The organism is Streptomyces sp. NPDC046887, assembly GCF_040644755.1.
GTDB lineage: Bacteria > Actinomycetota > Actinomycetes > Streptomycetales > Streptomycetaceae > Streptomyces > Streptomyces lichenis.
In genome coordinates, this window is sequence record NZ_JBEYXH010000025.1 from 1 (window position 1) to 57,671 (window position 57,671).

The window sequence follows — 57,671 nt, forward strand, 5'->3', positions numbered from 1 at the left end:
CCCTCCTCCTCGTCGAAGACCGTCTCGAAGTCGATCTCCTTGCCCCGGCTGGTCATCGGCTGCAACGCGCCCAGGGCCACCGCGCCGTCGGCGTTCCGCTTGAACCAGATGTTCGGGAAACCGAGGAAACGGTGCCAGGCAACACCCATGTTGGTGTTCAGGCTGATGGTGCACGCCCAGATCATGGTCGTGCCCAGCTTGATCATGGCGAAGAGGTAGACCAGGTTCTCCAGCGTGGGAACGCTCAGCCCCTTGAACGCGAGGACCAGCGGGTACGAGGCGAAGTACGCGGCCTCGTAGTGGTCCACGTGGTGCAGCGCGCCTTCCAGGCCGCGCAGCGCCATGATGGCCAGGCCGATGATGACGATCACGGTCTCGACGAAGTAGGCCTGGCCCATCTTCGAGCCGGCGAAGCGCGACTTGCGACCCGCGCGCGAGGGCAGGTTCAGCAGGCGGATGGCGATGAGGGTCAGGATGCCGAGCGTCGTACCGGTGCCGATGAACTCGGTGTAGAGCTCGTACGGCAGCCAGCCGCCGAGCACCGGGAGGACCCAGTCCGGCTTGAAGAGCTGGCCGTACGCGGTGACGATCGTCAGCCCGAGGGTGAGGAAGCCGACCGCCACGAACCAGTGCGCGATGCCGATGATCCCCCACCGGTTCATCCGCGTGTGGCCGACGAACTCCCGTACCAGGGTCACACTGCGCTGGTAGGGGTTGTCGGTGCGGCTGCCGGCCGGGACCGGCTGGCCCAGCCTGAAGTAGCGGACGAACTGGCCGATGGCGCGGGCGAGCAGCGCGACACCCACCAGGGTCAGGACCAGCGACACGATGATCGCGGTGAGTTGCATCTGAGGACTCCTCGAACCGGCAAGGGCGGGGATGCCGAAAATACTAAGCGGTAACTTACCCATCAGGGCTCGACGTTACCGAAGACCGCCCCGCCTGCCCCACCGCCCGGAGAGTGATCTGTGTCGCCCAAAGCGGGCGGCGGGACGCCGGGTGGTCCCCGGCGCCCCGCGGCGAGCCCGGCCGCTACCGCGACAGGGTCGGGGCCGGGCCGCTCAGCAGTGCGGCATCGACCCGAAGGATCCTCAGGTACAGCTCCTGGAGGGGCTGTCCCGGATCGACCCCCATGTTCTCCGACAGGACCTGACGCAGCCTCATATAGGCGGCCAGCGCTTCGGCCTGTTTGCCCGAGCGGTAGAGGGCGAGCATCAACTGCAGCCAGTGCGGCTCGTGCAACGGGTTCGCCGCCGTCAGCGACTGCAGTTCGCCGAGCAGTTCGCGGTGCTGGCCGAGGGCCAGATCGGCGTCGATACGCGCCTGGACGGCCTCCGACCTCAGGCTCTCCAGTTCGGTGACATGCTGCACCACCGCCGAGGAGGTGCCGGCGTCGGCGTACGGGTCACCGCGCCAGTGCGCCAGCGCCCGGGTCAGGCACCGCGACGCGAGGCCGGGCCGGCCGGCGGCCAGCGCGTCCTTGCCCTCCCGCACCAGGCGCTCCGCCCGTACGGAGTCGAGGTGGTCCGCGGGGATGTCCAGGACGTACCCGGAGGGCCGGGTCAGCAGCCACTTCCCCTCGGCGTCACCGAGCACACGCCTCAGACGCAGGACGGCCACGGCCACCGCCTTGCGCTCCGTGGAGGGCTGACTCTCGGCCCATACCTCCTTGAGGATGTGCTCGGTCGTCATGACCTTCCCCAGCCGCGCGGTCATGGCACCCAGTAATGCGCGGATGCGAATTCCGCCTACCGACACCCCGCGGTCGAAACAGCCGGCGGGGTGAATCTCCAAAGGGCCCAGTATTCCGATGTGCGGAGCGCAACCCGGACTCAACCCGGTCATCGGCTCGGACGACGTGAGCACTCATCCCCCTTGAGTTCTCCGTAATACGACACGACACGCGTGGTGCTTGAACGTACCCGTTCGAACACCAGCGGTGATCATACTGCCACCGAAATCGCGCCATGTCGTGTGCGATGCATCACTCGGCGCGGCGATCGGGATCGGCGGACCGCGGCCATGATTCACGCCATATCGCGCGATCCGCCGCCGGTGATGTTTGCGGCGGGAAGAAAGGGGGAAGCCCGGGCGGTCGAGCGGCTCAGCGTGTCACGCAGGCGTCCAGCACCAGGTCGCTCACCTCGCGCAGCCGCCCGATACCCGCCCCGAACTGCGGTTGAATATTGGACAGATATGCGAAGACCAGCTCACGGGTCGGATCGGCCCAGACGACGCTGGACGTCGTGCCCGCATGACCGAAGGTGCCGCGGTCGCTCCGGGAACCCATCACTCCGGAAAGGTGCCGCGGATCGGCGCCCGGCCCGCCCAGCATGAATCCATGGGCCCATCGCACCGGGCGTTTCAGCGACGCGTCGGTTTCTCCGTCATTGGACGGCTTCCTGGCTTCCGCAATGCTTTCGGGGAGCAGTATCCGCGTTCCGTCCAGTGTGCCGCCTTCCAAAAGCATCTGGTAAAAGCGCGCCAGTTGTGCCGCGGTGCCCGAGACTCCGGCCGAGGGAATCACGGCCTGGCGGTAGCCGCGGCGGTTGCTCATCCACTGGTTCGGCCACTCCGACGGGTGGTCGGCGCGGGCGGGTACATGGCGGCCCCAGGCCTCATCGGGCAGTCCTGGATGCAAATCGTCCAGCCCCAGGGGTGCGAACAGTTCGGACGTCAGGACATCCCGGAACGTCCGCCCCGTGACGCGTTGCACGATCTCACCGAGGATGAAGCCGTAGCTCATGAAGTGGTAGGCGGCGACCTCGCCGCCCGCCCAGCGCGGCCGGGCCTCCTCCAGGTCGCGCACCGAGCGCTGCCAGTCGGTGGCGGTCCGCATGGTCCGCACCATGCCCCGGCCGGCCGGGACGCCGGCCCGGTGTTGGAGCACATGGCGGACGGTCACATCGCCCTTGCCGTGCCGGGCGAACTCCGGCCAGTACGCGGCCACCGGTTCGTCCAGCCCGATCAGGCCCCGCTCGGCGAGCAGGTGCACGGTGAGCGCGGCGAACGGCTTCGTCGCCGCGTACAGGAGGAACAGCGAGTCGGGCGCGCAGCCGAAGGACCGGTCGAGGACGGGCACACCCCGCCGCAGGACGCACACCTGCGCCGCGCCGCCCCTGGACCGCACCACCTCGGTCAGCCGGTCGAGCGCCGCGGGGTCCATGTCCAGGTCCTCGGGGTCGTGTTCGCGGCCGTCGCGGTCGTCGATGGTGCTCATGGGCGATCGCGCCCCTTCGTTCGCTGGTGACGGGTGGTGGTGGGGCCGCCGGCGGCCGGGGGCGTCCTCACCAGGCGACCGGCATGGTGTGCAGGCCGCGGACCATGAGCCCCGCCTTCCACGAGAGCTTCTCCTCGGACACGGCCGGCCGCAGGCCCGGGTAGCGGCGCAGCAGTGTCGTCAGTGCGATCTGCAGTTCCGCGCGGGCGAGTTGGGAGCCGAGGCAGTGGTGCGGCCCGGCGCCGAAGCCCAGGTGCGGATTGGGCCGCCGTGCCAGGTCCAGTTCGTCGGGGCGGCCGAACACCTCGGGGTCGCGGTTCCCCGCGCCCATCGACGGCACCACGGTCTCACCCGCCCTGACGAGCACGTCCCCGAGTTCGACGTCCTCGGCGGCGGTACGGGGGAAGCCGTCGACGGTCCCGATGGGCACGAAGCGCAGCAGCTCCTCGACGGCGTCGGGGATCAGGTCGTGGTCCGCCCTCAGCCGCTCCAGCAGCTCGGGGCGGCGGAAGAGGGTGTAGACGAAGTTCGGGATCTGGCTCGCCGAGGTCTCGTAGCCGGCGATCAGGATGGCCTCGGCGAGCCGCACCAGCTCGCCCTCGGTCAGCCGGTCCTCCTCGTCGCGCGCGGTGACCAGGGCGCCGATCAGGTCGCCGGTGGGGCGCACCCGCCGCTGGGCGACCAGCCCGCCGAGGTAGTCGTGCATCCGCATCATGTGGTCGCGCACCTGGGCGGGGGTGTGCGCGGTGGTCGTCAGCAGGGCGTCGGACCAGGTGCAGAACCGCTCGCGGTCCTCGGGGGGCACACCGAGCAGTTCGCAGATCATGGCGACGGCGAACGGCAGGGAGAAGTCCTCGACCAGGTCCGCGGGCGGGCCGATCTCCTCCATGGCGTCGAGCAGCCCGTCGGCGGTGCGCTGGATCAGGGGCCGCATCTCCTCCACCCGGCGCGGCGTGAAGACCTTGCCCACGAGCCGGCGCAGCCGGGCGTGGTCCGGGCCCTCGACGCTCAGCACCGCGTCGGGCGGCGGCTGGTGCGGCAGGAACCGGGGCGCGCCGGGCGCGACGGCGAGCGCCCGGGAGAACCTGCGGTCGGTGAAGACCTTCCGTACGTCCTGGTAGCGGGTGGCCAGCCAGGCCTCGCCCCCGTAGGGCAGGGTGACGCGCTGGAGCGGCTGTTCGCGGCGCAGCGGCTCCCAGTACGGGTCCGGCTCCAGCCGGTCCGGGGCGTGGAAGGGGTACGCGGGTGCCTCACCGGCCGCGAAGGGGCAGCCGCGCCCGCCGGGCTCGGTACCGGTCACCGGGCGTCGTCCCAGGTGACCGGCAGGTTGTAGACCCCGTACACGATCTGGTCGTCCCGCCACCGGATGTCCTCCGGCGGGGCCGCCATACGCAGGGTCGGGAAGCGCGTGACGAGGCCGCGCCAGGCCGAACGCATCTCCACCCGCGCCAGCTCCATGCCGAGGCACAGGTGGATGCCGTGGCCGAAGGCGAGGTGCGGGTTGTGCTCGCGGGTGATGTCGAGCCGGTCGGGGTCGGGGAAGACCTCCGGGTCGCGGTTGGCGGCCGGCAGCGACGCCAGGACCGCCTCGCCCGCCTTCACCGGGTGGCCGCCGATCTCCATGTCCTCGGTGACACCGCGCGGCAGGCCCTGCTGCACGATGGTCTGGTGGCGCAGCAGCTCCTCGACCGCCTGGTCGATAAGGCCGATGTCGTCCCGCAGCAGGGCCCACTGGTCCGGGTTCCGCAGCAGCGTGTAGGTGCCGACGCCCAGCATGTTGGCGGAGGTCTCGTGCCCCGCGATCAGCATCAGTACGCCGATCCCGGCGATCTCCAGGTCGGTCAGCGCGGGGTTGGCGTCGGGGTCGTGGGCGAGATGGCTGAGCAGGTCCTCGCCCGGGTTCTTCCGCTTGTCGGCGGCCAGGTTCATCATGAACTCGTTCATCCGCGCACCGGTGGCGCCCAGTTCCTCCGGGGAGGCGTCCAGGGCCTGGAGCCGCAGCACCATGTCCATGAAGTCGGCCCGGTCCTCGTACCGCACGCCCATCAGTTCGCAGATGACGTACAGCGGGATGGGCAGCGCGAAGGACTGGACGAGGTCCACGGGGCCGCCCTGGGCCTCCATGGCGTCCAGCGCGTCCGCCACGATCCGGTCGACCCGCGGCTGCATCCTGCGGATGGCCCGCATGGTGAACCACTTGGTCAGCAGGCGGCGGTAGCGGGTGTGGTCCGGCGGGTCCATGAAGATCAGGAAGCCGGGCAGGTACACCTCGGCCTTCATCTCCGGGGCGAGGTTCCGCCAGGGCTGGGGGGCCTTGGCCGGGTGCGAGCTGACATGGGGGGTGGCCAGCGCGGCGCGGACGTCGGCGTGGCGGGTGAGGAGCCACCCTTCGGAGTCGTCGGCGAAACGCATCCGGCTGACGGGGTCGGCCTGCCGCCGCTCTTCCAGCTCGGGCGGCGGGGAGAAGGGGCAACGGCGCTCTCGGGGCAGCGTCGGCGGGCGCTGCTCGGTGTCGGACACGGTGGTGCCTCCTGGGTCGGGGTGGGGAGCCGGCGGCTCGGCGGCCGGGGCGGGCCGGGTCAGAGGGTGGGGGCCTCGGGGCCGCGCAGCGGCAGCACCTGGTAGCTGGCGTCGCCACCGTCACGCCGGCCGGCGTTGAAGCCGGCCTGCGCCTCGGCCGGGTCGAGCGGCATCTCGTGGGCGAGGCTCCAGTCGTTCAGGACGAGCCGGCGGGCGATCTTCCATACCCCGTCACGCCGCTCGAACCGGTCGATGTACCGGCCGGCGAACTGCTCGACCCGCTTGGTGCCGTCGTTCTCGCGGTAGTGGTAGGCGATGCAGTAGCTCTCCACACCCGCGGCGTCCCCGTCGATCTCGACGGTGCTGCCGTGCAGGGTGTGCAGGGTGCCGCTGTAGGTGTCGCGGAGCAGCGGGACGATCTGCTTGACGAAGTCGTGCGCGTTGCCCCGGATGACACCGCGGTCGTCGTGGGCGTCCTCGTGGTAGGCGGACGTGACCAGTTCCTCGTCGAGGCGGTCCAGACCGCGGCAGTAGCGCTGCAGCACGGCTCGGATCTCGCGCTCGCTCCAGAGGATGTCGAGCTGGTCCATGGGGGTCTCCTTCGGTGTGGTCGCCGTATTCCCTACGCGGAATGTCCGGCGGTCTGCTTCCGGTTTATCGAGGGCCTTTCGGGATTCCCGTCGGGATTCCCGTCGAAATTCCCGCGGAAACGGAATCGACGGGCTCCGGTGGCCGCCGGCTCAGAGAGCGCTCAGGCCGGCCGTCGGCGCGTTGACCAGGACGGCCTGATTGCCCTGCGGGTGCTGGTTGTCGTTCATCAGCTGGTGGGCCTTGCCGATGTCCTCGAACCCGCCGGTCCAGGAGAGGCACGGGTCGATGCGGCCGCCGGCGACGAGGTGGATGATGTCGCGGCACTGGCGCAGGTTGGCGTAGTGCGAGCCCTGGAGCCGCTTCTGGCGCATCCACAGGTAGCGCAGGTCGACATCGGCGTTGTAGCCGGTGGTGCCGCCGCAGATGACGACCATGCCGGCGGTGTCGCAGAGGTACATGGACGTCGGGATGGTGGCCTGGCCGCTGTGCTCCAGGACGAGGCGCGGCGCCCTGCGCTCGCCGAGCACCTCCCAGAAGCGGCGGCCGAACGCCCTGACCCCGGCGGTCCACCGGGCCATCGCCTCCTGGTCGCCGATGTCGGGCAGCCGGCCCCAGTGGTCGAAGTCGAGGCGGTTGATGGTGCCGTGGGCGCCGAGCCGCCGGCAGTGGCGGGCGCGCTCGTCGTCGGAGACCACGGCGATCGGGATGCCGCCGCGCTCCCGGGTGATCTGGATGGCCATCGAGCCGAGGCCGCCGGCCCCGCCCCAGATGAGGACCGGGTCGCCCGGCTGTACGTCGTGCGGCGCCCAACCGCACAGCTGGCGGTAGGCGGTGGCGCCGGTGAGCAGGAAGCAGGCCGCCTCCTCCCAGGTCAGCCCGGCCGGCTTGGGATGGCACTGGTACTCGTCCACCAGGGCGAACTGGGCGAAGGAGCCGTAGTTGCGCTCGTACCCCCAGACGGACTGCGAGTCGGAGGTCATCGGGTCGGCGCCGAGGCGGATGTCGGCGGCCGTCTCCGTCCACTGGGCGCCGGAGAGGATCACCGGGTCGCCCACGGCGAGCTGGTCGACGCCCTCGCCCACCGCCCAGACCACCCCGGAGCCCTCGGAGCCCCCGATGTGGAAGTCCTCGCGCTCCCCGCGCCGCAGGCGCGTCTCGATCACGTCCAGCGGCCGCCCGAGCGAGGCCCACACGTTGTTGTAGTTGATGCCGGCGGCCATGACGTAGACCAGCACCTGGCCGCGCCCGACCTCGGGCACGTCCACCACCTCGGTGCGGAACGCCTGGTGCGGCGGTCCGTAACGCTCCCGGCGGATCACCGAGGCGTACATGCGCTCGGGCACGGTGCCGAGCGGGGGTATGTCACCCAGTTCGAAAATGTCGTGTCGCACGCAGACCCCTGTCTGGATTCCATCTCGTGCCGGAACCGGGCATCGCCGGAAACGGGCCGTATGGCCATCGAAGAGCAACGGCCATCGCAAAGGAACGGCCATCGCATGGGAAAGGAGAAAAGTGGTCGACCGGGACGGAGAATATCCTCGGATCCGTCAACCGGTCATCCGCACGGAGTGCGCTTCGGTGAGCCTATCGTACACAAGTCGCTCTACTTTTCGGAGGTTTTCGGTCAGATAGAAATGACCGCCGGGAAATACCTCCAGCCGGAAATCCGCGGAGGTGCGGGCGCCCCAGAGTTCGACCGAGCCGACCGGTGCCATGGCGTCCCGGTCGCCCACCAGGGCGGTGATCGGGCACGACAGCGGAGGCCCCGGCACATGGCGGTACATCCGCACGGCCCGGTAGTCGCTGCGGATGGCGGGCGCGACCAGGCGCAGCACCTCCTCGTCGTCGAGGAGCCGCGGGTCCGTGCCGCCGAGTTCGCCGAGGGCCGTGACCATCGCGCGGTCCTCCAGCCGGTCGAGCGCCCACTCCACTTCCAGCTCCGGGCCGCCGCGTCCGGAGACGAAGAGGTGGACGGGCGGTGCGCCGGAGTCGCCGCACAGGCCGCGCGCCACCTCGTAGCCGAGCACGGCCCCCATGCTGTGGCCGAACACGGCGAGGGGCCGGTCGCGCCACGGCGCGAGCTCCCGGGCGAGCCCCTCGCGCAGCGCGCCGATCGAGTCCAGCAGCGGCTCCCTGCGCCGGTCCTGGCGCCCGGGGTACTGCACGGCCAGCACCTCCACCCGCGGCGCCAGGGCCTGGGACAGCGCGTGGTAGGCGCTGGCGGAACCGCCGGCGTGCGGCAGGCAGAGCAGCCGCACCGGCGCCTGCGGGGCGGGGTGGAACCGCCGGATCCACCGGGAGGCGGCGGGCCCGCTGTCCGGGTGTCCCTGGGTGTGCGTGGTCATCGCCGGTCAGCCCCTTCCGCCCGCGAACCCCGCCAGCCAGGCGTTCACGGCCTGCGCGGTCCTCGGTGCGTGCTCGTCCATCATGGTCAGGTGGTCGCCTTCGGTGTCCGCGACGGTGCTGTCGAACTTCCAGTCGGGGTGCCAGTCCTGGCCCTCGGCGACCTGCCCGAGCGGCTCGGACGCCCTCAACTGGAGGGTCGGCACACCGGGCTCCTCGGGCACCCAGTCGGTGAAGAACTCGAAGTACCGCCCCATCGCGGACAGCCGTACGTCCGTCATCGGGCCGAAGTACGCCTCGCCGTCCAGCACGCCCTGCGCCAGTTCGCGCTGCATGCGGAGGAGCGCCGGATCCGCCGGCAGATAGGTGTCGAGGAGCACCACCGCCGCCGGGGGCGGGCCGGTGCGCGCCAGGCGGGCCGCCAGGCTGTAGGCGAACCAGCCGCCCGAGGAGTGGCCCAGCAGCACGAACGGCGCGCCGTCCGCCCGGCGCCGGACCCCGTCGGCGAGGAAGTCGAGCATCAGGCCGAAGTCGGCCGGCAGCAGTTCGCCCGCCGAGAAGCCGGGGGCGAGCAGGGCGGAGACACCGCGCGTGCCCCGGAAGGCCGAGGCGAGCCGGGCGTACTGCTGCGCCCCGTACAGCGGCACCGGGGCCGGGCAGCAGATCAGCCCGGGCCGCTCGGTGGCCGGGGCCAGCTCGACGGTGACGGCGCCATGGCCCGCCTCGGCCAGGGTGTGGAAGCTGGTCCGCAGACGGGAGGCGGCCTTGGTGAGTTCCAGGGCGGCATCGGGGCGGTCCAGGGCGCCGGCGTTGCGGTACAGCGCTTCGAGCGAGTACGGCGACGCCTCGGCGGGCGCCGGGGCGGCCTCGTCGGCGCCGGAGAGCCGCTGCCCGAGGAACGCGGCCAGCGCGGTGGGTGTGGGGTGGTCGAAGACGACCCCGGCGGGGAGGGTGAGACCGCACTCGGCGGCCAGGGCCGCGCGCAGTTCGGTCGCCATCAGCGAGTCGAAGCCCATCTCCAGGAAGCCGCGGCCGGGTTCGATCTCCGTCCGGTCCGCGCCGCCGACCACCGCGGCGGCCTGCTCGCGCACCAGGTCCAGCAGCAGACGGTCGCGCTCCTCGCCGTCCGCGCCGGCGAGCCGCCCCGGCCACGGTGCGGCGGCGCCGCCCGCCACGGGCGCGGCCCCGTCGACCGGGCCGGACACCCGCGGGCCGGGGGCGGCGCCGGCGCCGGCCATCCCGGCCAGCCAGTAGGGGCGGCGCTGGAAGGCGTACGTGGGCAGGGCCACCCGCTCGGGCGCGTCCGGCAGCAGCCGGTCCCACGCCGGTGCGGCGCCGAGCACATGGGCCTGGGCCACGGCCGTGAGGACGGCGTCCGGCTCGGGCGCACGCCCGGGCAGCACCGGGACGAAGGACTCCGGGGCGGCCTCGGGCAGGCACTGCCGTCCGGCGGCCGTCAGGACACCCCCGGGGCCGGCCTCCAGGAACAGGGTGGCCCCGCAATCGCGCAGCGCGCGGACGGCGTCGGAGAACCGCACCGTGTCACGGACGTGGCGCACCCAGTGCTCCGGGTGGCGGAGCTCGTCGGTGACGAGCCTCCCGGTCAGCGCGGAGACCACCGGCAGGCCGGGCGCCCGGTACGACAGCCCACCGGCGATGTCCGCGAACTCCGCGGTCATCGCGTCCATCCGGGCCGAGTGGAACGCGTGGCTGACCCGCAGCCGACGGGCCCGGCGGCCGCGTCCGGCGAAGTCGCGCGCCAGCTCCGCGGCGGCCTCCTCGTCCCCGGAGACCACCACGGCGTCCGGCCCGTTGACCGCGGCGACGTCCAGCGCCGCGGGACCGTCGGCGAGCCGGGCGCGCACCTCCTCCTCGGTGGCCTGGACGGCGAACATCGCCCCGCCCGCCGGGAGCCGCTGGATCAGCCGGCCGCGCGCCGCCACCAAGGCGCAGGCGTCGGGCAGCGACCACACCCCGGCCGCGTAGGCCGCGGTCAGCTCGCCGATCGAGTGGCCCGCCACCACGTCCGGGCGCAGCCCCCAGTCCTCCAGCAGGCGCAGCAGCGCCACCTCGACGGCGAACAGGGCGGGCTGGGTGTAGGCCGTGGTTCCGAGCAGCTCGGCCTCGGGCGTGCCGTCGGCGGCGAACAGCACCTCGCGCAGCGGCCGGTCGAGGTGCCGGTCCAGCTCGCCGCACACCTCGTCCAAGGCCTCGGCGAACACCGGTTGACAGGCGGCCAGTTCACGTCCCATCCCGGGGTGCTGGCTGCCCTGGCCGGGGAAGAGGAACGCCGTCCGGCCGCCCGCGGGCAGGGTGCGCCCGGTGATCACCCCCGCCGCGCGGGCGCCTCCCGCCACGGCGGCCAGCCCGGCCAGCAGCTCCCCCCGCTCCCGGCCGACGACGACGGCCCGGTGCTCGAACGCCGCGCGCGTGGTGGCCAGGGACGCGGCGACGGCGGCCGGGGACTCCCGCGGACGCCCGGCCAGATGGGCGGCCAGCCGCTCCGCCTGGGCGCGCAGCGCCGCTTCGCCGCGGCCGCTCACCACCCACGGCAGCGGTCCGGCGGCCGATGCCGGGGCCCGGTTCGCGGCCGCCTTAGCCGGGGTGTCGGAGGGCGGGGGGCTCTCCAGCAGGACAGGGGCGCTCTCCAGCAGGACATGGGCGTTGGTGCCGCTGACGCCGAAGGACGACACCGCCGCGCGCCGCGGCTCGCCGGTACGCGGCCACGGCCGCTCCTCGGTCAGCAACCGCACGTCACCCGCGGACCAGTCGACCCGCGGGGTGGGCTCGGTCAGGTGCAGCGTGCGGGGCAGCACGCCGTGCCGCATGGCCATCACCATCTTGATGACGCCGCCCGCACCCGCCGCGGACTGGGTGTGCCCCAGGTTCGACTTCAGCGACCCCAGCCACAGGGGCCGGCCGTCGGCGCGGGCCTTGCCGTAGGTGGCCAGCAGGGCCTGGGCCTCGATCGGGTCGCCCAGCGGGGTGCCGGTGCCATGGGCCTCCACGGCGTCGACCCGGTCGGCGGTGAGGCGCGCGTTCGCCAGCGCCCGGCGGATCACCCGCTGCTGCGCGGGCCCGTTGGGTGCGGTGAGCCCCGCGCTCGCGCCGTCCTGGTTGACCGCGCTGCCGCGGACGACGGCGTGCACCGGATACCCCAGGCGCCGGGCGTCGGAGAGCCGGGCCAGCAGCAGCACCGCGGCGCCCTCGGACCAGGTCGTGCCGTCGGCGGTGGCGGAGAAGGACTTGCAGCGGCCGTCCGGGGCGAGCCCCCGCTGGCGGCTGAACTCGATGAACGCGGTCGGCGTGGCCATCACCGTCGCGCCGCCCGCCAGCGCCAGGGTGCACTCGCCCTGCCGCAGGGACTGCACGGCCAGATGGAGGGCGACCAGCGAGGAGGAGCAGGCGGTGTCCACGGACACGGCCGGCCCTTCAAAGCCGAAGGTGTAGGCCACCCGGCCGGAGAGGATGCTGGCGGAGTTGCCGGTGCCGATGAAGCCCTCGGCCGCCTCCCGCGCGTCCAGGACGTTGATCAGGTAGTCGTTGCTGTTGGAGCCGACGAACACCCCGACGTCCTCGCCGCGCAGCGTGGTCGCGTCCAGGCCCGCGTACTCGAAGGCCTCCCAGGACGTTTCCAGGACCAGGCGCTGCTGCGGGTCCATGGCCAGCGCCTCGCGCGGGGTGATGCCGAAGAACGCGGCGTCGAAGCCGGCCGGGTCCTTGAGGAAGCCGCCGTGGCGCGAGTACGTCCGGCCCGGGGCCCCCGGCTCGGGGTCGTAGACCGCGTCGACGTCCCAGCCCCGGTTCTCCGGGAACCCGGTGACGGCGTCCCGGCCCTCGGCCACCAACTCCCACAGCTCCTCGGGCGAGGTGACGTCCTCGGCGCCGCCCGGGAACCGGCACGCCATGCCGACGACGGCCACCGGCTCATGGGCGGCCTCCTCGGCGTCCTCCAACTGCCGGCGGGTCCGCCGGAGGTCGGCCGTGACCAGGCGCAGATACTCGCGGAGCTTGCTCTCGTTGTCCTCAGCCACGGTGGAGTTCCTTCTCGATCAGCGCGAACATCTCGTCGTCGGTGGCCGCGTCCAGAGCCACCTGGTCCGCACCGTCCGCCTCCGCGGCGCGGCGGTCGGGCGCGTGGACCGCGAGCAGGGCCCGCAGCCGCTCGGTCGCCCGGGCGCGGTCCCGGTCGCCGGCGGGCAGCCCGGCCAGCGCGGCCTCCAGACGGTCGAGCTGCTCCGACAGGGGCAGCCCGGTCTCCGGTCCGGCGGCGGTGAGCGCCGCCGACAGACACGCGGCGACGGCGGCGGGCGTGGGGTGGTCGAACAGCAGGGTGGCCGGCAACTCCTCCCCGGTCGCGGCCGCCAGGCGGTTGCGCAGCCGCACCGCCATGACCGAGTCGAAACCGTGGTCCAGGAAGCCGCGTTGGGGCTCCACCGCCTCCGGCCCGTCGTGCCCCAGGACAAGGGCCGCCTCGGAGCGCACCGCCCGCAGCAGTGCCTCGTACCGCTCCCCGGCGGACAGCCCCCGCCACCCGGCCGCGCGGTCCCCGCCGCTGCCCGGACCGGCCTCGGGGGCCTGCTCACCGCGGTCGGGTGCCTCGCCGGCCTCCGTCCCCGAAGCGGCGGGCGGGCGCCGGACGGCGGATGCGGAGACGCCGGGGCGGCCGGGCCGGCCGACGGGGCCGGTGGGCCAGTGGCGCCGCTTCTGGAACGCGTACGTGGGCAGGTCGGCCTCGCACGGCCCGGCGCCGAACCACGCCCGCCAGTCGACGTGGACGCCACGCGTGTGCACCGTGGCGAGGGCGGTCAGCAGCGCCGTCACCTCGTCCCGGTCGCCGTCCGACACCGACACCAGCACGGGGGCGCTCCGGCCGGGCTCCGCCGTCAGGCAGCCCTCGCCGGCCGGGGCGAGCACCGCGTCCGGACCGAGCTCCACATAGGCGTCGGCGCCGTACCGCTCCAGCCGGCGCATCTGGTCGTGGAAGCGCACCGTGCGGCGGATATGGCCCACCCAGTACGCGGGGTCCCGGGCCTCGCCCGCCCCGAGCAGCTCCCCCGTGACATCGGAGACGATCGGGATCCGCGGAGCGGCGTACGACAGCCCGGCGGCGACCTGGCCGAACTCCTCGGTCATGGCGTCCATATGCGGGGAGTGGAAGGCGTGGCTCACCCTGAGCCGGCGGGTCCTGCGGCCGCGAGCGGCCCAGCCGGCGGCGAGCGCGGCCACGGTGTCCGCGTCCCCGGAGAGCACGACCGACGCCGGACCGTTCAGCGCTGCGAGGTCCACCGCGCCCTCATGGCCCTCCAGGGTGGCGCGCGCCTCCTCCTCGGTGGCCTGGACGGCGACCATCGCACCGCCCGTGGGCAGGGCCTGCATCAGCCGGCCGCGGGCGGCGACCAGGGCCACGGCCTGCGGCACCGCGAGAACCCCGGCCACGCAGGCCGCGGACACCTCGCCGAGCGAGTGGCCGGCGAGCACGTCCGGCCGCACCCCCCAGCTGTCCAGCAGCCGGAACAGCGCCACCTGGTAGCAGAAGAGGGCGGGTTGGGCGTAGTCCGTACGGTGCAGCAAGGCGGCGTGCGCATCGCCTTCGGGCGCGAACATCACCCGCAGCAGCGGCTCGTCGAGGTACCGGTCGAAGTGTGCGGCCAGCTCCTCCAGGGCGCCGGCGAAGACGGGGAAGGCGGCGTGCAGCCCACGGCCCATGCCGGCCCGCTGGCTGCCCTGCCCGGTGAAGAGGAAGGCCGTCCTGCCCTTGACCGTGGCCACACCGCGCACCAGGGCCACCCCGGTGTCCGCGGTCGTCTCGGAGCTCTCGGCGGGAGGGCTCGCGTCGTCGGCGGAAGGGTGGGCGAGGGTGTGGAGGGCGGTGAGGAGGGTGTCGGTGGTCTCAGCGGTCTGAGTGGTCTCGGTGAGGAGGACTGCCCGGTGTTCGAAGGTGGACCGTGTGGTGGCCAGCGCACGTCCGATGGCCGGAATGTCCATCTGACCGCGGGTGGTGAGGTGTTGGTGGAGTCGGTGTGCTTGTGCGCGTAGTGCGGGTTCGGTGCGGGCGGACAGGATCCAGGGCACGGGGTGGCCGGTGGGTAGTGGTTCGTCGGCCGGCAGGGGGTTCGGTTGGGCGGGTTCTTCGAGGATGACGTGGGCGTTGGTGCCGCTGATGCCGAAGGAGGAGATGCCGGCTCGTCGTGGCCGGTGCGGTGTCTTGGGCCATGGTTGGGCTTGGCGGAGGAGTTCCACCGCTCCTGTGGTCCAGTCGACCAGTGGGGTGGGTTGGTGGGCGTGGAGGGTTGGGGGGAGTGTTTCGTGGTGCAGGGCCATGACGGTTTTGATGACGCCGGCGACGCCTGCTGCTGTCTGGGTGTGTCCGAGGTTGGATTTGAGTGAGCCGAGCCAGAGGGGTCGGTGGGGTGTGCGGTTCTTGCCGTAGGTGGCCAGGAGTGCGTGTGCTTCGATGGGGTCGCCGAGTCGGGTGCCGGTGCCGTGTGCTTCTACCGCGTCGATGTCTTGCGGCTGGAGGCCTGCGTTGGTGAGGGCTTGGTGGATCACTTTTTCCTGGGCCGGGCCGTTGGGGGCGGTGAGTCCGTTGCTGGCTCCGTCTTGGTTGATCGCGCTGCCGCGGATCACGGCCAGGGCGCGGTGGCCGTTGCGTATCGCGTCGGACAGGCGCTCCAGTACGAGGACGCCGACGCCTTCGGACCAGCCGGTGCCGTCCGCTTCCGCGCCGAAGGCCTTGCAGCGCCCGTCCGAGGCCAGCCCACCCTGACGACTGAACTCGGTGAACATGATGTCGGTGGACATCACGGTGGCGGCCCCGGCCAGGGCGAGGGTGCTTTCACCGCGCCGTAGCGAGTCGGCGGCGAGATGCAGGGCGACCAGCGACGAGGAGCACGCCGTGTCCAGCGTCAACGCCGGACCGGACAGACCGAGGACATAGGAGACCCGGCCGGAGGCGACGCTCACACTGCTGCCGGACAGCATGAACCCGTCGACATCGGCACCGGTCTGCTGCACGCGCGCCAGGTACTCCTGGTAGCTGGTGCTCAGGAACACCCCGGTGTCGGTGCCCTTGAGGCGCAGGGGGTCGATTCCCGCGCGCTCGATCGCCTCCCAGGAGGTCTCCAGCAGCAGCCGCTGCTGCGGGTCCATGGCGACCGCCTCGCGCGGCGAGATGCCGAAGAAGCCGGCGTCGAACTCCGCGGCGTCATAGAGGAATCCGCCCTCGGCGGCGTACGCATCCGTGTCGAAGGTCTCGCCCACCTCCCAGCCCCGGTCATCGGGGAAGGGGCCCATGGCGTCGATGCCGTCGGACACCAGCCGCCACAGGTCCTCGGGCGTGCGCACGCCACCGGGATACCGGCACGCCATGCCCACGATCACGATCGGGTCGTCCTGCCGGGCCTCGACCTCGCGCAGTCGTTCCTGCGTGGCCTCCAGCTCGGCGGAGACCCGCTTCAGGTAGTACCGGAGCTTCTCTTCGTCAGCCATGTCGGCCCCCTTCACGCCTGGTCGGTCGGCTCGGACGCGGTGGCCGGCTCATGAGATGCCGAACTTCCTGCCGATGATGTCGAACATCTCCTCGTCCGAGGCGGCGTGGAACTCCCCGCCCTCCCGGCCCCCGTCGGCGGCGGCACGGGCCTCGGTCCAGTCGGTGAGGAGGCGCTCCAGACGCCGGCCGATCACCTCGTCGGCGTCCGGGTCCGCGGTCAGCTCGGCCAGCGCGGCCTCGAACTTGTCGAGGTGGTCCAGCGCCTCGGAACGGGTGGCGGCCGCCGGGTCCGGCAGGGCCTCGGCGACGGCGCCGACCAGATGCCCGGCGAGGTCCCGGGGCGTCGGGTGGTCGAAGACCAGGCTCACCGGGAGCGTCAGACCGAGGGCGGAACCGAGCCGGTTGCGCAGCTCGACGGCGGTCAGCGAGTCGAAGCCTAGGTCCTGGAACGGCCGCGTCAGCTCCATCTCGTCGCCCGAGCCGTGCCCGAGCACGGCGGCGGCCTGCTCGCGGACCAACTCCACCAGGGCGCTGGGGTGTTCCTCGGTGGGCAGTTCGGCCAGCCGCCGCAGGACGTGCCCGGTGGCGCTCGCCGATGTCTCGTACGCCGTGCCGTCGGCCGGTACGGCCCCCGCGTCGTCGGACATCGTGCCGGTGCCGTCCGGGCGGGCCCCGACCGGAACGGGGGCCGTCGCGTCGTCCGGCCAGAACCGCCGGCGCTGGAAGGTGTACGTCGGCAGGTCCGTCCGGCGCGCGCCGGACAGGTGCGGCAGGCGGGCGAGGTCCACCGGGAGCCCTCGGACGTACGCCTCGGCGAGTGAGGTGAGGAAGCGGTCCTCGCCGCCTTCGTCGCGGCGCAGGGTGCCCACCACGGCGGCCGGCGCGCCGGCCCGTTCGAAGGTCTCCTGGAGCCCCACGGTCAGCACCGGGTGCGGGCTGATCTCCAGGAAGAAGCCGTGCTCGTCCTCCAGCAGGCGGCGTACGGTGCCCTCCAGGAGCACCGGTTCGCGCAGGTTGCGGTACCAGTAGCCGGCGTCCAGCGCTGCCGTGTCGACCACCTCGCCGGCGACCGTCGAGTAGAACGGTACGCGTCCGCGGCGCGGGGCGAGCGACGCGAGCGTGGCGACGAACTCCTCGCGTACCGCCTCGACCTGCGGGGAGTGGCCCGCGGCCGTGGCGCCGGGCACCTTCCGGGCCCGCACCCGGTCCGCGATGCAGGACGCCACCAGGTCGTCGACGGCCTCGGGCTCACCGGACACCACGACCGACGTGGGACCGTTGACCGCGGCGACCGCCAGCCGGTCGCCGTACGGTGCGATGCGCCGCCCGGCCTCCTCGGCCGGCAGCAGCAGCGACGCCATGGCGCCCTTGCCCGTCAGCCGGTTCAGCAGGACGCTGCGCAGGGTCACGATCCGGGCCGCGTCCTTCAGCGTCAGGGCGCCCGCGACATACGCGGCGGCGATCTCGCCCTGCGAGTGGCCCACCACGGCGTCCGGCTCCACGCCATGCGACCGCCACAGCTCGGCGAGGGCCACCATCACGGAGAACAGCACGGGCTGCACCACATCGAGGCGGTCCAGGGACGGCGCGCCCGGCCGGGACCGCAGGACATCCGTGAGCGACCAGTCGACGTAGGGGGCGAGCGCCTCACCGCAGGCGTCGATCCGCTCGCGGAACACCGCCGACGACTCCAGCAGGCTCCCGGCCATCTCCGGCCAGTGCGAACCCTGCCCGGGGAAGACGAACACGGTCTTCCCGGACGTGGTACCCGTCCCCTTGACCAGGCGGGCGTCCTCCCGGCCGGCGGCCAGCGCGTCGAGACCCGCCGCCAGGGCGGCCCGGTCCGTGCCCACCACGACGGCGCGGTGATCGAACGCCGTACGGGCCGCGAGGGAGGCGGCAAGGTCGGCGGACGGCACATCGGGATGTGTCCGCAGATGGTCGGAGAGACGCTCCGCCTGGGCGCGCAGCGCCTGTTCGCCGCGCCCCGAGACGGTCCACAGGAAGGTGGCCTCCGGGACCACCGCGCCCTGCGCACGTGCCGGGGTGTCCTCGGCCGCCGTGGGGGCGGGGGTGCTCTCGGCCGTTGTGCGCGCGGGGGTGTTCTCGGCCGTCGTGCGCGCCGGGGTGTTCTCGGCCGTCATGGGGGTCGGGGCCTGCTCGACGATGACATGGGCGTTGGTGCCGCTGATGCCGAAGGAGGAGACGCCCGCGCGGCGCGGCCGCCCGTCCTGCGGCCAGGCCACCGGCTCGACGGCCAGCCGCACGGTCCCCGCGCTCCAGTCGACATGCGGGGTGGGCTCCTGCGCGTGCAGGGTCCTGGGCACGACCCCGTGCCGCATCGCCATGACCATTTTGATCACTCCGGCCAGCCCGGCCGCCGCCTGGGTGTGCCCGATGTTGGACTTCACCGACCCGAGCCACAGCGGCCGGTCCGGCGTACGGTCCTTCCCGTACGTGGCCAGCAGCGCCTCCGCCTCGATCGGGTCGCCCAGCTCCGTGCCGGTTCCGTGCGCCTCCACCACGTCGACCTGGTCGGAGGGGACCCGGGCGTTCGCCAGCGCCTGCCGGATCACCCGCTGCTGGGCGCCGCCGTTGGGCGCGGTCAGGCTGCTGCTGGCGCCGTCCTGGTTGACCGCGCTGCCGCGGATCAGGGCATGGACGGGGTGCCCGAGGCGCCGGGCGTCGGACAGCCGCTCCAGCAGCAGGACGCCGGCGCCCTCCGAGAAGCCGGTGCCGTCCGCGGCCGCGGAGAACGCTTTGCAGCGCCCGTCCCCGGCCAGCACCCGCTGGTTGCTGTACTCGACGAACCCCATCGGCGTGGACATCACCGTCACCCCGCCCGCCAGCGCCAGCGAGCACTCCGCCTGCCGCAGCGACTAGGCGGCCAGGTGCAGGGCGACGAGAGAGGCCGAGCAGGCGGTGTCGACGGTCACCGCGGGACCCTCGAATCCGAACGTGTAGGCGAGACGGCCGGAGAGCACCGCGGCCGCGTTGCCCGTGCCGACATGGCCTTCGAAGGCACCGGGGGAGCGCAGGAGCAGCGAGGAGTAGTCCTGGATATTGGTACCGGAGAAGACGCCGACGTCCTTGCCGCGCAGCGAGGTCGGGGCGATGCCGGCCCGTTCGAAAGACTCCCACGCGGTCTCCAGCAGCAGCCGCTGCTGCGGATCCATGGCCACGGCCTCCCGTGGGCTGACGCCGAAGAAGACGGCGTCGAAGTCGGCGGCCCCGTCGACGAAGCCGCCCTCCCGGACGTACAGGGTGCCCTTGCGGGTGCGCTCCGGGTCGTACAGCGCGTCGGTGTCCCAGCCCCGGTCTTCGGGGAACGGGCCGATCGCGTCACCGCCCTCGGCCACGAACTCCCACAGCTCCTCCGGGGAGGAGATCCCGCCGGGGAAGCGGCAGGCCATCCCGATGACGGCGATCGGCTCGTGCAGCGAGTCCACCAGCTGCTGGTGCTGCTGCTTCAGCCGCTCGGTCTCCTTCAGCGAGGCGCGCAGGGCTGTGACGACGCGTGCGTCGGTGGTGTCCATCAGCAATCTCCGGGAGGTAGTCAGGCTTCGGTGTTGATGGCCAGGTGGACAAGGCTCTCCAGGTCCATGGCATCGATGGACTCCGCTGTCACGGCCGCCGTTTCGGCGTCGTCGGCCGCCGCGGCCGCCGCGGCCGCCGCCCGCGGGTCCTGGGAGTCCTGGGGTCCGCCGGCCCCGGCCGCCGGTGCCGGGGCTCCGGGTACGGCGTCGAAGCCGGTGAGCCGCAGCAGGGCGTCCAGCACGCCGACCTCCTTGAGGCGGGAGAGCGGCAGCGCGGAGAGCGCGGCGCGGAACTCCGCGTCGGCGGTGCCCGGGTCGCCGCCGCCGGGGCCGGCCCCCGGGACGAGGCCGCTCGCGGTACCGGCCGCCTCGGCGAGCGCGCTCCGGATGTGCCGCGCCACCGCCCGCGGGGTCGGGTGGTCGAACAGGGTCGCCGCGGAGAACCGCAGGCCGGTCGCCCCGCTGAGGCGGTTGCGCAGCTCGACCACCGCGACCGAACTGAACCCCGACTCCAGGAAACCGCGGTCCGGCGAGACGGCCGCCGGGTCGGCGTGACCCAGGACGGTGGCCGCGTGGCCGCGCACCAGGCCGATGAGGGTACGGATCTGCTCGGCCTCCGGCAGCCCGGCCAGGCGCCGTACGAGGTCGTCGGCGGCGTTCGCCGGGGCGTCCTCCCGCCGGGCCACCGCGTCCAGGCGCCTGCGCCCGGGCCGTACGAGCCCGCGCAGCACGGACAGCGGCGGCGTGTCGGAGCGGCCCAGCTCCGCCAGGTCCAGGCGGGCCGGTACGGAGAAGGGCTGGTCGCGGACCAGGACCGCGTCGAACAGGGCCAGCGCCTCCTCGGCGGGCATCGGCACCGCGCCCTCGCGCCGCAGCCGGGCGAGGTCGGCCCCGGTCACCTGGCCGGCCATGCCCCGGTCCTCCGCCCACAGGCCCCAGGCGGCGGACACCGCGGTCAGGCCGAGGGCCCGCCGCCGCTGGGCGAGAGCGTCGAGGAAGGCGTTGGCGGCGCTGTAACTCGCCCGTCCGGGAGCGCCGAAAACACCGGCGACCGACGAGAACAGGACGAACGCGGAGAGGTCCAGGCCGGCCGTCAACTCGTGCAGATGGAGCGCTGCTTCGGCCTTGGGGCGGAGGACGGTGGCGAGTCGTTCGGGGGTGAGTGATTCCAGGATGCCGTCGTCGATGACGCCCGCGCAGTGGACGACGCCGGTGAGGGGGCGGTCGTCGGGGATGGAGTCCAGCAGGGTGGCGAGGGCGTCGCGGTCGGCGACGTCGCAGGCCTCCACTCGTACCCGGGCGCCGTGCTGCTCCAGTTCGGTGAGGAGGGCTGGGGTGGATGGGGCGGCGGGGCCGCGGCGGGAGACCAGGAGCAGGTCCCGTACGCCGTGGGCGGTGGCGAGGTGCTTGGCCACCAGGGCGCCCAGGCCGCCGGTGCCGCCGGTGACCAGGACGGTGCCGGTTGGGCCGAAGGCGGCCTGGGGTGTGTCGGTGGGGGTGGTGGTGGTCCGGGTCAGTCGGGGGGCGAGTGCGCGGCCGGCGCGTACGGCTACCTGTGGCTCGCCCGTGCCCAGGGCCAGCCGTATCGCGGCCTGTTCCGCCTCCGGGGAGAGACCCGGTTCGATGTCCACCAGGACGAGCCGGTCCGGGTGTTCCCGCTGGGCGGAACGCACCAGGCCCCATATCGAGGACGCCGCCACACCTGCGACGGCCTCGTCCGGGGCCGCACTGATGGCACCCCGGGTGAGCAGCACCAGCCGGGACCGGGCGAAGCGTTCCTCCGCGATGAACTCCTGCACCACCGCCAGGACGTCTGCCGCGAGCCGCGACACACCTTCCCCGGCATCGTCGGCGACGGACCAGACCACCACCTCGGACGGCTCCGGTGCCCCCCAACGGGCCCAGTCCGTCGGGGCCTTCGCCACCGTGGGTACCGGCTCCCAGGCCACATCGAACAGTGCGTCCCGGATCGCGCCACCACTCGCGGCACGCAGCTGCTCCCGTACCACCGGGCGGGTCACCAGTCGACCGACCGACAAGACCGGTGCGCCCGACGCATCCGCCACATGCAGGGACACGCCGTCCTCGCCCGACGGCGCGAGATGGACCCGAACCGCCGAAGCGCCCGCCCCATGCAGCTCGACGTCCGACCACTCGGCCGGCACAAGGACGCTCTCGGGGTCATGGTGGTGCACCGTGCACAGCGCCGCCGTACGCGACACCGCGTCCAGCAGCGCGGGGTGGATGCCGTACGCCGATGCCTGTCCGTCCGCCGCTTCGGGCAGGGCGACTTCGGCGAACACCTCCTCGCCGCGCCGCCAGGCGGCCCGTACTCCGTCGAATGCCGGCCCGAGGCCGAGCGCGGACCCGGCCGTGCGCCCGTGCACCTCCTGGATCGGTAGCGGGACGGTCCCGGCGGGCGGCCACGCGTCAGCTCGTACGCCCTCGAAGGCAGGGGCAGCGAGAGCGGCGGTGTCGGCGGTCAGGGTGCCGGAGGCGTGCAGCGTCCAGCTCACGTCCTCGGCCGCGTCACCCGGGCGGGAGAAGACCTCCACCGTGCTGCGGCCCTGCGCGTCCGGGTGCGACACCAGTACCTGGATGGGCTGGGGAGCGCCGGCGCCGTCGGGCAGCACCATGGGCTCGTGCGAGGTGAGCCGTTCCAGATGGGGGAGCGCCACCTGGTCGCCGGCCTGAAAGGCGAGTTCGACCAGCGCGGAGGCGGGGAGGACGACATGGCCGTACAGGGTGTGGTCGGCGAGCCAGGGCTGTTCGGCGAGCGAGAGCCGTCCCGTCAGCAGCACGCCCCTGTGGTCCGGCAGCGACACCTTCGCTCCCAGCAGAGGGTGTCCGGCGGGGGTCAGGCCGAGTCCGGTCGCGTCGCCGGTCCTCGCCGGGACGTCCAGCCAGAACCGTTCCCGTTGGAACGCGTACGTGGGCAGGTCGCGGGTGACCGGGCCCACACCGAGAACGGTCGGCCAGTCCACCTCCGTCCCGTGGACGTGGGTGCGGGCCAGTGCTTCCAGCAGGGCCCGGGGCTCGGGGGCGTCCGCGCCGCGTAGAGCGGTTGCGAACACTGGTGCGGTGTCCTGCTCCGCCGTTGCGCAGTCGGGGCCGAGGGCAGACAGCACACCGTCGGGGCCGAGTTCCAGGAAGACGGATACGCCTTCGGCTTCCAGTGCCTGGACACCGTTGAGGAAGTGCACCGGTCGGCGTACATGGTCGACCCAGTATTGCGCCGAGCACACTTCCTGCGGCTGGGTGAGGGCTCCGGTGAGGTTGGAGATCAGCGGTAGTTCGGGGGAGTGGTAGTCCAGTGTGTGGGCGATGGTGCGGAAGTCCTCCAGCATGGCGTCCATATGGGGTGAGTGGAACGCGTGGCTGACCGCCAGCCGCTTGGCCCGTCGCCCGCGCTTCTTCCAGTCGGCGACAAACTTCTCTACTGCGTCTGTGTCGCCGGAGACCACGGTCGATGAGGTGCTGTTGACGGCCGCGATCTCCAGTCGGCCGTGGAAGTCGCCGTGGTCCAGTGCCGTTTGGACTTCTTCTTCGGAGCCTTCCAGCGCGGCCATCGCTCCGTCGGCGGGCAGTGCTTGCATCAGTCGGCCCCGTGCTGCGACCAGCCGTACCGCGTCGTGGAGTGACAGCACGCCCGCGATGTGGGCGGCGGTGATCTCTCCGATGGAGTGGCCGATCAGGTAGTCCGGCCGTACGCTCCATGAGGAGACCAGTCGGAACAGCGCGACTTCCAGAGCGAAGATCGCCGGTTGGGCGAACTCCGTCTGATCCAGCACTCCTTCATCCGTCGCCATCTCACCGAACATCACCGCACGCAGAGGACGGTTCAGTTCGTTGTCGAACAGTGCGACGATCTCGTCCAACGCCTCTGCGAACACGGGGAACTGGGCGTAGAGCTCGCGGCCCATTCCCACTCGCTGACTGCCTTGTCCGGTGAACATCACCGCCGTACGCACCGGCCCCTCCGCCGTGCCGCGGATCAGCCCAGCGACGCCCTCGCCTTCCGCCAGGGTGTGGAGGGTGGTGAGGAGGGTGTCGGTGGTCTCAGCGGTCTGAGCGGTCTCGGTGAGGAGGACTGCCCGGTGTTCGAAGGTGGAGCGTGTGGTGGCCAGCGCGCGTCCGACGGTCCGCATGTCCCACTCTGGTTGGGTGGCCAGGTGTTGGTGGAGTCGGCGTGCTTGTGCGTGTAGTGCGGGTTCGGTGCGGGCGGAGAGGATCCAGGGGACCATGCCGCCGGTGGGTGGTGGTTCGTCGGCCGGTGTGGTCGGTTGGGCGGGTTCTTCGAGGATGACGTGGGCGTTGGTGCCGCTGATGCCGAAGGACGACACACCGGCTCGTCGTGGTCGATCGGGTGTTGGGGGCCATGGTTGGGCTTGGCGGAGGAGTTCCACTGCGCCTGTGGTCCAGTCGACCAGGGGGGTGGGTTCCTGGGCGTGCAAGGTGCGGGGGAGTGTCCCATGGCGCATCGCCATGACGGTTTTGATGACGCCGGCGACGCCTGCTGCTGTCTGGGTGTGTCCGAGGTTGGATTTGAGTGAGCCGAGCCAGAGGGGTCGGTGGGGTGTGCGGTCTTTTCCGTAGGTGGCCAGGAGTGCGTGTGCTTCGATGGGGTCGCCGAGTCGGGTGCCGGTGCCGTGTGCTTCTACCGCGTCGATGTCTTGCGGCTGGAGGCCTGCGTTGGTGAGGGCTTGGCGGATGACTTTCTCTTGGGCGGGGCCGTTGGGGGCGGTGAGTCCGTTGCTGGCGCCGTCTTGGTTGATCGCGCTGCCGCGGATCACGGCCAGGGTGTGGTGGCCGTTGCGTATCGCGTCCGACAGGCGCTCCAGTACGAGGACGCCGACGCCTTCGGACCAGCCGGTGCCGTCCGCTTCCGCGCCGAAGGCCTTGCACCGCCCGTCCGACGCCAGCCCACCCTGACGACTGAACTCGACGAAGGCTGTCGGGGACGACATCACGGTCACCCCACCCGCCAGGGCGAGGGTGCTTTCGCCGCGCCGTAGCGAGTCGGCGGCGAGATGCAGGGCGACCAGCGACGACGAGCACGCCGTGTCCAGCGTCACCGCCGGACCCGACAGACCGAGGACGTACGACAGTCGGCCCGAGGCCACGCTTCCGGCGGAGCCGTACCCGAGGAAGCCTTCCAGCCCCTCGGGGATGTCCGGCAGCCGCGATCCGTAGTCGTGATACATGACACCGGAGAACACGCCCGTCGAGCTGCCCTTCAAGCTCTTCGGGTCGATTCCCGCGCGCTCGATCGCCTCCCAGGAGGTCTCCAGCAGGAGACGTTGCTGCGGGTCCATGGCCAGCGCCTCGCGCGGCGAGATGCCGAAGAAGTCGGCGTCGAAGTCCGCGGCGTCATAGAGGAATCCGCCCTCGGCGGCGTACGCATCCGTGTCGAAGGTCTCGCCCACCTCCCAGCCCCGGTCATCGGGGAAGGGACCGACGGCGTCGATGCCGTCGGACACCAGCCGCCACAGATCCTCGGGCGTGCGCACGCCACCGGGATACCGGCACGCCATACCCACGATCACGATCGGGTCGTCGGACGTGACGGAGGCGGCCACGGTGACGGCCTGCGCCTCCACGGTGCCCGCGAGTTCCCGCGTCACATACTCGGCGATGTGCTTGGGGGTCGGGTGGTCGAAGACGAGGGAGGCGGGGAGTCGCAGGCCGGTGGCTTGGTTGAGCTGGTTGCGCAGCTCGACTGCCATCAGGGAGTCGAAGCCCAGGTTCTTGAACGGTGTGTCGACTGCGACCGGTCGGCCGGGCCCGTATCCGAGCACGTCGCCCACCTGACGTTGGACCGCATCGAGGACCACCCGGCGCCGTTCTGCCTCCCCAAGACCTGCGACCCGGGATGTCAGCCCCGTGCTCTCGGTGCGAGCCGGGCGCTTGGCGCCGGTTGTGCCGACCAGTGTGCGCAGGAGCGGGGGCACCTGTGCCGGTTCCCGTCGTCGCAGCCCGGCGGTGTCCAGCGCGGCCGGCACCACCAGCGCGCTATCCGAAGCTATTGCCGTGTCGAAGAGTGCCAGGCCTTCCTGCGCGCTCATCGCTGACAGGCCCAGGGCGGCCAGGCGTGCTCGGTCCACCTGGGTCAGCCCGCCGGTCAGGCCGCCGTCCGTGTCCCACCAGCCCCAGGCCAGGGACACCGCCGCGAGCCCCCGGCCCCGCCGGTGCGAGGCCAGTCCGTCCAGTGCCGCGTTCGCCGCGGCGTATCCGGCTTGCCCGGCGCTGCCCACCACACCGGCGAAGGAGGAGAACAGGACGAACGCGGAGAGGTCCAGCTCGGCCGTCAATTCGTGCAGGTGGAGTGCTGCTTCGGCCTTGGGGCGCAGGACGGTGGCGAGTCGTTCGGGGGTGAGTGATTCCAGGATGCCGTCGTCGATGACGGCTGCGGAGTGGACGACGCCGGTGAGGGGGCGGTCGTCCGGGATGGAGGCCAGCAGGGTGGCGAGGGCGTCGCGGTCGGCGACGTCGCAGGCCTCCACTCGTACCCGGGTGCCGTGTTGTTCCAGTTCGGCCACCAGGGCGGGGATGCCATCGGCGGCGGGGCCGCGGCGTGAGACCAGGAGCAGGTCCCGTACCCCGTACGCCGACGCCAGATGCTTCGCCACCAGGGCGCCCAGACCGCCGGTGCCGCCGGTCACCAGGACGGTGCCGGATGGGCCGAACACCGCCTGTGGTGCTTGCGCGGGGACGGTGGTGGTCCGGGTCAGTCGGGGGGCGAGTGCGCGGTCAGCGCGTATGGCTACCTGTGGCTCGCCCGAGCTCAGGGCCAGCCGTATCGCGGCCCGCTCCGCCTCCGGCGACAGTCCCGGCTCGACGTCCACCAGGACCAGCCGGCCCGGGTGCTCTCGCTGGGCGGAACGCACCAGGCCCCACACCGATGCTGCCGCCATATCCCTGACGGCCTCGTCCTGGGCGGCACTGATGGCGCCCCGGGTGAGCAGCACCAGACGGGATTGGGAGAAGCGTTCCTCCGCGATGAACCCCTGCACCACCGCCAGGGCGTCTGCCGCGACCCGCGACACACCTTCCCCGGCATCGTCGGCGACGGACCAGACCACCACCTCGGAGGGCTCTGGTGCCCCCCAACGGACCCAGTCCACGGAGGTCGGCACCTTGGTGGCTACCGGCTCCCAGGCCACATCGAACAGTGCGTCCCGGACCCCACCACCGTCTGCGGCACGCAGCTGCTCCCGCACCACCGGGCGGGTCACCAGCCGGCCGACCGACAAGACCGGTGCGCCCGACGCATCCGCCATATGCAGGGACACGCCGTCCTTGCCCGACGGCGAGAGATGGACCCGGACCGCCGAAGCCCCGAGGAGCGACAGTTCGATGTCGGACCAGGCGAAGGGAAGCCGCAGTTCGTCCGAGGCCGGGTCGATGGACATATGGAGGGCGGCGTCCAGGAGCGCGGGGTGGATGCCGTACGCCGATGCCTGTCCGTCCGCCGCCTCGGGCAGGGCGACTTCGGCGAACACCTCCTCGCCGCGCCGCCAGGCGGCCCGTACACCCTGGAACAGCGGCCCGTATGCGTAGCCCATATCGGCCAGCCGGTCGTACAGGTCCTCCACCGGGAGCGGGGCCGCGGCACGCGGCGGCCATACGTCCAAGGCAGGGCGGGAGGGGTTGTCGTGGCCCGTGGCCAGCACGGTTCCGGTGGCGTGCAGCGTCCACACCTCATCGCCCGGTGCCGCTTGCATGTCACCGCGGCCGTCCGGGCACGAGTGGACCGTCACGGCACGCCGCCCGTCCTCATCCGCGCCCGCCACCGTCACCTGGAGCCGCACACCAGTCGACTCGCCCAGAACCAAGGGTTGCTGAAGCGTCAACTCCTCCAGCCGGCCGCCCGCCTGCAACGCCAGCTCCACCAGCACCGCACCGGGCACCACCACCGAACCGAACACCGCGTGATCCGCCAACCACGGCTGTTCGGCGAGCGAGAGCCGTCCGGTCCACAGCACGCCTCGGTGGTCTGGTAGCGATACCTTCGCTCCCAGCAGGGGGTGTCCGGCGGGGGTCAGGCCGAGTCCGGTCGCGTCGCCGGCCCTCGCCGGGACGTCCAGCCAGAACCGTTCCCGTTGGAACGCGTACGTGGGCAGGTCACGGGCGACCGGGCCCGCGCCGAGAACGGCCGGCCAGTCCACGCCCGTTCCATGGACATGGACACGGGCCAGTGCTTCCAGCAGGGCCCTGGGCTCGGGCGTGTCCGCGCCGCGCAGTCCGGGCGCGAACAGCGGCACCCTGTCCTGCTCCGCCGCCGCGCAGTCGGGGCCCAGGGCTGACAGCACGCCGTCGGGGCCGAGTTCCAGGAAGGCCGAGACGCCTTCGGCTTCCAGCGCCTGGACACCGTCCAGGAAGCGCACCGGTCGGCGCACATGGTCGACCCAGTACTCCGCCGAGCACACCTCCCGCGGCCCGGCCAGAGCGCCCGTCACATTGGAGATCAGCGGTAGTTCGGGGGAGTGGTAGTCCAGGGTGCGGGCGATGGCGTGGAAGTCCTCCAGCATGGCGTCCATGTGGGACGAGTGGAAGGCGTGGCTGACCGCCAGTCGCTTGGCCCGTCGCCGGTCCTTCTTCCAGTCGGTGACGAACTGCTCTACTGCGTCTGTGTCGCCGGAGACCACGGTCGATGAGGTGCTGTTGACGGCCGCGATCTCCAGTCGGCCGTGGAAGTCGCCGTGGTCCAGCGCTGCTTGGACTTCTTCTTCGGAGCCTTCGAGCGCGGCCATCGCTCCGTCGGTGGGCAGTGCTTGCATCAGTCGGCCTCGTGCTGCGACCAGCCGTACCGCGTCGTGGAGTGAGAGCACGCCCGCGATGTGGGCGGCGGTGATCTCTCCGATGGAGTGGCCGATCAGGTAGTCCGGCCGGACACCCCATGAGGAGACCAGCCGGAACAGCGCGACTTCCAGGGCGAAGATCGCCGGTTGGGCGAACTCCGTCTGATCCAGCGCTCCTTCATCCGTCGCCATCTCACCGAACATCACCGCGCGCAGAGGACGGTTCAGTTCGTTGTCGAACAGTGCGACGATCTCGTCCAACGCCATGGCGAACACCGGGAACTGGGCGTAGAGCTCGCGGCCCATTCCCACTCGCTGACTGCCCTGTCCGGTGAACATCACCGCCGTACGCACCGGCCCCTCCGCCGTACCGCGGATCAGCCCAGCGACGCCCTCGCCTTCCGCCAGGGCGTCGAGGCCGGTGAGAAGGGTGTCCCGGTCCGCTCCCACCAGGACGGCCCGGTGGTCGAGCCGCGCGCGGGTGGTGGCCAGCCCCCGCCCGATGGTCCGGGTGTCCAACTCCTCATGCTCGATGAGGTGTTTACGGAGCCGGCGGGCTTGTGCCCGCAGCGCCGGTTCACTGCGAGCCGACACCACCCACGGCACCAGGCCACCGGCCGGCAGCGGATCACTTTCCGGCTCCGAGGGCTCCGGCTCCTCGGGGGCCTCCTCCAGGATCAGATGCGCGTTGGTGCCGCTGATCCCGAAGGACGACACACCCGCCCGCCGCAGCCGGTCCGGCGACTGCGGCCACGGCTGGGCCTCACGCAGCAGTTCCACCGCGCCTGTAGTCCAGTCCACCAGCGGCGTCGGCTCCTCGGCGTGCAGGGTCCGCGGCAGCGCCCCATGGCGCATCGCCATCACCATCTTGATCACACCGGCCACACCCGCGGCGGCCTGGGCGTGGCCGAGGTTGGACTTCAGCGACCCCAGCCACAGAGGCTGCTCCGCCGAACGGCTCCGCCCGTACGTGGCCAGCAGGGCCCGCGCCTCGATAGGGTCGCCCAACCGCGTGCCCGTGCCGTGCGCCTCCACGGCGTCGACCTCTTCGGCACCGAGACCCGCGTCGGCCAGGGCCTGGCGGATGACGCTCTCCTGGGCGGGGCCGCTGGGGGCGGTGAGCCCGTTGCTGGCACCGTCCTGGTTGACCGCGCTGCCGCGGACCACGGCCAGGACCCGGTGGCCGTTGCGCACCGCGTCCGACAGGCGCTCCAGCACGAGGACGCCGACGCCCTCGGACCAGCCGGTGCCGTCCGCGCCCGCCCCGAAGGCCTTGCACCGCCCGTCGACCGACAGTCCGCCCTGGCGGCTGAACTCCGCGAACATCACGGGGCTGGACATCACCGCCACCCCGCCGGCCAGGGCGAGGGAGCACTCGTCCCTGCGCAGGGCCTGTACGGCGAGGTGCAACGCGACGAGCGACGACGAGCACGCCGTGTCGACGGTGATGGCCGGACCGTTGAGACCGAACGTGTAAGGCACGCGGCCCGAGATGACCCCGGCCGCCGTCCCGGTGCCGTAGTAGCCCTCGATCTCGGCGGGTACGGACGGCAGACCTGCGGCGTAGTCGTGGTACATCACGCCCGCGTAGACGCCCGTACGGCTGCCCTTGAGGGTGGTGACATCGATACCGGCCCGCTCGACCGCTTCCCACGAGGTCTCCAGCAGGAGACGTTGCTGCGGGTCCATGGCCAGCGCCTCGCGCGGCGAGATGCCGAAGAAGTCGGCGTCGAAGTCGGGCGCGTCGTACCGGAATCCGCCCTTGCGGGTGGCGCTCTTCCCGGGCCGGTCGGGGTCCGGGTCGAAGAGTGCGTCGGTGTCCCAGCCGCGGTCTTCGGGGAAGTCCGAGATGGCGTCACCACCCCGGTCGACCAGCCGCCACAGGTCCTCCGGGGAGTCCACCCCGCCCGGGTAACGGCAGGCCATGCCCACGATCGCGATCGGCTCGCGGTGGCGCTCCCGCGCCTCCTGGAGTTGCCGGCGCGTCTGGTGCAGCTCCCGCGCGGCCCACTTCAGTTTGCTCAGCAGGTTGTCTTCGTCGGTCATGAGAGGTCGCTCCCGCAAGGCGCGTCGAGGTCGGGCTGGAGGGGCAGGTTCAGGAGTTCCCGAACTCTTTTTCGATGACGTCGAGGATCTGGTCGGCCGTCGCGGCTTCCAGTTCGTTGACGAAGTCGGGGCCGTCCGCGGGCTCCGGCTGGGTGGAGGGAAGGCCGGCCTCCCGCCCGGGGACCGAGAGGGCCAGCAGCGCGGTGAGGCGGTCGGCGATGCGTTCCCGAGCGTCATGCCCGAGCTCCGCCCCGGTCAGGGCCTTCTCGATCCGGAGGAGGTCGTCCAGGATCGGGTCCGTCGCGGGGCCTTCGGCCACCACCAGTTCGGCCTCCACATGGGCGGCCAGTTCCTGGACCGTGGGGTGGTCGAAGACGAGGGAGGCGGGGAGTCGCAGGCCGGTGGTTTGGTTGAGCTGGTTGCGCAGCTCGACCGCCATCAGGGAGTCGAAGCCCAGGTTCTTGAACGGTGTGTCGACTGCGACCGGTCGGCCGGGCCCGTATCCGAGCACGTCGCCCACCTGGCGTTGGACCGCGTCCAGGACCACTCGGCGCCGTTCCGCCTCCGCGAGGCCTGCGATCCGGGATGTCAGCCCCGTGCTCTCGGTACGAGTCGGGCGCTTGGCGCCGGTCGTGCCGACCAGTGCGCGCAGGAGCGGGGGCATCTGCGCCGGTTCCCGTCGTCGCAGCCCGGCGGTGTCCAGCGCGGCCGGCACCACCAGCGCGCTATCCGACGCTATTGCCGCGTCGAAGAGTGCCAGGCCTTCCTGCGTGCTCATCGCTGACAGGCCCAGGGCGGCCAGGCGTGTCCGGTCCACCTGGGTCAGCCCGCCGGTCAGGCCACCGTCCGTGTCCCACCAGCCCCAGGCCAGGGACACCGCCGGAAGCCCCTGGCCCCGCCGGTGCGAGGCCAGTCCGTCCAGTGCCGCGTTCGCCGCGGCGTATCCGGCCTGCCCGGCGCTGCCCACCACACCGGCGAAGGAGGAGAACAGGACGAACGCGGAGAGGTCCAGCTCGGCCGTCAACTCGTGCAGATGGAACGCTGCTTCGGCCTTGGGTCGGAGCACCTTCCGCAGCCGCTCATCGTCCAGTGACTCGATGACGCAGTCGTCGAGGACGGCTGCGGAGTGGACGATGCCGGTAAGGGGGCGGTCGTCGGGGATGGAGGCCAGCAGGGCGGCGAGGGCGTCGCGGTCGGCGACGTCGCAGGCCTCCACCCGTACCCGGGCGCCGTGCTGTTCCAGTTCGGCCACCAGGGCGGGGATGCCATCGGCGGCAGGGCCGCGGCGTGAGACCAGCAGCAGGTCCCGTACGCCGTGGGCGGTGGCGAGGTGCTTGGCCACCAGGGCGCCCAGGCCGCCGGTGCCGCCGGTGATGAGGACGGTGCCGGTTGGGCCGAAGGCCGCCTGGGGTGTGTCGGTGGGGATGGTGGTGGCCCGGGTCAGTCGGGGGGCGAGTGCGCGGCCGGCGCGTACGGCTACCTGTGGCTCGCCCGTGCCCAGGGCCAGCCGTATCGCGGCCTGCTCCGCCTCCGGGGAGAGACCTGGCTCGATGTCCACCAGGATCAGCCGGTCCGGGTGTTCCCGCTGGGCGGAACGCACCAGGCCCCACACCGATGCTGCCGCCACATCCCTGACGGCCTCATCCGGAGCGGTACCGACAGCACCTCGGGTGAGCAGCACCAGACGGGACCGGGTGAACCGTTCCCCGGCAAGGAACTCCCGCACCACGGCCAAGGCGTCTGCCACGACCCGCACCACGGCCAGGGCGTCTGCCGCGACCCGCGACACGTCCTGCCCGGCGTCGTCGGCGATGGACCAGACCACCACGTCGGACGGCTCCGGTGCCCCCCAACGGACCCAGTCCACGGAGGTCGGCACCTTGGTGGCCACCGGCTCCCAGGCCACATCGAACAGCGCGTCCCGGACCCCGCCACCGCCTGCGGCACGCAGTTGCTCCCGCACCACCGGGCGGGTCACCAGCCGGGCCACCGACAACACCGGTGTGCCCGACGCGTCCGCCACATCCACCGACACCCCGCTCTCACCGGAGGGCGAGAGCGCGACGCGCAGCACGCCTCCCGACGGGCCGGTGAGCTCGACCCCGGACCACACAAAGGGCAGCCGCACCTCGTGCGAGGCCGGGTCGATGGACATATGGAAGACCGCGTCCAGGAGCGCGGGGTGGATAGCGAAGCCGTTCGCCTCGCCGCTCATCGCGTCCGGCAGGGCGACTTCGGCGAACACCTCCTCGCCGCGCCGCCAGGCGGCCCGTACACCCTGGAACAGCGGCCCGTATGCATAGCCCATATCGGCCAGCCGGTCGTACAGGTCCTCCACCGGGAGCGGGGCCGCGGCACGCGGCGGCCATACGTCCGGGGCAGGGCGGGAGGGGCTGTCGTGGGCTGCGGTCAGTAGGGTTCCGGCGGCGTGCAGCGTCCACACCTCATCGCCCGGTGCCGCTTGGATGTCACCGCGGCTGTCGGGGCTTGAATGGACCGTCACGGCGCGCCGCCCGTCCTCATCCGCGCCCGCCACCGTCACCTGGAGCCGCACACCAGTCGACTCGCCGACCACCAGCGGCTGTTGAAGCGTCAGCTCCTCCAGTCGGCCGCATCCCAGGCGGCCGCCCGCCTGCAACGCCAGCTCCACCAGCACCGCACCGGGCACCACCACCGAACCGAACACCGCGTGATCCGCCAACCACGGCTGCTCGGACAACGAGAGCCGTCCGGTCCACAGCACGCCCCGGTCGTCCGGCAGCGACACCATCGCCCCCAGCAGCGGATGCCCCGCGGCCACCAGCCCCAGCCCCGCCGCATCACCACGCCGCGCCGGGACGTCCAGCCAGAACCGCTCTCGCTGGAACGCGTACGTCGGCAGGTCGACGCGCCGGGTTCCCGTGCCGGCGTAGACCTGGTCCCAGTCGACGGCCAGGCCGTGGACGTACCCCTCGGCGAGCGAGGTGAGGAACCGGTCCCTGCCGCCCTGGTCGCGGCGGAGGGTGCCGAGGGCGACGGCACGACCGATGCCGGTGTCCTCGAAGGTCTCCTGGAGGCCCATGGTCAGTACGGGGTGGGCGCTGCTCTCGACGAAGAAGCCGTATCCGTCCCGGAGCAGGGCCCGGACGGTCTCGTCGAACCGCACCTCCTGGCGCAGGTTGGTGTACCAGTACGCGGCGTCGGCACCGGTGGTGTCGAAGAGCCCGCCGGTGACCGTCGAGTAGAACGGGATCTCGCCGCCGCGCGGCCGGATGTCCGCCAGCGCACCGATGACCTGGTCGCGGATGGCCTCCACCTGGGCGGAGTGGGAGGCGTAGTCGACGGGGATCTCCTTCGCGTTGATGTCCTCGGCCTGGCAGGCGGCGAGCAGCTCGCGCAGGGCGTCCGGTTCGCCGGAGACGACCGTGGCGGACGGACCGTTGACGGAGGCGACGGAGATCCTGCCCTCCCACGGGGCGCAGCGCTCGCGGACCTGGTCGGCGGGGAGGGGCACGGACACCATGCCGCCGCGCCCGGACAAGGCCTCGGCGATGGCCGCGGCCCGCAGGGCCACCACCTTCGCCGCGTCGGTGAGGGAGAGGGCTCCGGAGACGGTGGCGGCGGCGATCTCGCCCTGGCTGTGGCCGATGACGGCGGCGGGGCGGACGCCCACGGACTGCCAGAGGGCCGCGAGGGAGACCATGACGGCCCAGAGCGCGGACTGCACCACGACCACGTCGTCCAGGGGCGGGATGTGGTCGTCTCCCGCGCTGTCGTCTCCCGCGGTGCCGATCGGGGCCTCGCCGCCCGTCCCGGCGCGGTGCCCGGCCCGGATCACGTCCGTGACCGACCAGCCGACATGGGGGCGCAGGGCGGCGTCGCACTCCGCGAACCGTTCGGCGAACGCGGGTGAGGTCTCCAGGAGTTCCGCGGCCATCCCGGGCCACTGCGAGCCCTGCCCGGGGAAGACGAACACGACCCGGCCGGGCTCCTCGGGCGCGGTGCCGGTGAGGGTGGCGGCGGCGGGCAGGCCGTCGGCCAGGGCGGTCAGGCCGGCCAGGGCGCTCGCACGGTCGGACACCAGCACCACGGCGCGGTGTTCGAACGCGGCGCGGGTCGCGGCCAGGGAGTGGCCGACGTCCGGGACGGCGAGGCCGGTGCGGGCCGCGACGAAGGCGGAGAGCCGCTCGGCCTGGGCGCGCAGGGCTGCCCTGGACCGGCCGGACACCGGCCAGGGGACGACGCCCGGGGCGGGGCCGGTGACGACGCCCGGGATGGCGTCCGGCGCCGGTACGGTGGTGCCGGTCCTTTCGGCTCCGGCCTCGTCGGGACTCGCCTCCTCCACGATGACATGGGCATTGGTGCCGCTGATACCGAAGGAGGAGATCCCCGCGCGGCGCGGGCGGCCCCCGGCGTCCCACTCCACCGCGTCGGTGAGCAGCTCCACGGCGCCCTCGCTCCAGTCCACGTGCGGGGAGGGCCGGTCCACGTGCAGGGTCCGCGGCAGCAGTCCGTGCCGTAGGGCCTGCACCATCTTCATCACACCGGCCACGCCCGCGGCGGCCTGGGCGTGCCCGATGTTGGACTTGACGGAGCCCAGCCGCAGCGGGCGGCCGTCGGGCCGGTCCTGGCCGTAGGTGGCCAGCAGCGCCTGCGCCTCGATGGGGTCGCCCAGGGTGGTGCCGGTGCCGTGCGCCTCCACCGCGTCCACCTCGGCCGCCGTCAGCCCGGCGCTGGCCAGGGCGGCGCGGATCACCCGCTGCTGCGAGGGGCCGTTGGGGGCGGTGAGCCCGTTGCTGGCGCCGTCCTGGTTGACCGCGCTGCCGCGTACGACCGCGAGGACCGGATGGCCGTTGCGGCGGGCGTCCGACAGGCGCTCCACCAGCAGCACGCCCGCGCCCTCGGCCCAGCCGGCGCCGTCCGCCGCCGCGGAGAAGGGCTTGCAGCGGCCGTCCGGCGCCATGCCGCGCTGGCGGCTGAACTCCACGAACACCCAGGGCGTGGCCATGACCGTCACCCCGCCGGCGAGGGCCAGGGAGCACTCGCCGGAGCGCAGCGCCTGCACGGCCAGATGCAGGGCGACCAGGGAGGAGGAGCAGGCGGTGTCGACGGTGACGGCCGGGCCCTCCAGGCCGAAGGTGTAGGCGACGCGGCCGGAGGCGACGCTGCCCTGGGTGCTGGTGACGCCGTAGCCCTCCAATCCCTCGGGAACGTCGGAGGCGGAGCCGTAGTCGTGGTGCATGACACCGGTGAACACGCCCGTCGAGCTGCCCTTCAGGGTGGCCGGGTCGATCCCGGCCCGTTCGAACACCTCCCAGGAGGTCTCCAGCAGCAGCCGCTGCTGCGGGTCCATGGCCAGCGCCTCGCGCGGCGAGATGCCGAAGAAGGCGGGGTCGAACTCGCCCGCGTCGTGCAGGAATCCGCCCTCGCGGGCGTAGCTCCGGCCGGTCGCCGCCGGGTCGGGGTCGTACAGGTCCGTGTCCCAGCCCCGGTCGGTGGGGAAGGAGGAGACGGCGTCCTGCCCGGTGGCGACGAGCCGCCACAGGTCCTCCGGGGAGGCGACGCCGCCCGGGTAGCGGCAGGCCATGGAGACGATCGCGATGGGCTCGTCCGACGGGCCGCCCCGCGTCGGCCGCGCGCTCCCGTCGACCGTCGGCCGTCCGTCCGGGTTCCCGCCGTCCGCGATCCGCCCGTCCGCGGCCCGCCCGTCCGCCGTCCGTTCTCCGAGGAGCCGGTCGCGCAGGAAGGCGGTGAGCGCCCCGGGGGTGGGATGGTCGAAGACGAGCGTGGCGGGCAGGCGCTGCCCGGTGGCGGCGTTCAGGCGGTTGCGCAGCTCGACCGCGGTGAGCGAGTCGAAGCCGAGCTCCTTGAACGGCCGCGCGGCGGCGACGGTGTCGGGAGTGGCGTGCCCCAGGACGGTCGCCACCTGCGCGCGCACCACGTCGAGCAGGGCCCGGCCCTGCTCCTCCCGGCCGAGGCCCGCGAGCCGCTGGGCGAGGCCGCCGGCCACCGGGGCGTCCGCGGCGGCGGTCCGGCGGGCCACGGTGCGTACCAGCCCCTGGAAGAGGGGGCGCAGCATGCCGGAGGCGGCCTCCTTGCGGAGGGTCGCCAAGTCGAGCCGTACGGGGACGAGGTGGGCGTCGTCCCGTGCGGTGGCCGCGTCCAGCAGGGCCAGGCCGAGCTCGGACGGCAGGGGCCGGATGCCGGCGCGCCGCATCCAGGCGAGGTCGTCCTGTTCGAGGTGCCCGAGCATGTCGCCGGAGTGCTCCCACAGGCCCCAGGCGAGGGAGTGGGCGGGCAGACCCCGGGCGCGGCGGTGCGCGGCGAGGGCGTCGAGGAAGGCGTTGGCGGCGGCGTAGTTGCCCTGGCCGGGGTTGCCGAAGGTGCCCGCGACCGAGGAGAACAGGACGAACGCCGAGAGCTCGTGCCGGAGGGTCAGTTCATGCAGGTTGACGGCCGCGTCGACCTTGGGCCGCAGCACCTTCGCCAGCCGCTCGGGCGTCAGGGACGCCACCATGCCGTCGTCCAGGACTCCCGCGGCGTGCACCACCGCGGTCAGCGGGCGGTCGGCCGGTACGGCGGCCAGGACCGCGGCCAGCGCGTCGCGGTCGGCGGCGTCGCAGGCGGCGATGTCCACCTGGACCGCGCCCAGGGCGAGGAGTTCGGCCTCCAGCCGGTCGGCGCCGGCGGCGGCGCGGCCGCTGCGGCTGGTGAGCAGCAGATGGCGTACGCCGTGCTCGGTGACCAGGTGGCGGGCGAGCAGCCCGCCCAGGGCCCCGGTGCCCCCGGTGACCAGGACCGTACCGGTGGTGGAGGCAAGCGGTGCGGCGCTCCCGGCCGAGGCGGCGAGCCGTGCGGCGTTCCCGACCGGGGAGGCGCTCCCGACCGAGGCGGCAAGCGGTGCGGCGCTCCCGGCCGGGACGGCGAGCGGTGCGGCGTTCCCGACCAAGGCGGCAAGCGGTGCGGCGTTCCCGACCGGGTCGGCGGCGGTGGCGCGGACGAGGCGGGGGACCAGCGCGGCGCCTGAGCGCACGGCGACCTGGGGTTCCTCCGCGGCCAGAGCCGCGGCGACGGCGCGGGCGGCGGCATGGGCGACGGCATGGGCGGCATCCGGCCCGTCATCGGTGGCGCGGGCGGCAACCGGCCCGTCATCGGTCGTGGGGGCGGTGCCGGACCGGACGCCGGGTTCGGCGCCGGGTTCGGTGTCGAGGAGCAGGAACCGGCCGGGGTTCTCCGACTGCGCCGAGCGCAGCAGCCCCCATACGGGCGCCTGGGCCGGATCGGTGACGTCCTCACCGGCCCGGGTGGACACCGCCCCCCGGGTGACGACCACGAGCCGGGAGCCGGCGGTCCGCTCGTCGGCGAGCCAGGCGCGCACCAGTGCCAGTGCCCCGGTCGCCGCCGTGTGGGCGGCGGCCGCCAGATCGCCGTCGGCGGGCGCCGAGGGGCGGACCGCCACCACGACCTCGGGCACGGCTCCGTCCGCGTACAGCTCCGCCACGTCGGGGGAGTACCGGGCCCGGTCGAACGGGGCGGCGTCGAACGGGGCGGTGGGCGGTGCGCCGAGGAAGGCCCAGCCCGTGGTGTCCACGGCGTCCCCGGCCGGGGCCAGCGCGGTCCACTCGGTGCGGAACAGCGCGTCGCCGGTGGTGTCCGCGGCGCCGGTGAGCTGCCGTGGCGACACCGGGAGCAGGGTGAGCCGGTCGACCGAGGCCACCGGCGCGCCCGTGGGGTCGGTGAGGGTGACGGACACCGCGTCCGGGCCCGCGGGCGCCACCCGTACCCGTACGGAGGTGGCTCCCACGGCGTGCAGGGTGACCCCGCTCCAGGCGAACGGCAGCCGTACGGGGGCGTCGTCCTGCTCGTCGAGCGCGCGGAGCAGCGCGGGGTGCAGGGCGGCGTCCAGCAGGGCCGGGTGGATGCCGAACCGGGCGGCCTCCGGGGCCTGTTCCGCGGCGAGCGCCACCTCGGCGTGGAGCGTGTCGCCGGTGCGCCAGGCGGCGCGCAGGCCCTGGAAGGCGGGGCCGTAGCCGTAGCCGCGGTGCGCGACCCGTTCGTAGAAGGACCCGAGGCCGACGCGTTCCGCGCCGGGCGGCGGCGCGAGGCCCGGCGCGGCGGCCGGTGAGCCGGCCGGTGCGGACGCGGCGGCGGTGGTCAGCACACCGGTGGCGTGCCGCGTCCAGGGCTCCTCGCCGGTGGCCGCCGACTCGGCGGTCTCGGGCCGCGCGTACACCGCCACCCGGGCCCGGCCGTCCTGGTCCGGCCGCTCCACCGCGACCTGGAGCTGCACACCGCCGCGGGCGGGCAGGGTCAGCGGGGCCTCCAGGGTGAGTTCGTCCAGCCGGCCGAGGCCCACCGACTCACCGGCGCGCAGGGCCAGTTCCACGAAGGCGGCACCGGGCAGCAGCACGGTGTCCAGGGCGGCGTGGTCGGCGAGCCAGGGGTGCGTGGCCAGCGACAGCCGGCCGGTCAGCAGCAGGTCGCCGCCACCGGCGGTGCTCACCGCGGCACCGAGCAGCGGGTGGTCGGCGGCGCCGAGGCCGAGGCGGCGCAGGTCGCCGCCGCGGGCGGGGGACGACTCCAGCCAGTAGCGCTCGCGCTGGAAGGCGTACGTCGGCAGCTCGGCCGGGCGGGCAGCGGTCCCGGTGAACCAGGCCTGCCAGTCCACGCCGGGCAGGCCGCGGACGAACCCCTCGGCGAGCGAGGTGAGGAACCGGTCCGGGCCGCCCTCGCCGCGGCGCAGCGACCCGAGGGCGACCGCCTCGGTCCCCGTGTCCTCGAAGATCGCCTGCAGACCGGGGTTGAGGACCGGGTGCGCGCTGCTCTCGACGAAGAACCGGAACCCGTCGTCCAGCAGCGTCCGCACGGTGCCCTCGAAGTCCACCGGCTGCCGGGCGTTGTCGAACCAGTACTCCGCCGTCAGCTCCCCGGTGTCCTTCCGCGCGCCGGTGACGGTGGAGTAGAACGGCACGCCGCCCCGGACGGGGGTGATCCCGGCGAAGAGCTCCAGGATCTCCTGGCGCAGGGGGTCCACCTGGGCGCAGTGGGAGGCCACCGTGGAGCCCACGATCCGGGCGCGGACGTCCCGGTCGCGGCAGAGGGCGACGAACTCCTCCAGCGCCGGCACGTCTCCGGCGACCGTCACCGCCCGGGGGCCGTTGCGGCCCGCGAGCACCAGCCGGCCCGCCCAGCGCTCCAGCAGCCGCTCGGTCTCGGCGGCGGGCAGCGCCACCGAGGCGACCGCGCCGTTGCCCGCCAGTTCGCGGGCGAAGAGCGCGCTGCGCAGCACGATCAGCCGGGCGGCGTCGTCCAGAGTGAGCGCCCCGGCGACGTACGCGGCGGCGACCTCCCCCTGGCTGTGCCCCACGACGGCGTCGGGCCGCACACCGGACGCCTGCCACACCGCGGCCAGCGCCACATGCACGGCGAACAGCACCGGCTGGAGGATCTCGATGCGCTCGGGGGAGGGGGCGCCCGGGGCCTGGCGCAGCACATCGGCCACCGACCAGTCCACCAGCCGCCCGACGGCCGCGTCGACCTCCGCCAGCCGCTCGGCGAACACCGGCGAGGCGTCGAGCAGTTCGACGGCCATGCCCAGCCACTGCGAGCCCTGGCCGGGGAAGACGAACACCACCTTGCCCTGGACGTCGGCCGCACCGGCGACCGCGCCGACCGCGGGCACCCCGTCGGCCAGCGCCGTCAGCCGCGTCGGGCCGGTGCCGTCGCCGGAGCCGAGGACCACGGCCCGGTGCTCCAGCACCGCCCGGGACGCCGCCAGCGACCAGCCCACGTCCCCGGCGGACAGCTCCGGGCGGGCCCGGGTGAACGCCGCGAGCTGTGCGGCCTGGGCCCGCAGGCCCACCGGGGAGTGGCCGGACACCACCCACGGCACCGGGCCGTCGTCGGCGGTGAGCAGCGGGGTGCGGGCACCGGTGGCCGGGGCGGGGAGCGGACCGGGGGACGCGGTACGCGCCTCGGCGGGGGCCTCCTCCAGGACGAGGTGCGCGTTGGTGCCGCTGATGCCGAACGACGACACGCCGGCCCGGCGCGGGCGGCCGTCCGCCGTCCACGGCGCCGGCTCGGTCAGCAGCTCCACCCGGCCGGCGGACCAGTCGATGTGCGGTGACGGCTCGTCGGCGTGCAGGGTGCGCGGCAGTACGCCGTGCCGCAGCGCCAGCACCATCTTGATCACGCCTGCGGCGCCGGCCGCCGCCTGGGTGTGCCCGATGTTCGACTTCACCGAACCGAGCCGGAGCGGGCGGCCTTCGGGCCGGTCCTGCCCGTAGGTGGCGAGCAGGGCCTGCGCCTCGATGGGGTCGCCCAGGGTGGTTCCGGTGCCGTGCGCCTCGACGGCGTCGACGTCCTGGGGGGTGAGGCGGGCGTCGGCGAGGGCGTCGCGGATGACGCGCCGCTGCGACGGGCCGTGCGGCGCCGTCAGCCCGTTGCTGGCGCCGTCCTGGTTGACGGCGCTGCCGCGGATGACCGCCAGGACCCGGTGGCCGTCGCGCAGCGCGTCCGACAGCCGCTGCACCAGCAGCACACCCGCGCCCTCGGCCCAACCGGTGCCGTCGGCCGCGGCGGAGAACGCCTTGCAGCGGCCGTCCGGGGAGAGCGCGCCCTGGCGGCTGAGCTCCACGAACATGCCCGGCGTCGGCATCACCGTCACCCCGCCGGCCAGGGCCATGGAGCACTCGCCCGACCGCAGCGACCGCACCGCCCAGTGCAGCGCCACCAGGGACGAGGAGCACGCGGTGTCCACCGTCACCGCGGGGCCCTCCAGCCCGAGGGTGTAGGCGACGCGGCCGGACGCCACGCTGATCGTGCCGCCGGTCAGCCGGTGGCCGTCGACGCCTTCGGCGCCCTCCTGGAGCTGGGGCCCGTACTCCTGGAACATCGCGCCGAAGAAGACCCCGGTCCGGCTGCCGCGCAGCGCGTGCGGGTCGATCCCGGCGCGCTCCACGGCCTCCCACGAGGTCTCCAGCAGCACCCGCTGCTGCGGGTCCATCGCCAGCGCCTCACGGGGCGAGATGCCGAAGAAGGCGGGGTCGAACGCGTCGGCGTCGTGCAGGAACCCGCCGTGCCGCACATAGCTGGTGCCGCGCCGCTCCAGCGAGGGGTCGTACAGGTTCTCCAGGTCCCAGCCGCGGTTGCCCGGGAAGTCGCCGATCACGTCCCGCCCGTCCGCCAGCAGCTCCCACAGCTGCTCCGGCGTCGTCACCCCGCCGGGGAAGCGGCACGCCATGGCCACGATCGCGATCGGTTCGTCGGAGGGGCCGGTGGTGGACGGCGCGGGGCGTGCCGCCGGTGCGTCGGCGGCCCCGGTGAGCAGGCGGTGCAGCTGGGCGGCGGTCGCGGCCGGTGTGGGGTGGTCGAAGAGGGCGCTGGTGGTGAGGGCCGCGCCGGTCGCCGTCCGCAGCCGGTTGCGGAGGTCGACCATGGCGACGGAGTCGAAGCCGAGCGCCTTGAACGTGCGCCGGGTGTCCAGCTCCTGGGGCCGGTCGTGCCCGAGGACGACGGCGACCTCCCGCCGTACGAGGTCGGCCGCCGCTTCGGCGGTGAGCGCCCCGGCCCGCGGCTCCGGGGCCGCCGGCTCCGGGTCCGCCGGAGGGCGGGGCCCCGGGGCGGACGGCTGCGGCGGCGTGCCGTCCGCCGCGGGCAGCCAGTGGCGCCCGCGCTGGAAGGGGTACGTCGGCAGGCCGGCCGCCCTGGGCCCGTGGCCGAGTACGGCGGCCCAGTCGACGTCCGCGCCGCGGGTCCACGCCTCGCCGGCCGACAGCAGGAAGCGGTCCCAGCCGCCCTCGCCGCGGCGCAGCGTGCCCACCACGAGGGCGTGTTCGTCCGCGCCGGCCGCTTCGAGGGTCTCCTCCACCGCCGGGACGAGGACCGGGTGGGTGCTGACCTCCACGAAGCGGGTGAACCCGTCGGCCAGCGCGGCCCGCACACCGTCCTCGAACCGCACGGTCTCGCGCAGGTTCCGGTACCAGTACGCGCCGTCCAGCCGGGGCTCGGTGAGCCGGGCGCCGGCCACGGCCGAGTAGAACGGCACCGTGGCGCGGGCGGGTTCGATCCCGGCGAGGGAGGCCAGCACCTCGTCCCGGGCGGCCTCCACCTCGGCGCAGTGCGAGGCGTAGTCGACGGGGACCCTGCGGGCGCGGACACCGTTGTCCTCGCAGTGGGCCAGCAGCTCGTCCAGGGCCCGCGGGTCGCCGGACACCACGATGGACGAGGGGCCGTTGACGGCGGCGACCGACAGCCGTCCGCCGTACGGGGCGATCAGCTCCCCGGCCGTACGGGCGTCCACCGCGACGGCCACCATGCCGCCGCGGTCGGACAGGATCCGGCGGATCGCCCGGCTGCGGAGCGCCACGACCCGGGCCGCGTCCTCGGTCGACAGGGCGCCCGCCACGACCGCCGCGGCGATCTCCCCCTGGGAGTGCCCGAGCACCGCGGCGGGGCGCACGCCGACCGACCGCCACACCTCGGCCAGCGAGACCATCACGGCCCACAGCGCCGGCTGGACGACGTCGACGCGGTCCAGCAGCCCGGCGCCGGAGGGGTCGCGCACCGCTTCGGTGAGCGACCAGTCGGTGTACGGGGCGAGGGCGGCCTCGCACTCGGCCATACGCGCGGCGAAGACGGGCGAGGCCTCCAGCAGCGCGGCGGCCATGCCCGCCCACTGGGTGCCCTGGCCGGGGAAGACGAACACCACGCCCGGGTCGCCGCCCTCGGCCGCGGCGGGGGACGCACCGGTGCCGGAGGGGCCGGTCACCCCGCGGACGACGTTCCCGGCGCCGGTACGGGCCGCCAGCGCCCGTAGTCCGTCGCGCAGGGCCGTCTCGTCGCCGCCGACGACCACGGCCCGGTGGGCGAATCGCGCGCGCCCGCCGGCCAGGGTGCGGGCGACGGCGGCCGCGTCGGTCCCCGGCTCCCGCCCGAGGTGGGTGTCCAGCCGCTCGGCCTGCTCACCGAGTGCGGCCTCGTCCCGGGCGGAGACCGGCCACGGCAGCGGCCCGGCGGACGGTACGCGGCCGGCGGGGGCGACGGCCGCGGTGGAGTCGCCGGCGGTCGCCGGGGCGTCGGTGACGATCACATGGCAGTTGGTGCCGCCCAGGCCGAACGAGGAGACGCCCGCGACCAGTCGGCCGTCCTCCTCCGGCCAGACCCGGTGGTCGCGCTGCACGGCGAGATTGAGCTCGGTGAGCGGGATGCCCGGGTGGGGCCGCTCGTGGTTGAGGGTGGGCACCACCTCGCGGTGGCTGACGCAGGCGATGACCTTCAGCAGTCCGGCGATGCCCGCCGCCGCCTCCAGGTGGCCGATGTTGGTCTTGACCGAGCCGACCCGGACGGGGGCGCTCCCGGGCCGTGCGCTGCCGAACGCCCGGCCCACGGCCGAGGCCTCCAGCGGGTCGCCGACCCTGGTGCCGGTGCCGTGCAGCTCGACGTACTGGACCTCGCCCGGCCCGATGCCGGCCGCGCGGCAGGCGTCCAGGAGGACCGCCTGCTGGGCCTGGGGGTCGGGGACGGTCAGGCCGTCGCCGCCACCGTCGTTGTTGACGGCGCTGCCCCGGATGACGGCCAGGACCCGGTCGCCGTCGGCGAGGGCCCGGTCCAGGGGCTTGAGCAGGACGAAGCCGCCGCCCTCGCCGCGCGCGTACCCGTTGGCCCGCTCGTCGAAGGTGTAGCAGCGGCCGTCCGGCGAGAGGGCCTCGAAGCGCCGGAGGCTGCGGGTGGCGAGGTCGGAGAGGATGAGGTTGACCCCGCCGGCCAGCACGGCGTCGCACTCCCCGCGCAGCAGGCTCTGCACACCGAGGTGGACGGCGACCAGGGATGACGACTGCCCGGTGTCGACCACCGCGCTGGGCCCGCGCAGGCCGAGGTGGTAGGAGATCCGGTTGGCGAGGAAGCTGCGCTGGGTTCCGGTCAGGCTGTGCCGGGTGACGGCATCGGCGCCCCGGCGGTGCAGCAGGGCGGCGTAGTCGTCGTTGATGGCGCCGAGGAAGACCCCGACCCGGGTCCCCCGCAGGGCGTGCGGGGAGGTTCCGCTGTGCTCCACCGCCTCCCAGCCCAGCTCCAGCGCCAGGCGCTGCTGGGGGTCCATGGCGGCGGCCTCAGCCGGTGACACCGCGAAGAAATCGGCGTCGAACCGGTCCACCTCCGCGAGGTATCCACCCGGCAGATCGGGATGTCCACCGCCTTCCGTCCGGCGCGCCCGAGGGAATTCACCGACCCCTGAGCGGCCGTTCTTCAGAAGGTCCCAGAACTCCCCGGGAGTAGCGGCTCCGGCGACGCGGCAGGAGTAGCCCACAACCGCGATCTGCGCACTGCTTTTCTGGTCTTCACGTCCGGCTATATCGGCAGCACTCATCGGTGATAATCCTCCAGAAAACCAGAACGCCAGGCCGCGTACGATGCGCCGCACATAACATCCGGATTGAATAGAACCTACCGCGGTCGGAAAGGGCGGTGTCCAGGCCTTCCGCACGCCCCGGCGGTGGGGGGCGATGCCGCCCCGCCGCCGGTCCGGGCGCACACAGCCGGGCAGACGCGTCCGACCAGCGCCGCCGCCGGACGGCGAACGTCGCGGACACACTCCTCCCCCCGTCGGCAGGCACCCTCGACCCCTCACTCGATAAACCACTCGAATTCAGAGGAACAACGCTTCGAGGCCCGGGTGGCGACTCCTCGCTCCAGGCGTCCTCAAGCAGCTACTGGCCAGTATGCACGGCCCTGGTTTCAGTGCGGTTTCAGCAGGGATCAGCTGTACTTTTCTCCCGCGTCGGGTATCTTTCCGGGCATTCGTACAACGATGAACCGCCGGGCGGACAAGAGGGCCGTCGATCGAGTACGGTCGGTCCGCGCGGCCCTTCGGAAGGCTCGCCGAGACCTGCGTTCCACGTAAGAGCTTCTCGCCCGAAAACGTCCTCCCAGGGAAGGTCGCATGGTTCACCAGAAACGCACCATGAAACTCGGCGCCATCATCGACGGCCCGGGTTCGCACATCGCCGCCTGGCGGCACCCCGCCACGCCGGTCGACGCCCAACTGGACTTCGCCTTCCATCTGGAATGCGTCCGCACGCTGGAGCGCGGCAGGTTCGACTGCGTCTTCGTGCCCGACGTGGTGGCCGTCTGGGGCACCGATGTGCAGCACTACAGCCGGACCGCCCGCAACGAGCACTTCGAGCCACTGAGCCTGCTGGCCGCCTACGCCGCCGGCACCGAGCACATCGGGCTCGCCGCGACGGCCACCACCACGTACAACGAGCCGTACGACATAGCCCGCAGGTTCTCCTCGCTCGACCGCATCAGCGGCGGCCGGTCCGGGTGGAACGTGGTCACCTCCGCCGCCCCCTGGGAGTCGCGCAACTTCGGCTTCCCGGAGCACATGGAGCACGACCTGCGGTATGTGCGCGCCGAGGAGTTCATCGGGGTGGCCAAGCGCCTCTGGGCAGGCGAGCCCGCCACCCCAGCCACCTCAGGACCCGCCGCCCCAGGGGCCGCCACTTCGGGGGCTGTCGCCTTGGCCGGTCCGCCGTCGTTCTTCGACGTCGGCGGGGAGCTGAACCTCCCCCCGGCGCCCCAGGGCCACCCGGTGGTCTTCCAGGCCGGCGCCTCGCCCGTGGGCCGGGAGTTCGCCGCCCGGCACGCGGAGGTGATCTTCACCCGCCACACCCGGCTGGCCGACGGGCAGGCGACCTACGCGGACCTGAAGCGACGCGTCGCCGCGCACGGCAGGGACCCCGAGCGGGTGCAGATCTGGCCGGGCGTCCAGCCCCTGGTGGCCTCCACGGAGGAGGAGGCGCGCCGGCTCATCGGCGAACTGCACGAGCTCGTCCCGGACATCGTCGCCGTCCGCGCACTCCAGGAGCAGCTGGGGGACCTGGACCTGACGCGCTACCCCCTCGACGGGCCGGTCCCCGACATCCCGGAGTCCAACCGCTCCTCCAGTACCCGGAAGATGTGGACCGCGCTGGCCCGGCGGGAGAACCTGACCCTGCGCCAGCTGGCGCTGCGGCAGGTCGCGGACTTCTTCGCCGGCACCCCCGAGCAGGTGGCGGACCACATGGAGCGCGGGTTCACCGAGGGCGCGGCCGACGGCTGGATCGTGGACTTCCCCCATCTGCCCGCCTCGGCCGAGGCCTTCGTCGACCATGTGGTGCCCGAGCTGCGCAAGCGCGGACTGGTGAAGGACGAGTACGCCGAGGGCACCCTGCGCGACAAGCTGGGGCTGACCGGTGCCGCGGCCCCCACCCGGACGACGCATCGGAAGGCAGGTGCCGCATGACCCGGCCCGAGAACCGCATCCCCCTGTTCACCCGGCTGCTCACCGCCGAGGCCACCGGAGCGGACGCTGCCCCGTTCGCCGAGGTGCTCGGCCGGGCCCGGGAGGCCGAGGCCGCGGGCATCGACGCCCTGCTGCTGCACGACCGCCAGTCGGCCGCCCCGGCTCCCGCCGACGCGCCGCACTTCGAGTCCGGCACCCTCACCGCCGCACTGGCCGTCGCCACCCGCGGCATCGGGCTCGTCACCACCGTCTGCACCGAGCAGGCCCTCCCCTACCACGCGGCCCGTGCCCTGGCCACGGCCGACCATCTGAGCCACGGCCGGTCCGGCTGGCAGCCGGACACCCGCGCCGACCCGGCCGCGGCGGGCAACTACACCCGCGCCGGCAGCGCCTCGGCCGCCGAACGGCGGGCCCGGGCCGAGGAGTTCACCCAGGTGCTGACGGGCCTGTGGGACAGCTTCGACGACGACGCCTTCGTCCGCGACCGCGCCTCGGCGGCCTACTTCGTCCCGGAGAAGCTGCACCCGCTCGACCACCGGGGCGACCACTTCGACGTGGCCGGACCGCTGAACATCGCCCGCCCGCCGCAGGGCCACCCCCCGCTGGTCCACCGCGTGGCGGACGCCGACGACATCGCCTTCGCGGCGCGCGTCGCCGATGTGGTCCTGGCCCCGGCCGACAGCGCGCCCGCGCTGCGTGACACCGTGCGCGAGCTGGCCCGGCGCGCCGGACGCCCCGACCCACCGGTGGTCCTCCTCGACCGGCCCGTCGACTCCGCGCCCGGCGCGGCCGCCGAACTCCGCGCGCTGGTCGACTCCGGCGTGGCGGACGGCTTCACCCTGCTCGCACCGCCCGGCCCGGCCGGTGCGGCACACCACGCGGTCCTCGCCCTGACGGCCGAGCTGCGCGCCGCCGAGCCCCCGACCGCCCCGCCCGCGACCCTGCGCGCCCGCCTGGGCCTCCGCCGCCCGCCCGGCCGCTACCGCTCCGCGCCCGCGACCACCCCCGATGACTATGCTCACTCCATGCCGGAGGGCGGAAGCAGAGGCTGAAGAGATGGGTGGCCTGGGAAAATGCTGAGAGAGGTCACCGCGACCCGCTATGTCACACCCCTGCGGGAGGGCGGCTCGCTCCCCGGGATCGTCGAGGCCGACGACCTCGGCACGTATGTCATGAAGTTCACCGGCGCCGGGCAGGGGCGCAAGACCCTGGTGGCCGAGGTGGTCTGCGGGCTGCTGGGGCGGCGGCTCGGGCTGCGGGTGCCGGAGCTGGTGGCCATCCAGCTCGATCCGGTGATCGGGCTGGGTGAGCCGGACCAGGAGGTCCAGGAGCTGCTGAAGGCCAGCGGCGGGCTCAACCTCGGGATGGACTATCTGCCGGGGTCGATCGGTTTCGACCCGCTGGCGTACGAGGTGGGGTCGGCCGAGGCCGGGCGGGTGGTCTGGTTCGACGCCCTGATCAACAACGTCGACCGCTCCTGGCGCAACCCCAACATGCTGGTGTGGCACGGCGATCCCTGGCTCATCGACCACGGCGCCACCATGATCTGGCACCACAACTGGCCCGGCGCCGAGGCCTCGGCCGCCAAGCCCTATGACGCCTCCGACCATGTCCTCGCCCCGTTCGCGCCCGACGTCGCCGCCGCGGCCGAGGAGCTGGCGCCGCTGGTCACCGAGGAACTGCTGACCGAGGTGACCGCCGAGGTCCCCGACGAGTGGCTGGTGGACGAACCCGGCTTCGCCACCACCGACGAGCTGCGCCGCGCCTATGTGCGGCCGCTGCTCGCCCGGGCCGCCACCGTCCATGAGCGGATCACCCTCGGCGAGCGCACCGAGCACCCCGCCTCGGCGGCCCCCGGCTGGCTCACCGAGCACGCCCGGCCCTGGCCGCACACCGCCGAGAACAAGGGTGCGAAGGAGGACGGGGCGCAGTGAGCGGGCGGGAGGTCTTCGAGTACGCGCTGCTGCGAGTGGTGCCGCGGGTCGAACGCGGCGAGTGCTTCAACGCCGGGGTGGTGGTCTACTGCCGCGCCCGGTCCTTCGTCCGGGCCCGGACGCATCTGGACGAGGCCAAACTGCGGGCGCTCGACCCGGCCGCCGACACCACCGGCGTACGCGCCGCGCTGCGCGCGGTGGAAGGGGTGTGCGCCGGCGGGGAGCAGGCCGGCCAGGCCGCGCGCGACGACGCGGGCCGCCGGTTCCGCTGGCTGGTCGCGCCGCGCTCCACGGTGGTCCAGCCGGGTCCGGTGCACACCGGGCTGACGGCCGACCCGGAGGCCGAGGTCGAGCGGCTGCTCGATCTGCTGGTGCGCTGACCCTATGACCGGGCCCGGCGAGCGGGCGTGATCCTCGGCACCCGGTGCGGCGTTGACACGGGGTGCCGCGGTCTCTAGCGTCTCGTCCGCGGAGGGTACTAAGCGGTCGCTCACCCGTCCGGGTGTACAGCACTCTCCGGCCACCACCAGGGCACTGGGACTTCCGAGGGCACTTCCAAGGGCGAGGAGAACAGCCATGTCCACCACCGAGCAGCGCGTCGCCGTCGTGACCGGAGGCGCGCGGGGCATCGGCGCCGCCACCGCGGTCCGGCTGGCGGCCGAGGGCCGCGCCGTCGCCGTACTCGACCTCGACGAGGCGGCCTGCAAGGACACCGTCGAGAAGATCACCTCCGCCGGGGGCCGGGCGCTCGCGGTCGGCTGCGACGTCTCCGACGCCGCCCAGGTGGAGGCCGCCACCGCCCGGGTGGCCCAGGAGCTCGGCGCCCCGGTCATCCTGGTCAACAACGCCGGAGTGCTCCGCGACAACCTGCTCTTCAAGATGAGCGAGTCCGACTGGGACACCGTGGTCGGCGTCCACCTCAAGGGCGCCTTCCTGATGGCCAAGGCCTGCCAGAAGCACATGGTGGACGCGGGCTTCGGCCGGATCGTCAGCCTCTCCTCGTCCTCCGCGCTGGGCAACCGCGGCCAGGCCAACTACGCCGCCGTCAAGGCGGGGCTCCAGGGCTTCACCAAGACCCTCGCCAAGGAGCTGGGCAAGTTCGGCGTCACCGCCAACGCGGTCGCCCCCGGGTTCATCGCCACCGAGATGACCGCGCAGACCGCCGCCCGGGTCGGCATGGGCTTCGAGGACTTCCAGGCCGCGGCCGCCACCCAGATCCCGGTCCAGCGGGTCGGCACCCCCGAGGACGTCGCGAACGCCATCGCCTTCTTCACCGGCGACGACGCCGGCTTCGTCTCCGGCCAGGTGCTGTACGTGGCCGGCGGCCCGCTCAACTGACCCCCGAGGAGGGAACGACATGACGCAGGACATCCCGCTCTCGGGCAAGGTCGCCCTGGTCACCGGCGCCAGCCGGGGCATCGGCTACGGGGTCGCCGAGGCGCTGGTCGCCCGCGGCGACCAGGTGTGCATCACCGGGCGCGGCGAGGACGCGCTGAAGGAGGCCGTGGAACGGCTCGGCGCGGACCGGGTGATCGGTGTGCCCGGCAAGGCCCATGACGAGGCCCACCAGGCGCTCGCCGTGGAGCGGACCATGGAGGCCTTCGGCCGGATCGACTACCTGGTCAACAACGCGGGCACCAACCCGGTGTTCGGGCCGATGGCCGACCTGGACCTCAACGTGGCCCGGAAGGTCTTCGAGACCAATGTCGTCTCCGCGCTCGGCTTCGCCCAGCGCACCTGGAAGGCCTGGCAGTCCGAGCACGGCGGCGCCATCGTGAACATCGCCTCGATCGCCGGCGTCTCCGCCTCGCCGTTCGTCGGCGCGTACGGGATGAGCAAGGCGGCCATGGTCAACCTGACCCTCCAGCTCGCCCACGAGTTCGCCCCCCGGGTGCGGGTCAACGCCATCGCGCCCGCCGTGGTGAAGACGAAGTTCGCGCGGGCCCTGTACGAGGGGCGGGAGGCCGAGGTGGTCGCCGCCTACCCGCTGGGACGGCTCGGCGTCCCCGAGGACATCGGCGGCGCCGCCGCCTTCCTCACCTCCGGCCAGTCCGACTGGATCACCGGCCAGACCCTGGTGGTGGACGGCGGAATCTTCCTCAATGCCGGAGTCGGCTGATCCCGGTTCGGCCCGATTGGCGCATGATCGCCTCAAGTGCCCCGTCCGGCTCACCCATTGACCTGGCGGGGCACTGCGGTATGGTCGGCCGATCCATGGCTGAACGAGGAGCGTGCGCACGTGTTCAACCGGACCAGTCTGCGGGCTGCCGCAGCCCTTGCGTCCATATCCCTGCTGGCCGGATGCGGCCTGGTGGCCGGCGATGACGCCGAGGGAAGCAAGAAGATCACCGTCGGCACCACCAGTGCTCCCACCACGCTCGACCCCGCGGCAGCCTGGGACAACTCCTGGGAGCTCTACCGCAACGTCTTCCAGACGCTGCTGAGCTTCCCCACCGGCAGCACCGCCCCGCAGCCCGACGCCGCCGACTGCACCTTCACCGACACCGTCAGCCAGGTCTACCGCTGCGAACTGCGCGAGGGCCTCACCTTCTCCGGCGGCGCCAAGCTCGACGCCAAGGCGGTCAAGCACTCCATCGACCGCATCCGCACCATCGACGCCCAGGGCGGCCCCGCCGGGCTCCTCGGCTCGCTGGACCGGATCGAGACCCAGGGCGACCGCACCGTCGTCTTCCATCTGCGCAAGTCGGACGCCACCTTCCCGTTCATCCTGGCCACCCCCGCCATGTCGATCGTCGACCCGGCGAAGTACCCCGCCGACAAGCTGCGCGAGGACGGCGGCGTCACCGGCTCCGGCCCGTACACCCTGGAGTCCTACCAGGAGGGCGACAAGGCCGAGCTGGCCGGCAACCCCACCTACAAGGGCTTCGCCCAGCGCAAGAACGACGCCGTCACCATCCGGTACTTCAAGCAGTCCGAGGCCATGGTCCAGGCCCTGCGGGACAAGCAGATCGACGCCACCTACCGCGGTCTGACCTCGGAGGAGGTCGTGGAGCTGGGGGAGAACCGCAAGGAGAACGAGGGCCTGCAGCTGGTGGAGTCCACCGGCGCCGACATCCGGTACCTGGTCTTCAACGCCAAGGACCCCTCGGTCAGCAAGCTCGCGGTGCGCCGGGCCGTCGCCCAGGTGGTCGACCGCTCCGCGCTGGTCTCCAAGGTCTACCAGGGCACCGCCGAGCCGCTGTACTCGATGGTCCCCAAGGGCATCGCCGGCCACACCACCTCCTTCCTCGACAGCTACGGCAAGCCGAACACGGCCAAGGCGGCCGAGCTGCTCTCCGAGGCCGGGATCACCGAGCCGGTCGAGCTGACCTTCTGGTACACCACCGACCGGTACGGCTCCGGCACCGAGGCCGAGTTCAAGGAGCTCAAGCGCCAGCTGGAGGCCACCAAGCTGTTCAAGGTGACCGTGCAGGGCAAGCCCTGGAAGGAGTTCCAGGGCGGCTACCAGAAGGGCAGCTACCCGGTCTTCGGCCGCGGCTGGTTCCCCGACTTCCCGGACCCGGACAACTTCATCGCCCCCTTCGTCGGCAAGGAGAACGCCCTCTCCACCCCGTATGTGCGCCCCGAGATCACCGACGAGCTGCTGCCGAGGACCCGCAAGGCCGGCGACCGCTCCACGGTGACCAAGGAGTTCGAGCGGGCGCAGGAGATCCTGGTCGAGGACGTCCGGCTGCTGCCGTTGTGGCAGGGCAAGCTCTATATCGCCGCGAGCGAGGAGATCGCCGGCGGCGAGCGCGCCCTGGACCCGCAGACCGTGATGCAGATGTGGGAGCTCCAGCGGAAGACCAGCTGGTAGAACCGTTTCGCCTCGTCGTCCGTGACACGGCCGCCGCAGCCCCCTCGGGCCGCGGCGGCCGTCGGCGTACGGGCCCCGGGCCGGATGGACCGGTTGTCAGTGGCCCCCGGTAGGTTCTGTGGCGGATAGGCGTTCACCCACCGGAGGTTGTCCACGTGACCGACACCGACATGCTGCCCGAGTCCTGGCGCGGAGTCCTCGGCGACGAGCTGCAGAAGCCCTACTTCAAGCTGCTCACCGAGTTCGTCGAGGAGGAGCGGGCCAAGGGGCCGGTCTACCCGCCCCGCGAGGAGGTGTTCGCCGCGCTCGACGCCACCCCCTACGACCGGGTGAAGGTCCTCGTCCTCGGCCAGGACCCCTACCACGGCGAGGGCCAGGGACACGGGCTGTGCTTCTCGGTGCGGCCCGGTGTGCGCACCCCGCCCTCGCTGCGCAACATCTACAAGGAGATGAAGGAGGAGCTGGGCCACCCGGTCCCGGACAACGGCTATCTGATGCCCTGGGCCGAGCAGGGCGTCCTGCTGCTCAACGCGGTGCTCACGGTCCGCGCCGGCGAGGCCAACTCGCACAAGGGCAAGGGCTGGGAGAAGTTCACCGACGCGGTGATCAGCGCGGTCGCCGCCCGCCCCGACCCGGCGGTGTTCGTGCTCTGGGGGAACTACGCGCAGAAGAAGCTGCCGCTGATCGACGAGACCCGGCATGTGGTGGTCAAGGGCGCGCACCCCTCGCCGCTGTCGGCGAAGAAGTTCTTCGGCTCACAGCCCTTCACCCAGATCGACAAGGCCGTCGCCGACCAGGGCCACACCCCGATCGACTGGCGGATCCCCGACCTGGGCTGACCGGGCGCCTTCGCCGCGCCGCCGCCCCGCCGGGCGGTTAGCGTCACCGGGGGTACGGGCCGGTGGACCGGGCGGCCGGCCGCGAGGCTGAGCGGAGGCGTGGTGCGGAAGCAGCAGCAGGGTGTGTCGGACGAGGCCGTCATGACCAGGATCGGGCAGACCAGGATGCTGCTCCACGGCGGCGACCGGGAGGAGGCCCGCAACCGGTTCGCCGCGCTCTGGCGGCAGATCGGCGAGCACGGCGCGCCGCTGCACCGCTGCACCCTGGCCCACTACATGGCGGACGCCCAGGACGACCCCGGGGACGAGCTGGCCTGGGACCTCCGGGCGCTCACCGCCGCCGAGTCGGCCGCCGACGACGGCCTGGGCGGCGGGTGGGTGGGGGCGAGTACGGCGGCCGGGGACGGTCCGGGGACTGAGGGCGGCTCGGCGGCCGGGGACGGCTCGGCCGCCGCGCTGCGCGCCCTGTACCCGGCGCTCCAGCTCAACCTGGCCGCCGACTACGCCAAGCTGCACCGGCCGGACGCGGCCCGGGCACACCTGGCCCGAGCCCGCGCCACCGCCGAGGACTTGGCGGAGGACGGCTACGGTACGGGCGTCCGCGCCGCCATCGCCCGCCTGGAACGCCGACTCCACGGGGGCTGAGCGGCGGCCCGGACGGGGCCCGGGCGGCGGCCCCCGACGGTCGTGGCGGGGCCCGAGCGGCGGCCCCGGATCCACGGGCCCGAGCGGCGGCCCCGATCCACCGGGCCGCCGTCAGTGGCCGTAGGCCTCTCGGCAGATCCTCGCCTGGGGGCTGCCCGTGGGCCAGCCGCCGTACCTGCCGCCCAGCGCGCACACCTCCGGCACCAGGTCGGTGACCGGGGCGGTGGGCACCGCCGGGGGGCCGACCTGCGGGCGGGGCACGCGTACCCGGTCGGCGGACGGCCGCTTGCCGGGGCGGCCGGGGCGGGAGTCGTCGCCGTCGCCGTCCCGGTGCCGCCCGGCCGCCGGTACCGCCGCGGGTGGCTGGGCGCGGGGCGCGGTGCCGGTCGCCGGAGGGCCGGTACGGGGCGGGGCGGACGCGGCGGCCGGCAGGGCCGCCTCCAGGGCTTCCCGGGCCGGGCCCTCGACGGGTGGCGGGATCGACGGGGTCCGGTGGGCGCCGGCCGGGCCGGGGCCGGAGGGCGGGGGAGTGGCGCCCTGGTCAACCGAGACGCAGCCGGCCACCGCCGCCAGCGCCAGGGCGGACAGGGCCATGGTGGTGATGCTCGTTCGTCGCACCCGCCAACTCTGCTGGTCCGCGCGGGCTTTCGGGGGCACTACCCGCGGTTATTGGCCCCGACGGGTGATGGATCCGACGGGCTGACGGGCTGATGATCGGTGCCCGTCGCGGCCGCCCCGCCGCCCAGCATGCCGCCCAGCAGTTCGGCCATGCCCCGCCGTACCTCCGCCAGGCCGGGCACGGAGCTGTGGAAGGAGCCGACCGCGCAGGAGAACAGCAGCCCCTCGCACCAGGCCGCCAGGGAGAGGGTGTGGCGCTCGGGGTCGCTCGACCCCGCGCCGCGCAGCAGGGCGGTCAGCGGCTCCCGGAAGCGCTGCCCCATCCGGTCGTAGTAGTCCCGCAGCGCGGGTCGCCGGGTCGCCTCCATGCCCAGCTCATAGCGGGCCACCAGCAGATCCCGGTGGCGGGTCAGATAGCGGTGCAGCGCCAGCGCCAGACCGTCGGTCAGGGCGTCCAGGCTCCCGTCCGGCCCGGGCATCTCCTCCAGCGCCAGCATCCGCGCCTCCCGGTCGGCCAGCCGCCGTACCGCCGCCTCCAGGAGGGCCTGCCGGGTGCGGGCGTGGTTGGAGGTGGAGCCCTGCGGCAGCCCGGCCGCCTCGTCCACCGCGCGATGGGTCAGCCCCCGCATGCCCCGCTCCACCAGCAGGGCGAGGGCGGTGTCGGCGATCAGCTCGGCGCGTGCGGTCACCGCCTCAGACTACCGCCCGCACTACAGCCGTAGTAGCTTGGCGGTCGAGCACACTACGGATGTAGTTGCCGGGGCGCTGCCATGCGTCTGGATCGCTCCCGGTGACACCGCTACGGAGGAGTGACCCGCCATGGACACGTCCCGGCCCCAGGCCCGCGCCGTCATCGTCGGCAGCGGTATCGGCGGGCTGACCGCCGCCCTCGCCCTGCACCGGCGCGGCTGGCAGGTCACCGTGCTGGAGCGGGCCGCCTCGCTCCGGCCGATCGGCGCCGGCATCGGCCTGGCCCCCAACGGGCTGCGCGCCCTGGACACCCTCGGCCTCGGTGACGAGCTGCGTGAACTCGCCACCTGGCAGGGGGACGGCGGGCTGCGCACCCCCGGCGGCCGCTGGCTCTCCCGTACCGACGCCCGGGCCGCCGCCGCCCGGTTCGGCGGGCCGCTGGTCATGCTCCACCGCTCCACCCTCATCGAGCTGCTGGCCGGCCGACTCCCCGAGGGCACCGTCCGCACCGGCGCGCCCGCCCGGCTCGCCGACCCCGGCACCGCCGGCGGCCGCCCCGCCCTGGTCACCTTCCCGGACGGGGAGCTGGAAGCCGAACTGCTGGTCGGGGCGGACGGCATCGACTCCGCCGTGCGCACCGCCCTCTTCCCCGAGCACCCCGGCCCCGTCTACACCGGGATGACCACCTGGCGGACCGTCGTCCCCGCCCCCGACGAGCCGTTCGCCCCGCACGAGACCTGGGGGCGCGGCGCCCTGTGGGGCACCCAGCCGCTGAAGGACGGCCGGGTCTACGCGTACGCCGCCGCGGCCGCGCCCGAGCGCTCCTTCGCATCCGACGGCGAGGGCGAACGCGCCGAGCTGCTGTGCCGCTACGGCCACTGGCACCAGCCGATCCCGAGCATCCTGGCCGCCGCACCGGCGGACGCCATCCTCCGCCATGACGTCCGCCATCTGGCCCGCCCGCTGCCCGCCTACCACCGGGGCCGCACCGCCGTGCTCGGCGATGCCGCGCACGCCATGGCGCCCACCCTCGGCCAGGGCGGCAACCAGGCCATCGAGGACGCCGTGGTGCTGGCCCACCACCTCGCCCCGGGCGCCGACCCCGGGCCCGGGCTGGCCGGCTACTCCGCCGACCGGATGGGCCGCACCGCCGCCATCGCCGCCAAGTCCGCCCGGATCGCCCGGCTGGCCACCCTGAGCAGCGGGCCCGCCGTCGCCCTCCGCACCGCCCTGATGGGCCTGGCCGGCCGACTGGGCCCCGGCCTGGCGCTGCGCACCTTCGACTCCATCGCCGACTGGCGGCCGCCCACCCGCACGTATGCTGACCGGGCACCCGAGCACCCGGCCGGCAGCACCACCCGCTGACCGGACGACCCGCGCCGGGGCACCGACGGCATCGACGTACCCGCCAGGGGGGCACCACGTGAAGATCGGCTGCATCGGCCTCGGAGACATCGCCCAGAAGGCGTACCTGCCGGTGCTGGCCGCGCTGCCGGGGGCGGAACTGCATCTGCAGACCCGCACCCCGGCCACCCTGGCCCGTACCGCCGAGGCCCACCGGGTCCCGGAGGCCGGGCGCCACACCGATCTGGACTCCCTGCTGGCGGCCAAGCCCGACGCCGTCTTCGTGCACGCCCCCACCTCCGTGCACGCCGAGATCGTCACCCGGCTGCTGGAGGCCGGTATCCCCACCTACGTGGACAAGCCGCTGGCCTACGAGTTCGCCGACTCCCGCCGACTGGTCGAGCTGGCCGAGCACCGCTCCACCAGCCTGGCCGTCGGCTTCAACCGGCGCCAGGCCCCCGGCTACCTCCAGTGCCTGGACCACCCCCGCGAGCTGATCCTGCTCCAGAAGAACCGCGTCGGACTCCCCGAGGCGCCGCGCACGCTGGTCCTGGACGACTTCATCCATGTCGTGGACACCCTGCGCTTCCTGCTGCCCGGCCCCGTCGAGCACACCGACGTCCGGGCCCGGGTCCAGGACGGGCTGCTGCACCATGTGGTGCTCCAGCTCTCCGGCGAGGGCTTCACCGCCATCGGCATGATGAACCGGCGCTCCGGCTCCGCCGAGGAGGTCCTGGAGGTCTCCGGCCAGGACACCAAGCGCCAGGTCCTCAATCTCGCCGAGGTCGTCGACCACAAGGGCCAGCCCACCCTGCGGCGACGCGGCGACTGGGTACCGGTCGCCCGCCAGCGCGGCATCGAGCAGACCGTGCACGCCTTCCTGGACGCCGTCCGCGCCGGAGAGACGGTCAGCGCCCGGGACGCCCTCGCCACCCATGAGCTGTGCGAGCGGATCGTCCGGGACTGCCAGGAGC

Annotated in this window: 24 protein-coding genes and 2 pseudogenes (1 of these 26 running past the window's edge); 11 read left to right on the forward strand and 15 right to left on the reverse strand. The window is 73.4% G+C overall.

The window, feature by feature from the left end:
• The 13 genes and pseudogenes from ABZ945_RS21950 to ABZ945_RS22010 all read right to left on the reverse strand — a co-directional run.
• A pseudogene (locus ABZ945_RS21950) lies at positions 1-848 on the reverse strand (Fe-S oxidoreductase); the annotation flags it as partial.
• 184 nt (positions 849-1,032) lie between these two features.
• Complete coding sequence (locus ABZ945_RS21955) at positions 1,033-1,845, reverse strand: AfsR/SARP family transcriptional regulator (protein ID WP_361272189.1); 813 nt, start codon at positions 1,843-1,845, stop codon at positions 1,033-1,035.
• A 259-nt stretch (positions 1,846-2,104) separates the two neighbouring features.
• Complete coding sequence (locus tag ABZ945_RS21960) at positions 2,105-3,220, reverse strand: serine hydrolase domain-containing protein (RefSeq protein WP_361272034.1); 1,116 nt, start codon at positions 3,218-3,220, stop codon at positions 2,105-2,107.
• 67 nt (positions 3,221-3,287) lie between these two features.
• The gene (locus ABZ945_RS21965; protein WP_361272037.1) at positions 3,288-4,520 is read right to left on the reverse strand and encodes a cytochrome P450; all 1,233 of its coding nucleotides are present in this window, start codon (positions 4,518-4,520) and stop codon (positions 3,288-3,290) included.
• On the reverse strand, positions 4,517-5,740 hold the full coding sequence (locus tag ABZ945_RS21970; protein WP_361272039.1) for a cytochrome P450: 1,224 nt from the start codon (positions 5,738-5,740) through the stop codon (positions 4,517-4,519). Before ABZ945_RS21970 ends, ABZ945_RS21965 begins: the two co-directional genes overlap by 4 nt.
• Positions 5,741-5,799: 59 nt before the next feature.
• Complete coding sequence (locus tag ABZ945_RS21975; RefSeq protein ID WP_361272042.1) at positions 5,800-6,330, reverse strand: nuclear transport factor 2 family protein; 531 nt, start codon at positions 6,328-6,330, stop codon at positions 5,800-5,802.
• Positions 6,331-6,480: 150 nt separating this feature from the next.
• The gene (gene ccrA / locus ABZ945_RS21980; protein WP_361272044.1) at positions 6,481-7,722 is read right to left on the reverse strand and encodes a crotonyl-CoA carboxylase/reductase; all 1,242 of its coding nucleotides are present in this window, start codon (positions 7,720-7,722) and stop codon (positions 6,481-6,483) included.
• A 156-nt stretch (positions 7,723-7,878) separates the two neighbouring features.
• Complete coding sequence (locus ABZ945_RS21985; RefSeq protein ID WP_361272047.1) at positions 7,879-8,676, reverse strand: alpha/beta fold hydrolase; 798 nt, start codon at positions 8,674-8,676, stop codon at positions 7,879-7,881.
• Positions 8,677-8,682: 6 nt separating this feature from the next.
• Positions 8,683-12,708: a beta-ketoacyl synthase N-terminal-like domain-containing protein gene (locus ABZ945_RS21990; protein WP_361272049.1), complete on the reverse strand. Its 4,026-nt coding sequence runs from the start codon at positions 12,706-12,708 to the stop codon at positions 8,683-8,685.
• Positions 12,701-16,165 (reverse strand): beta-ketoacyl synthase N-terminal-like domain-containing protein, encoded by a 3,465-nt coding sequence (locus ABZ945_RS21995; RefSeq protein WP_361272052.1) that lies wholly within the window; start codon positions 16,163-16,165, stop codon positions 12,701-12,703. Before ABZ945_RS21995 ends, ABZ945_RS21990 begins: the two co-directional genes overlap by 8 nt.
• A 48-nt stretch (positions 16,166-16,213) precedes the next feature.
• A pseudogene (locus tag ABZ945_RS22000) lies at positions 16,214-19,702 on the reverse strand (type I polyketide synthase).
• A 20-nt stretch (positions 19,703-19,722) separates the two neighbouring features.
• Positions 19,723-30,549 (reverse strand): type I polyketide synthase, encoded by a 10,827-nt coding sequence (locus ABZ945_RS22005; RefSeq protein WP_361272054.1) that lies wholly within the window; start codon positions 30,547-30,549, stop codon positions 19,723-19,725.
• Between the two features lie 49 nt (positions 30,550-30,598).
• On the reverse strand, positions 30,599-44,893 hold the full coding sequence (locus ABZ945_RS22010) for an SDR family NAD(P)-dependent oxidoreductase (RefSeq protein ID WP_361272056.1): 14,295 nt from the start codon (positions 44,891-44,893) through the stop codon (positions 30,599-30,601).
• Positions 44,894-45,466: 573 nt separating this feature from the next.
• Between ABZ945_RS22010 and ABZ945_RS22015 the strand changes: the two genes are divergently transcribed.
• The 9 genes from ABZ945_RS22015 to ABZ945_RS22055 all read left to right on the forward strand — a co-directional run bounded on the left by ABZ945_RS22015 (position 45,467) and on the right by ABZ945_RS22055 (position 54,045).
• The gene (locus ABZ945_RS22015) at positions 45,467-46,810 is read left to right on the forward strand and encodes an NtaA/DmoA family FMN-dependent monooxygenase (RefSeq protein ID WP_361272059.1); all 1,344 of its coding nucleotides are present in this window, start codon (positions 45,467-45,469) and stop codon (positions 46,808-46,810) included.
• On the forward strand, positions 46,807-47,862 hold the full coding sequence (locus ABZ945_RS22020; RefSeq protein ID WP_361272061.1) for an LLM class flavin-dependent oxidoreductase: 1,056 nt from the start codon (positions 46,807-46,809) through the stop codon (positions 47,860-47,862). Before ABZ945_RS22015 ends, ABZ945_RS22020 begins: the two co-directional genes overlap by 4 nt.
• Before the next feature lie 21 nt (positions 47,863-47,883).
• Entirely contained in the window at positions 47,884-48,744 is an 861-nt protein-coding gene (locus ABZ945_RS22025; RefSeq protein ID WP_361272064.1) for a HipA family kinase, read from the forward strand.
• Positions 48,741-49,124 carry a DUF3037 domain-containing protein gene (locus tag ABZ945_RS22030; protein ID WP_361272066.1) on the forward strand — a complete coding sequence of 128 codons (384 nt, stop codon included), beginning with the start codon at positions 48,741-48,743 and terminating at the stop codon, positions 49,122-49,124. Before ABZ945_RS22025 ends, ABZ945_RS22030 begins: the two co-directional genes overlap by 4 nt.
• Before the next feature lie 196 nt (positions 49,125-49,320).
• Positions 49,321-50,082 (forward strand): 3-oxoacyl-ACP reductase FabG, encoded by a 762-nt coding sequence (gene fabG / locus ABZ945_RS22035; RefSeq protein WP_361272068.1) that lies wholly within the window; start codon positions 49,321-49,323, stop codon positions 50,080-50,082.
• A 19-nt stretch (positions 50,083-50,101) separates the two neighbouring features.
• Positions 50,102-50,863 carry an SDR family oxidoreductase gene (locus tag ABZ945_RS22040; RefSeq protein WP_361272070.1) on the forward strand — a complete coding sequence of 254 codons (762 nt, stop codon included), beginning with the start codon at positions 50,102-50,104 and terminating at the stop codon, positions 50,861-50,863.
• A gap of 120 nt (positions 50,864-50,983) precedes the next feature.
• The gene (locus tag ABZ945_RS22045; protein WP_361272073.1) at positions 50,984-52,561 is read left to right on the forward strand and encodes an ABC transporter substrate-binding protein; all 1,578 of its coding nucleotides are present in this window, start codon (positions 50,984-50,986) and stop codon (positions 52,559-52,561) included.
• A gap of 155 nt (positions 52,562-52,716) precedes the next feature.
• Positions 52,717-53,400: a uracil-DNA glycosylase gene (gene ung / locus ABZ945_RS22050; RefSeq protein WP_361272076.1), complete on the forward strand. Its 684-nt coding sequence runs from the start codon at positions 52,717-52,719 to the stop codon at positions 53,398-53,400.
• A gap of 141 nt (positions 53,401-53,541) precedes the next feature.
• The gene (locus ABZ945_RS22055) at positions 53,542-54,045 is read left to right on the forward strand and encodes a hypothetical protein (RefSeq protein ID WP_361272192.1); all 504 of its coding nucleotides are present in this window, start codon (positions 53,542-53,544) and stop codon (positions 54,043-54,045) included.
• Positions 54,046-54,156: 111 nt separating this feature from the next.
• On the opposite strand, the gene ABZ945_RS22060 is transcribed toward ABZ945_RS22055, so the two are convergent.
• Together ABZ945_RS22060 and ABZ945_RS22065 are read right to left on the reverse strand one after the other, a co-directional pair.
• Entirely contained in the window at positions 54,157-54,663 is a 507-nt protein-coding gene (locus ABZ945_RS22060) for a hypothetical protein (protein ID WP_361272079.1), read from the reverse strand.
• A 38-nt stretch (positions 54,664-54,701) separates the two neighbouring features.
• Positions 54,702-55,352: a TetR family transcriptional regulator gene (locus tag ABZ945_RS22065; RefSeq protein ID WP_361272081.1), complete on the reverse strand. Its 651-nt coding sequence runs from the start codon at positions 55,350-55,352 to the stop codon at positions 54,702-54,704.
• A 130-nt stretch (positions 55,353-55,482) separates the two neighbouring features.
• Between ABZ945_RS22065 and ABZ945_RS22070 the strand changes: the two genes are divergently transcribed.
• Positions 55,483-56,718: an FAD-dependent monooxygenase gene (locus tag ABZ945_RS22070; protein ID WP_361272083.1), complete on the forward strand. Its 1,236-nt coding sequence runs from the start codon at positions 55,483-55,485 to the stop codon at positions 56,716-56,718.
• 58 nt (positions 56,719-56,776) lie between these two features.
• Positions 56,777-57,671, forward strand: the 5' portion of a protein-coding gene (locus tag ABZ945_RS22075; RefSeq protein WP_361272085.1) for a Gfo/Idh/MocA family oxidoreductase. Its footprint extends 14 nt past the window's final position; only the first 895 of its 909 coding nucleotides appear in the window; its start codon is at positions 56,777-56,779; its stop codon lies off the right edge, out of view.

Bases quoted from the DNA above. Each gene is read 5' to 3' on its own strand.
- ABZ945_RS22015 (WP_361272059.1), top strand. From the start codon at position 45,467: ATGGTTCACCAGAAACGCACCATGAAACTCGGCGCCATCATCGACGGC.
- ABZ945_RS22025 (WP_361272064.1), top strand. From the start codon at position 47,884: ATGCTGAGAGAGGTCACCGCGACCCGCTATGTCACACCCCTGCGGGAG.
- fabG (WP_361272068.1), top strand. From the start codon at position 49,321: ATGTCCACCACCGAGCAGCGCGTCGCCGTCGTGACCGGAGGCGCGCGG.
- ABZ945_RS21955 (WP_361272189.1), bottom strand. From the start codon at position 1,845: ATGACCGGGTTGAGTCCGGGTTGCGCTCCGCACATCGGAATACTGGGC.
- ABZ945_RS21975 (WP_361272042.1), bottom strand. From the start codon at position 6,330: ATGGACCAGCTCGACATCCTCTGGAGCGAGCGCGAGATCCGAGCCGTG.
- ABZ945_RS22005 (WP_361272054.1), bottom strand. From the start codon at position 30,549: ATGACCGACGAAGACAACCTGCTGAGCAAACTGAAGTGGGCCGCGCGG.
- ABZ945_RS22020 (WP_361272061.1), top strand. From the start codon at position 46,807: ATGACCCGGCCCGAGAACCGCATCCCCCTGTTCACCCGGCTGCTCACC.
- ABZ945_RS21985 (WP_361272047.1), bottom strand. From the start codon at position 8,676: ATGACCACGCACACCCAGGGACACCCGGACAGCGGGCCCGCCGCCTCC.
- ABZ945_RS22055 (WP_361272192.1), top strand. From the start codon at position 53,542: ATGACCAGGATCGGGCAGACCAGGATGCTGCTCCACGGCGGCGACCGG.
- ABZ945_RS22070 (WP_361272083.1), top strand. From the start codon at position 55,483: ATGGACACGTCCCGGCCCCAGGCCCGCGCCGTCATCGTCGGCAGCGGT.
- ABZ945_RS21995 (WP_361272052.1), bottom strand. From the start codon at position 16,165: ATGGCTGACGAAGAGAAGCTCCGGTACTACCTGAAGCGGGTCTCCGCC.
- ABZ945_RS22040 (WP_361272070.1), top strand. From the start codon at position 50,102: ATGACGCAGGACATCCCGCTCTCGGGCAAGGTCGCCCTGGTCACCGGC.
- ABZ945_RS21960 (WP_361272034.1), bottom strand. From the start codon at position 3,220: ATGAGCACCATCGACGACCGCGACGGCCGCGAACACGACCCCGAGGAC.
- ABZ945_RS22010 (WP_361272056.1), bottom strand. From the start codon at position 44,893: ATGAGTGCTGCCGATATAGCCGGACGTGAAGACCAGAAAAGCAGTGCG.